Raw genomic sequence first — 41,425 nt, forward strand, 5'->3', positions numbered from 1 at the left:
CCAGGCGGCCGGCATGGATGCCGGCCGCCTGGCGGCGCCGCGGGCGGCGGCCGCGCCGCCGGCGCGCTGCGGCCTCAGCGGATCGGCGGCGCGTATTGCAGGCCGCCCTGGGTCCACAGCGCGTTGATGCCGCGCGGCACGCCCATGGGGGTGATGTTCCTCTCCCAGCTTTCGCCGAAATTGCCGACCTGGCGGATGATCCGCACCGCCCATTCGTTGTCGACGCCCATGGCCCGGCCGAACTCGCCCGACCGGCCGAGCAGCCGCTGCACATCCGGGTTCGGGCTGTTCATGAAGCTGTCGATGTTCTTGCTGGTGATGCCCAGCTCCTCCGCCGTCACCATGGCGAAGTGGGACCAGCGCACCACGTCGAACCAGCGCCAGTCGCCCTTGCGCACCACCGCGCCCAGCGGCTCCTTCGAGATGATCTCGGGCAGCAGCACGTATTGCTCGCCCTCCCGCCCTTCCGCCGCGCGGAAGCTGGCGAGCGAGGAGGCGTCGTTCGTGTAGGCGTCGCAGCGGCCGCTGCGGAAGGCCTGGCGGATCTCCTCCGGCTGCTCGATCACCACCGGCGTCATGCGCATGCGGTTGGCCCGGAAGTAGTCTGCCAGGTTCAGCTCCGTCGTCGTGCCGGGCTGCACGCAGACCGTGGCTCCGTCCAGCTCCTTCGCGCTTTTGACGCCGAGCGACTGCTTCACCATGAAGCCCTGGCCGTCGTAGAAATTCACGCTGGCGAAGGCGAGGCCGAGCTGCACCTCACGGCCCATGGTCCAGGTGGTGTTGCGCGCCAGCATGTCCACCTCGCCCGACTGCAGCGCGGTGAAGCGCACCTGCGAGGTGGTGGGGACGAAGCGCACCTTGTTCGCATCGCCTAGCACCGCGGCGGCGACGGCGCGGCAGGTGTCCACGTCCAGCCCGGTGAAGTTGCCGCGCGCATCCGGCAGCGCGAAGCCGACGGCGTTGATGGAGACGCCGCAGACCAGCTGCCCGCGCGCGCGGATGGCGCCGAGCGTGTCCGGCGCTGTCTGCGCCAGCGCCGTCGTTGCCGCGAGTGCCAACCCGATGAGCGCCATGCCGGCGCGTCCCGCCCACTGAACCATCACGCCCTGTCCTTCTCCAAGCCGCGCTGCTGCGGCCCGCGTTGCAGCTTCGGCGTGCCGCCGCCCGTCATGCAAGCATGGGCTGTCGCCCGTCCTGCAGATCCGGGCTGCCGCCGACGATGCAACGGCATGCCGACGCCCGCGAAGCGAGATCGTTTCCTGCAGCTTCCGTGCCAGGAACGAGTGGGTAAGAACGCTGGTGGCGACACGCTCTCACATTTGCCAAACAGAAACGTATATTATGTTCAATCCTTGCGCTGCACAGCAGCATCGGTCTAACCGGGAACGCCGTCGCATGCCGCGTCGGCATTTGACGCGAGAGAGTGGAAGGTTCGGGGGCATCTGATCCCCGGCCATGTCCGGTTGCGCGCCGCGCGACCGGCGGGCTGCTCTTGCGGCCGAAGCACAGCCATCGGGAGACATCGCTTTGAGCAGCCCATTCTTCGAGAGCTTCGACAATGGCGTCGGCGCATTGACGCATCGCTGGGGTAGCGGCATCGACACCAGCGTGCGCGGACAGGTCACCGTCAGCGGCGACAGCGGCATGATGGAGCAGCCCTGGGGCGCCGCCGCCGGCCATGGCTACGGCACCTACACCGTCGTCGCCAAGCTGAACGGCTACGATGCCGGGCCGGCGGCGCTGCTGTGGCCGGGCAACGACAAGTGGCCGGGCCCCGAGATGGACATCGTCGAGTTCATCAACGGCCACGCCTACAGCGCGCTGCACTGGGACAATGGCGGCCGCGACGGCTACCGCGTCATCGAGTATTCGGGTCTCGATGCCGGCCAGACGCACACCTACACGCTCGACTGGCAGCCTGGCCGTGTCACGGTCGCGGTGGATGGCCGGACCTACGGCAGCTACACCGACAACGTCTCCGCCGATTACGACCATGGCGGCGTCAACCAGACGATGAGCATCATGAATCGCGGCTGGAACACCTCCATCACCGTCTACGAGATCGGCTATTCGCCGAACGGCGGCGGCGGCAGCGTCACCCGGAGCGAGACGCCGGAGGAGACGACGCGCCAGGACACGCCGACGGCGTCCGTGTCCGTCTCCGCGCCGGCCGCGGTAGACATCATTTCCGCACCGGCGTCCGGCGGCGACCGCCCGGTGATCCATGTGCGGCTTGACACGATCGGCGTCGGCCATGTCGTCGACAACTTCCAGCAGGGCGAGACGCTGCTGAGCCTGGATGGCTACGGCGCCGGCGCGCGCATCGACAACCTTGGCGGCGGCACCTTCCGCATCACCGCCGAGAACTGGGCCTGGGACGAGATCCGCCTCCCCGGCGTCAGCGACCTGAAGTCCAGCGACTACATCCTGACCTGAAGGGACGGCGCGGCCCGGGCCGCCCGGACGTCGCGACGGCGTCCGGCGTCGTGCCATGCGTCGCGGCCGGGGCGCCTGGGCTGGTCCCGTCTCCGCTACGGGGGGCGGACGCGTCCTCGCCAACCCCGGCCGGGGCGGCGCCGCACGCCTCAATGCACCGGGTGCGCCTGCGCCGGCCGCCGCGGGTCGGCCAGCGCCTGGCGCGCGGCCACCCCCGCACCGGTGAGCCGGCGCCGAAGTCATGCCTCCGGCCACCACCCGGGCGCGCCTGCGGTCGGTCGAGGCTGCGGGCCGCTGCGGGCAGGGGGCGCGGCGCGGCGGCCCTACCCGGGCCGGACGCGACGCAGCGCCTCGCCAGTCCGGCGCCTTGGCCGGGATGCGGGCGCCTGCGCCGCCATGGTCACGCCCTTCGGCGATCCGCCCCTGGCCCGGGGGCGCCGCGCGACGGGCTTGCGGGCGGCCTGGATCGCGCCGGGGCGTACCCTCGGCGCGGCCGGCGGCGATGCGGCGGCGCGGCTCCGGTGTCGCGCGCCGCGGGCCGCCTCACTCCCACTCGATGGTGCCGGGCGGCTTGCTCGTGATGTCGTAGGTCACGCGGTTGATGCCGCGCACCTCGTTGACGATGCGGCCAGCGACGCGTGTCAGGAATTCCATGCTGAAGGGATAGACATCGGCCGTCATGCCATCCGTGCTGGTCACGGCGCGCAACGCGCAGGCCTGGTCGTAGGTGCGGCCATCGCCCATCACGCCCACGGTGCGCACCGGCAGCAGCACCGCGAAGGCCTGCCAGATGGCATCGTACAGGCCGGCGGCGCGGATCTCCTCCAGGTAGATGAGGTCCGCCTTGCGCAGGATGTCGGCCTTTTCCCGCGTCACCTCGCCCGGGATGCGGATGGCGAGGCCCGGCCCGGGGAAGGGGTGCCGGCCGATGATCGCCTCCGGCATGCCCAGCTCGCGGCCCAGCGCCCGCACCTCGTCCTTGAACAGCTCGCGCAGCGGCTCGACCAGCCGCATGCGCATATGGCTGGGCAGGCCGCCGACATTGTGGTGCGACTTGATGGTGACGGACGGGCCGCCGGTGGCCGAGACGCTCTCGATCACGTCCGGATAGAGCGTGCCCTGCGCCAGGAAATCGGCGCCGCCGAGCTTCGCCTGCTCCTCCTCGAACACCTCGATGAACAGCCGGCCGATGGTCTTGCGCTTCACCTCCGGGTCCGTCACGCCGGAAAGCTGGCCGAGGAACAGGTCGGACGCGTCGCGGTGCACCAGGCTGATGTTGAAGCGGTCGCGGAAGGTGCTGACCACCTGCTCCGTCTCGCCGGCCCGCATCAGCCCGTGGTCGACATAGATGCAGGTGAGCTGGTCGCCGACCGCCTCATGGATCAGCACCGCGGCGACCGAGCTGTCGACGCCGCCGGACAGGCCGCAGATCACGCGCCCCGTGCCGACCTGGGCGCGGATGCGCGCCACCATCTCGGCGCGGAAGGCGCCCATGGTCCAGTCGCCGCGGCAGCCGCAGACCAGGTGGGTGAAGTTGCGCAGCAGCGCGCCGCCATGCGGCGTGTGCACCACCTCGGGGTGGAACATGGTGCCATAGTAGTGCCGGGCGTCATCGGCGATCAGCGCGAAGGGCGCGCCCTCGCTGCTCGCCACCACGCGGAAGCCGGCGGGCAGCCGGGTGATGCGGTCGCCATGGCTCATCCAGACCTGCTCGCGCGCGCCCTTGGCCCAGATGCCCTGGGTGATGGCGCATTCGCCGGTGACGTCCACATGCGCGCGGCCGAATTCGGCGGGGTGCCCGCCCTCCACCAGCCCGCCGAGCTGGGTCGCCAGGGTCTGCTGCCCGTAGCAGATGCCGAGCACGGGCAGCGCGCTCTCGAAGACATAGGCCGGGGCGCGGGGCGAATCGCCCACGGTGACGCTGGCCGGGCCCCCGGAGAGGATGATGCCCTTCGGCGCGAAGGCGCGGATCCGCGCGTCCTCCGCCGTGTAGGGCCAGATCTCGCAATACACCCCGGTCTCGCGCAGCCTTCGGGCGATCAGCTGGGTGACCTGGCTGCCGAAATCGAGGATGAGGATGCGGTCATGGCCCGCGGCGACGGGCGCGGCCGCGGGGCCAACGGTGGCGGGCGCGTTCATGGCGCCTTGCAGCATAGCTCCCCGTCCGCCGCAAGCGTTGCGGTCCCGGCGCGGCCGCGCGGCGGCCCCGTCAGGACCCTTCCGGCGCCGTCGCCGTAGCCGCCAGCAGGGTGTCGATCGGGTCCCAGACGAAAGCGAGCTGCTCCATCGCCTGGCCGGCGAAGCGGATCATCTCCCGCCCGGCCTGCCGGCCGCCCAGGCGCTGGTAGAACCAGCGCGTCGGGTTGTCCCGCAGCACCCACAGCATCGCCGACCGGCAGCCCACCGCCGCCAGATGCGCCGCCATGGCCCGCATCAGCCGCCGGCCGATGCCGCGGTCGCGGTAGTCCTCCAGCAGGTAGAGCGTCTCCACCTCCCCCTGCACCTCGCCCTGCAGCTTCCCCTGGGCCAGCCAGTCCCGCCGGGCATGGCCGCCGGAGACGAAGCCGATGATGGTCCCGCCCTCGGGGCCCGGGCGGCCGCCCGGCGCATCGGGGCCGGAGGCGACGGCGACGAAGACGGCATGGCCATGCCGGCGGTCGGCGATCGCCCGCTCATAGCCCAGCGCGTGCCGCAGGGAAGAGAGACCGGTGAGGTAGGCTTCCGGCAGCACGCCGGCATAGGAGGAACGCCAGGTCGCGACATGGACGGCCCCGATGGCGGTGGCGTCGGCCGGCCCGGCACGGCGGATGCAGATCATGCTGGACGCATCCCTTCCCTGGTCTCGCCCTGGTGTCAGGGCCCTCGCTGCAGGACGGCGGCGAAGAAGCCATCCGTGCCGTGCCGCCCGGGGCTGGTGAGCAGGTAGGGGCCCTCGGCCGGCGGATCCCCGGGCAGCCCCGCCGCATCCCAGGCCTCGGCCAGGGGCAGCGGGACGAAGCCGGGATGGCGGCCGAGGAAGGCCGAGACCTGGTCCTCATCCTCCTCGGGCAGCAACGAACAGGTAGCGTAGACCAGACGCCCGCCGGGACGTACGAGTTCCGCGGCCATGTCCAGAATTTCACGCTGCTTCACGCAAAGCTCATCGAGGTCCCGCGAACCGGTGCGGAGCCGAGCGTCGGGATTGCGACGCCAGGTGCCCGTGCCGGTGCAGGGGGCATCCACCAGCACCCGGTCGAACTGACCGGCGCGGCGCTTCGCCCAGCGGTCGCCGGGTTCGAACAGGTGCCGCTCGGCATTGTCCACCCCGGCGCGGCGCAGCCGCCGCACCGCACCCTCCAGCCGGGGGGCGGAGACGTCGCAGGCGGTCAGCCGCCCCTTGTTCCGCATGGATGCCGCGAGGGCGAGGGTCTTGCCGCCGGCCCCGGCGCAGAGATCGGCGACGCGCAGGCCCGGGCGGGCATCGGTCAGCAGGGCGATCAGCTGGCTGCCCTCGTCCTGCACCTCGATCAGCCCTTCGGTGAAGGCGGCGGTCGCGGTGACCGGCCGGCGGGAGGGCAGGCGCAGCCCCCAGGGCGACCAGCGCGTCGGCTCGGTCTCGAGGCCCTCGGCCGCCAGGGCCGCGGCGGCCGCCTCGCGGGATGTCTTCAGCAGGTTGGCCCGCAGGTCGAGCGGGGCGGGCTGTTCCATCGCCGCCGCCTCCTCGGCCAGGCGGTCGCCGAAGCGGGCGCGGAAGCCGGGGATCACCCAGTCCGGCAGGTTCAGCCGCACGCCCTCGGGCATGGCCGGGTGGACCAGGCCCTGCACGCCCGCCGCCTGCTCCCGCGCCTTGGCAAGGGCGCGCAGCAATTTCTCCTCCGGCACGCTCAGCGGTTCGGGCGCGTATTGCCCGCCGGGAAAGGCCTTCGCCACGCCGGCCGCCTCCAGCCCCTCGGCCAGCAGCAGCTCCGCCGCCACCAGCATGCGCGGGGTCGGCCGGCACTGCACCTGGGCCAGCCACCAGTCCAGCCGCAGCCGCTGCCGCACCACGCCCCAGGCGCGGTCGGCGATGGCGCGCCGGTCGCCGCCGCCGATGTAGCGGCGGGTGCGGAAGAAGTCGTTGGCGATGGCGTCGGCAGGGCGCCTCGGCTGGGCTTCCAGCGCCGCCAGCAGGTCGATGGCGGCGGCCAGGCGGGCGGCCGGCGTCATGCCAGGCGGTCCGGCAGGCTGGCGAGGTCCGGCAGGATGGTCGCCGTCCGGTCCAACCAGTATTCCGCCGGGCCGCCGGCCCGGTTCACCCAGAAGACCCGGAAGCCGAAGCGCTGCGCGCCGTAGGCATCCCAGGGGTTGGAGGAGACGAAGGCCACCTCATGCGGCTGGCAGCCGAAGCGGGCCGGCACCAGGGCATAGACCCGCGGGTCCGGCTTGAAGCAGCGCAGCGGATGCACCGACAGCACCTCGTCCAGCAGCGGCCCGAGGCCGCCGGCCGCGACCGAGCTGTCCAGCATCTCCGGCGAGCCGTTGGAGAGGATGGCGGTCGGGATGCCGCGGCTGCGGAGCGCCCGCAGCATCGGCGCCGCCTCGGGATAGGCGTCGAGCGCCCGGTAGGCGGAGAGCAGGTCGGCGCGCAGCCCGGGATCGGCGATGCCATGCACCGCCAGCGCATGGTCCAGCGCCTTCTCCGTCAGGGACCAGAAGGGCTCGTAGGCGCCGGTGGCGGACAGGATCCAGCTCCATTCGGTCTGCTTGGCGCGCCAGAGGGCGGAGACGGCCGGCGCCGCCGCGCCCAGCCGCGCGGCATGGCGGCCGACCGCGGCATGCACGTCCAGCAGCGTGCCATAGGCGTCGAAGACGGCGGCGTTCGGGGCGGGCATCGGTTTCTCCAGGGGGGCGGGCCAGGGGGGGCCAGGGGGTGGGCCAGGGGGCGGGGGCCGGCGGGGCTCGCGGCGGCCTGCGGAGGGTTGGAATAGGCGCCGTTCCGGGCCGCTGGCCAGGGGCCGCCGCCGCATGCGGCCGGCCGGTCTGGCCCTTCCGCGGCGCCGCGCGCAGACTGCCGGGCTCGACCCAACGAGGCGGGAGGAAACAGGATGCAGAACCCGATGGCCCTGACGGGCCGCACCATCATCGTCACCGGCGCCGGCCAGGGCATCGGCCGCGCGATCAGCGAGCTGGTGCTGGGCCTCGACGGCAATGTCGTGCTGGTGGAGCGCAACCCGGAGACGCTGGCCGCGACCGCGGCCGAGATGGACGCGGAGCGCATCCTGGCGGTGCAGGGCAATGTCGCGGAGGAAGGATTTTCCGAGGATTGCGTCGCCCGGGCGGTGCAGCGCTTCGGCGCGGTGCATGGCCTGGTGAACAATGCCGGCATCACCCGCCCGGCCATGTTCGCCAAGATGACCATGCAGCAGTGGCAAGCGGTGATCGACGTGAACCTGACCGGCTGCTACCTGATGATGCAGGCGGTCGGCCGGCACATGATCGACCGCGCCAAGGCGGGCATGCCGCAGCCCGCCGGCACCACCGGCGCCATCGTCAACATCTCCTCCACCGCCGGCAAGCGCGGGTCGATCGGCCAGGTGAACTACTCGGCGGCGAAGGCCGGGCTGTTCGGCATGACCATGACCGGGGCGCGGGAATGGGCGCGCTACGGCATCCGCTGCAATTCGGTGGGCTTCGGCACGGTGGTGACGCCGATGACGGAGGTGATCCGCAGCGACAAATTCGCCGAGCAGACGATGTCCCGCATCCCGCTGAACCGCTATGCCGACCCGCAGGAGGTGGCGCCGCTGATCTGCTTCCTGCTGAGCAACGGCGCCGTCTACATCACCGGCGAGAACATGACGGTGAGCGGCGGCAGCCACATGCAGCCCTGACGCGCCGACGGGGCATGGCGGCGCGCGGGCGGCGGGTCGCTGTCGCCCGCGCGGCCCGTCTCACCCCGGCCGGGTCATCCCAGCAGCAGGGGCGCCGCGGCGCGGGCCATGCCGGCATTCGAATGCGCCACGCCCGGCACGGTCCGCAATTGCCAGGCGAAGGGCGCCTGCAGCCGCGCCGCCGCCGCCTGCGCCGCGGCGAAGAAGGCATGTCCGCGGTCGAAGCGGTTGGTGCCCTGCGCATCGGACCCGGCATCGCGCCGCAATTGCGGATGCTGCGGGTCACGGTCCTCCTCCCCCAGCAGGATGGTGACCGGGCGGCCGAGCGCAGCGGCCAGCCCGGCCTCCGTCGCGCCGGTGCCGCCCAGGCCGTAGGGAAAGGCCACGTCCCAGCGCGGCATGCTGTACCAGCCGGAATTCGCCACGATCAGCCGCGACACCCGCGGCGCATGCGTCAGCAGCAGGTAGCGATGGACGAATTGCGCGCCGGCGGAATGGCCATAGAGCGCGAAATCCTCGCGTTCGGCCCCACAGGCCCTGCGGGCGGCGTCCACCGCATGGTCCAGCGCCGCGAAGCTCCAGGCGGCGGGCGGCTGCGGCCGGCCCTCGGCATCCACGGCATTGCCGAAATTGTACCAGCGGTCGCCGGGGAAGCGCGCCGCGTCGTAGCAGGGGCAGACCAGCAGGAGGCCCAGCGCCTCGGCATGCGCGACCCAGGCGTCGCGGTAGCCATCGGCATTGCGCTGCACGCCATGCATGACCGCGGCGATCGGCCCGTCCGGCCGCCAGGCGGCGGGGCGGTGCAGGTACACCGCCATCGGCCCGGGCGCGACGCCGCAGGTCTCGGCGAACTCCACCCGGTGGCTGCCGGGCGGCAGCGCCGCCCGGGCCGGGCGGGCGGCGACCAGCGCCGGGGCGGCCAGCAGCGGGGCCAGCAGGCCCCGCCGCCCCAGGGCCGCAGGCAGGGCCACCGGCCCGGCCGCCGCGCCGCGCATCAGGCCTTGGCCAGCCCGGCGGACTTCATGGCCTCCCCGAGGGAGGCATCCGCCGCCGCCAGATGGCGCCCGAAGCCGGCCGCATCGGCATAGACCAGGCCGAAGCCGCGGTTGTTCAGGAATTCCTTGTACTCGGCGCTGTCGAACACCCGCTTCAGCGCGGCCGAGAGGGCGGTCGCGGCCTCCTGCGGGATGTTCAGCGGGGCGGCGATGCCGCGCCAGGCGCCGGTGTTGTAGTCCACCCCCATCGCCTCCTTCAGGGTCGGGATGTTGGGGAAGGCGGACAGCCGCTCCGGCGCCATCACCGCCAGGCTCCGGGCGCGGTTGGCATCCAGCATCGCCCGCGCCTCGGGCACCGAGCAGGTGGTGAAGTCGAGCCCGCCGGCGGCGAGGTCCTGCATGGCCGGCGCCGCGCCGTTGGAGGGCACCCAGCGCACATGGTCGGCCTTCAGCCCCATGGCGCCAAGCCAGCCGGCCAGCGCCAGGTGCCAGATGCCGCCCTGGCCGGTGCCGCTGGCCTTGAGCTGGCCGGGGCGGCTGGCCTTGATGGCATCGGCCAGCGACTTCACGTCGCGGTGGGGGGAGGAGACGTTGACCTGGATGCCCGGCGGGTCGTTGTTCATCAGGCCGAGCGGCGTGTAGTTGCGGTAGGTGATCTCCGTCAGGCCCTGCCAGTGCAGCATGCAGATCTCGGCGGTGATCATGCCCATGGTGTAGCCATCGGGCGCCGCCTGGGCGATGGCGGCATGGCCGACCACGCCGGACCCGCCGGTGCGGTTCACCACGTTGAAGGGCTGGCCGAGATCCTTCTCGAGCAGGGTGGCGATGATGCGCAGCACGGCATCGGTGCCGCCGCCCGCCGCCCAGGGGCAGATGAGCTGGACCGGCCGGGCCGGCCAGCGCGGCTGGGCCAGGGCGGGCAGCGGCAGGGCCTGGGCCGCCAGCAGCGTGGCCCCGGTCCCGATCAGGCGGCGGCGCGTGGCATGGGTCATGGACATTTCCCCTCCGGCATCTCTTTGGCGAAACCATTGTTATCAGCGGCCCGCCCGGGTCGGGAGGGGGGGTGAGGCGTCCCCGGCACGGCGTGGGGGGCGGCGCCAGCCGCCGCAGCCCCCGCGCCGTGCCGCGCCCGGACGGGTGGTGCGCCGCGCGCGCCTTAATCCTTCGCTCAGCGCCGCGGCTCTAGAACGCCCGCCCCCTTCGCCAATGGGCCCTGCCGGGCCCCGACCCGGCCGCGCTGCTGCGGGCGCGGCGCCGCGGGGACGAGGCCCTGTGACCGGGAGAGCCCGATGCGCATCCGACAGCTTGTCGCCGCGACCATGCTGGTCGTCTTCACGATCGGCGCGCTGATCGCCGGGTGGCAGGCCGCGGAACACTGGCGCCGGCATGCCGATGTCGTGCGGGCGGAGGATGGCACCCGCATCGCCGCCGCCCTGCTCCGCTTGGCCGATGCGGCGACCGTGGAGCGCGCCTTCCTGCAGGTCCGCATCGGCACCAGCGTCGCGGCGCCGGCCGACCAGATCCGTCATCTGGAGGAGCTTGCGGCGCGGACCGACCGTGCGGCCGCCGCCGCGCAGGACGCCATGCGGGCCGCGGGCAACCCGGATTTGCTGGCGGTGCCGGCGCGGCTGGGGCCGCTGCTGGCGCGGCTGGCGCCGCTGCGGCAGGCCCTGCACGCGGCCGCGGCCCAGGCCCCCGATGCCCGCCTCATCCCGGACGATGCGCGGCCGGCCGTCGTCTTCGATCCGCTGACGGCGGCGGTGGATGCGGCGCTGGATATCGCGCATGCCGGCGTGGTGCGGCATTCGGACCGGCTGGGCACCCTGACGCTGCTGGCCCGGACGGCGGCCGAGATGCGGACGCTGACCGTCCGCGGCATCGTGCCCGTCGGCACCGCGATCCGCAGCGGCCGCGCCATGACGCCGGCCGAGGTGGAGGCGAGCGCCGCCGCCGAACTGGCCAAGACCGTCACCTGGGCACGGGCGCGGCTGCTGGTCGGGCTGCTGGACAACCCGCCCCGCACCGCCGAGGCCCTGGCCCGCGTGCAGGCGATCCTGATGGACGGCGCGAACCGCGAGGCCGCCGCGCTGCTGGCCGCCGGGCGGGTCGGCGACAGCTATCCGATGACGCTCGAGCGCTACAACGGCTTCGGCCCGGCGCTCAGCCGCCTGGTGGACCCGCTGGAGGCGGCGGCGCTGGAGGATGCGATGGCCGAGGCGGCGGCGATGCGCGCCGCGGCCGCCTGGCGGCTCGGCCTCGCGGTCGGCGCCATCCTGCTCTTTGCGCTGGTGCTGGCCGGGGCGGCCTGGCTGCTGCTGCGCCGCATCGTCGCGCCGGTGGCGGGCCTGACCGCGACCGTGCAGCGGCTGGCGCAGGGCGACCAGGACGTCGCCGTGCCGGCCCAGGACCGCGGCGACGAGATCGGCAGCATGGCCAAGGCGGTCGAGGTGCTGCGGCGCAATGCCCTGGCGGCGCGGGCCGCCGCCGCGGCGGCGGCCGAGGAGCAGGCCGCCAAGGTCGCGCGGGCGGAGCGGACGGAGGCATTGATCCGCGGCTTCGAGGCCGAGGTCGCCAGCCTGCTCGCCGCCCTCGATGCCGCGACGGCGCCGGTCGGCGCGACCGCCGAGCTGATCGGCCGGACCTCGACCGAGGCGCAGGCGCAGGCGGATTCGATGAGCCTGGCGGCCGGCGCCGCCTCGCGGCATGTGCAGACCGTCGCCGTATCGACCGAGGAACTCGGCCAGGCCATCGCCGAGGTCTCGCGCCGGATCGGCGACAGCGCGGCGCTGGCGCGGCAGGCGGCGGAGGGCGCGCGCGCCACCGATGCGGTCGTGGCCGGCCTGGTCGCGGTGAGCGGGCGCATCGGCAATGTCAGCCGCATGATCTCGGACATCGCCGGCCAGACCAACCTGCTCGCGCTCAATGCCACCATCGAGGCGGCGCGCGCCGGGGAAGCGGGCAAAGGCTTCGCCGTGGTCGCCGGGGAGGTGAAGGCGCTGGCCGGCCAGACGGCGAAGGCGACCGAGGAGATCGGCGGCCAGATCCAGGAGATGCGCACCGAGACCGAGCGGGCCGTCGCGGCGATCCGGGCGATCGGCGAGACCATCGAGCGGCTGAGCGACATCGCCACCCAGGTGGCCGCGGCGGCCGAGCAGCAGGCCGCGGCGACGCGGGAGATCGGGCGCGCGGTGGCCGAGGCGTCGGACGGCACCGGCGAGGTATCGCGCCGGACCACCGAGGTGGCGGAGGGCGCGGCCGCCGCCGCCAGCGCGGGGGCGGGGCTGCGCGACGCGTCCGGCCGGCTGGCGACGCATGCCGGGGCGCTGCGCAGCCGCGTCGCCGGCTTCCTGGACCAGATCCGCGCCGCCTGAGAATTCGTGGCGGAATGTCCTCGGGCGGGCCTTGAGGCCTGACACGCCGCGGGCCTTGCTTCGCCGGCGCGATGGCTCAACGCGGCCCGGCATCGCGCGCCCGCCGGCGCAAGGCACCGACGCGATGGCGGCCATGCGCGGACCGCCATGCGCCTGCCGGCCGGCATCCGGGCCGGCAGGCGCGGCAGCCGGGTCAGGCGGCGCGGGCTGCCCGCCCCTGCACCCGGTTCCACACCCACACCCCCAGCGGCCAGAGCAGCGCGCCGAAGGTCAGCGCCGCCAGCACGCCGGAGACCGGGCGTTCGAAGAAGGGCAGCACATCGCCATCGGACTTGATGAGGGAGGTGATGAAGTTCTGCTCCACCATGTTGCCCATGACGATGCCGAGGACGAGGGCGGCGACCGGGTAGCCGTTGCGCTCCATCACGAAGCCCAGGCAGCCGAAGATCCCGACCAGCAGCACGGAGAAGAGGTTGTTGCCGGTGGCGAAGGCCCCCACCGCACACAGCACCAGGATCACCGGCATCACCGCCGCGCGCGGCGCCCGCAGCACCGTGCTCGCCAGCCGGATCATGATGATGCCCAGCGGGATCATGATGATGTTGGCCAGGATGAAGATCAGGTACAGCGCATACATGCTGGACGCGCGTTCGGTGAACAGCGTCGGGCCGGGGTTCAGCCCCTTCATGTACAGCACGCCGATGGCGATGGCCGTGATGGTGTCGCCCGGGATGCCGAACAGCAGGGACGGCACCCAGCCGGAGGCGAGGGAGGCGTTGTTGGACGCGCCGGCCTCCACTAGCCCTTCCGGGTGGCCGGTGCCGAACAGCTCCGGCGTCTTCGAGAATTTCTTCGACATGGCGTAGCTGACCCAGGCGGCCATGTCGGCCCCGGCGCCCGGCAGCACGCCGATGATGATGCCGATGATGTTCCCCCGCCACATCGGCCACTGGTACTTCTTGGTCAGCATCCACTGGTTGGCCAGGATGCTGCCGAATTTGCGCTTGGGCAGCGGCGGCGGCTCGGGCGTCAGCATGGCCCGCATCACCTCGCTGACCGCGAAGACGCCGACCAGGGCCGGGATCGGCTCGATCCCGCCCAGCAGGTCGGTCAGCCCGAAGGTGAAGCGCGGCGTGCCGGCCGGGTTCTCCATGCCGATGCAGGCGATCAGCAGGCCGAGCAGCATGGCGGCGATCGCCTTGATGGGCGAGCTTCGCGCGACCAGCGTCGCGCACATCAGGCCCAGCAGCGCCAGCCAGAAATACTCGTAGGTGGAGAAGGACAGCGCCATTTCTGCGAGTAGCGGCGCCATCAGCACGAGCGAGAGGGTGCCGACGATGCCGCCGATGGCGGAGAACCAGAGCCCGGCGCCGAGCGCCATCTCCGCCTGGCCCTTGCGGGTCATGGCATAGGCTTCGTCGGTATAGGCGGCGCTGGCCGGGGTGCCGGGGATGCGCAGCAGGCAGCCCGGGATGTCGCCGGAGAAGATCGCCATCGCGGAGGCGGTGATGATGGTGGCGATGGCGGCGATGGGCGACAGCCAGAAGGTCACCGGCACCAGCAGGGCCGTCGCCATGGTGGCGGACAGGCCGGGGAGGGACCCCACCACCAGCCCGTAGATGGCCGAGGCGAGGATGGCGATCAGCACGTCCGGCGCGGCGACGAGCTGGACGGCCTGGAGCAGGTCATGCATGCGCGGTCACCACGGCGCCGGCAGCACGCCGGCGGGCAGCGGCACGCGCAGCAGCTTGTAGAAGGCGAGGTGGATGAGAGGCGGCATCACGACCGCGAGCGGAAAGGCCAGCACCGGCCGGGCGCCGAGTGCGATGGCGGCGACCAGCACCATGATCCCGGTGGTGGCCAGGAACCCCAGCGGCTCCGAGGCCAGCATGTAGAAGAGCAGCAGGGCCGGCGGGATCAGGGCGCGCAGCCCACCGAGGCGGAGCGGGCCGGGCGGCGCCGCGTCCGCCTCCTCCGGCACCTCGAAGCTGCGGCCGATGCCGAGCGCGATCAGCGCGCCGCAGAGCATGAGGCCGCAGCCGATCAGCATGGGGAAGGCGGCCGGCCCCACATCCTGGCCGGGCACCGCCGGCAGGCGGGACCCCGCGAGGGCGGCGGCGCCGCCGAGGGCGACGAGGACCGCGCCGGTCACCCGGTCGGACAGATGCACCCGAGTCTCCCTGGACTGTTTCCTTCCCGGCCAGTCTAGAGCGGATCGCGGAGGGCCGTGAACGGCCCGGGGCGTGAATCCGCCTGTCAAACCGGATGCGCCGGCGGCGTGCGCCCGGTTGTGAACGCCGCGCCGCCACAGCCATGTCGGCCGCAACCGACAGGGCCCCGGGCCGGGCCGGCCGCGATTTGTCGGCGCGCGCCGGCCGGGCCATGATCGGGCGAAGCATCGTCGCAGCAAGCCGTCGCAAGGGGAACGACCCGTCCATGAGAACACCGCGCGCATGAGCATCGCCTGGCATGGGCTGCTTTCCTCCATCGAGGCGACGGAGGATGGCCTGCAGTCGGCCGGCTACATCGCCAGCCGCCCGATCTCGACCGCGCTGTACCTGGCGCATCACCTGCGCAAGCCGATCCTGGTGGAAGGGCCGGCCGGCGTCGGCAAGACGGAGCTGGCGAAGGCCGCCGCCGGCTGGCTCGGCCTGCCGCTGATCAGGATGCAGTGCTACGAAGGGCTGGACGAGGCCAAGGCGCTGTACGAGTGGAAGTACGGCAAGCAGCTTCTCTACACCCAGATCCTGAAGGACCGCATGGGCGCGCTGCTGGGCGAGGAGCCCGGGCTGGACGCCGCCATGCGCAAGCTGCACGGCGTCAGCGACCTGTTCTTCTCCGAGGAGTTCCTCGAGCCGCGGCCGCTGCTGCGGGCGCTGCGGGAGCCGGGCGGGGCGGTGCTGCTGATCGACGAGGTGGACAAGGCCGACCAGGAATTCGAGGCCTTCCTGCTGGAGCTGCTGTCGGACTACCAGGTGAGCATCCCCGAGATCGGCACGGTGCAGGCCGGGGTGGCGCCGCTGGTGCTGCTGACCTCGAACTCCATGCGAGACCTGGGCGATGCGCTGAAGCGGCGCTGCCTGCATCTGCATATCGGCCTGCCGGATGCGCGGCTGGAGGCGCGGATCATCGCGTCGCGTGTCCCGGATGCGGCGGAGGACCTGCGGCGGCAGCTGGTCGCCTTCGTGCAGCAATTGCGGGCGCTGGACCTGAAGAAGCTGCCCTCGGTCAGCGAGACCATCGACTGGGCCCGGGTGCTGGTGCTGCTGCACGCGCCGCAGCTGGACCACGCCCTGGTCCGGGACACGCTGAACGTGCTGCTCAAGTTCGAGAGCGACATCGAGACGGTGGCGCCGCAGCTCAACGACCTGCTGCTGAAGGCGAAGCGGGAGGCGGTGCCGGTGCGATGACGGGGCGCCGCTGATGGACGGCCCGCTGCTGGACTTCTTCCGCGCCGCCCGTGGCGCCGGGCTGCGGATCTCGCCGGCCGAGAGCATCGACGCGACGCGCGCGGCGCAGGTGGTGGGCTTCGCCGACCGCGCGGTGCTGCGCGACACGCTGTCCCTGGTGATGGCCAAGACGGTGGAGGAGAAGCGCGCCTTCGCCGAGGTCTTCGACCTTTTCTTCCGGCGCGGGGATTTCGGCGGCGCGGCGCAGGACGAGGCGACGCCCGGGGACGGGCCGCCGCGCGGCGACGCGGCGGGCGAGGGCCAAGGGGGCGAGGGCCAGGGGGGCGAAGGCCAAGGGGGCGAAGGCCAGGGCGGCGAAGGCCAGGGCCAGGGCCCGGGCGGCAGCGCCCTGGCCCGCATGCTGCTGGCGGGTGATCAGGCCGGGCTGGCCGCGGCGGTGGAGCGGGCGGCGCAGGACGCCGGACTGTCCAACATCGCGCTCTTCACCCAGGTGAACCTCTTCACCCGACGCATCCTGGACCGCATGGGCCTGCAGGCGCTGGAGCGGGAGATCGCCCGGACCGGCGACGACCGGCTGCGCCAGGGCCGCGACCGGCTGCGCGACCAGGTGCGCGACTTCGTCGAGCAGAACCTGGCGCTGTTTGCCCGCGGGGAGAACGAGGCCTTCCGCGAGCGGATGCTGCAGCAGACGCGGCTGTCCGCCATCGACCGGCGCGACTATGAGCGGATGCGGGTGCTGGTGCGCGCCATGGCGCGGCGGCTGGCGACGCAATATGGCCGCAACCGCAAGCGGGACCGGCGCGGCGTGCTGGATGTCCGCCGCACCCTGCGGCGCAACATGGGCTGGGACGCCATTCCCTTCCATGTCGTCTGGAAGCAGGAGCGGATCCAGAAGCCGAAGCTGGTGGTGCTGTGCGACGTCAGCGGCTCGGTCGCCGCCATCGCGCAATTCCTGCTGCTGTTCCTCTATTCGCTGAACGAGGCGCTGTCCGGCCTCAGGTCCTTCGCCTTCTCCGGCAACCTCGTGGACGTGTCCGACGTGCTGGAGCGGCTGCCGATCGAGCAGGCGGTGCCGGAGGTGATGGCGCGGGCCGGCTTCGGCTCCTCCAACTACGGCATGGCGCTGCAGGATTTCGAGCGGGAGCATATGCGCCTGCTGGACAGCCAGACGACGGTGATCGTGCTGGGCGATGGCCGCGGCAACCGCACCGACCCGCAGGCGGAGGTGCTGGCGCGCATGGCGAACCGCGCGAAGCAGGTGGTCTGGCTGAACCCGGAGATGCGCACGCTCTGGGGCACCGGCGATTCCGACATGCCGCGCTACGCCCCGCATTGCCGCGTGGTGGCGGTGTGCAACACGCTGCAGCACCTGGAACGGGTGGTCGGCGAGCTGCTGCGCGACGGCGGCTGACGCCAGGCCGGGGGCCGGGGCCTCGCCTCAGGCCCCGGCGCGAGCCGCCCTATCCTATTGGTTGCAGAGCGGAGTCTCGCGTCCGGGCGTTCACGCCCTCCCGCGATCCGCTCTACGCCGTTCTTCGCCGCGGCGCCTCGAAGCCCTGGGTATTGCCGTCCGGTTCGAACGGCACGGCATTCGGGTGCAGCACGGTCGCCTGCTGCGCCTCCTCCACGCTGCGGATGCCGGCCTGGCCGAAGGTGCCGCGGATCTCCTCCATGAAGGCGGCGGTGGCGTGGTCGCCGCCCGCCTGGCCGATGGCGGCGACCGAGAGCAGGAAGGCCCGGCCGGCGAAGCAGAAATCCGCCCCCACCGCCAGCGTCCGCAGCACGTCGAGGCCGGAGCGGATCGAGCCGTCATAGAGGATCTTCGCCCGCCCGCCGACCGCGGCGGCGATGGCCGGCACCGTGTCGATGGAGGCCGGCGCGGCGTCGAATTGCCGCCCGCCATGGTTGGAGACCCAGATGCCGTCGACCCCCAGCGCCACGGCGCGTTCCGCATCCGCCGGGTGCTGGATGCCCTTCAGCACCAGGGCGCGCGGCCAGGCTTCCCGGAACCGGGCGATGTCGTCCCAGGTGACGCCGGTGGTCATGTGCTGGGTGACGAAGCTGGCAAGCTCGGCGATCGAGGCATTCTCGCCGACATATTTCCGCATGTTCTCGAAGCGCGGCTGGCCCTTCTGCAGCATCTCCAGCGCCCAGAAGGGGGCGCGGGCGATGTCGAACAGGGTGCGCGGCCGGTACCTGAACGGCACGACCAGGCCGTTGCGCACGTCGTGCACGCGCTTCTGCCGCATCGGCACGTCCAGCGTCACCACCAGCGCATGCGCGCCCACCGCCTCCGCCCGGCGGATCAGGTCGAGCGACAGGCGATGCCCATCCGCCGGCAGGCCATAGAGCTGGAACCACAGGCTGTCCGGCGCGATGCGCGCCAGCTCCTCCATCCCCACATTGGCGACGGTGGAGGAGACATAGGGGATGCGCGCCTGCTGCGCCGCGGCGGCCAGGATGGCGTCCGCCCTTGGCCAGACCATGCCGACATTGCCCATGGGCGCGACGCCGACCGGCGCGGCATAGTCCCGGCCGAACAGCCGGGTGGCGATGTTGACGCCGGAGAGGTCGAGCGCGTAGCGCGGCACGATCCGCACCGCATCCATGGCGGCGCGGTTATGTGCGACATTGGGCGCGCCGTCGCCGACGCCGCCGGCCACGAAGTCATAGGCGAAGCGGGCGACCCGCCATTTCGCCCGGGCCTGCAGGTCGTTGAAGGTAGGGAAGCGGCGCCGCAGCCGGCCCGCCGGCGTCTCCGTGGCGCCGGCCGCGCCCCAGCCGGCCGGCCGGCCCGTCCCACCCGTGCTGCTGCCGCTCATGTCCCGCGTTTCCCCCGATCTTGCCCGGATTATGCACCCCTGCGGCCGGCCGCAAAGCCGGCCTGGCCTTGATCCCTCGCGCCGGGATGACAGATGACACCGTTGCGCCGAGCGACAATCCGGCCGGGCCGCCGTTGAGTCGACCCGACCCGGGATGCAGCTTGCAGGAGGACACGAACACCATGGCCGCCGATCCCTTCCGACCCGGGCCCGCGCTGCGCGCGGCGCTGCTCGCCCTGCCGCTGCTGGGCGCCTGCACCACCATCCCCGACCAGCCGGCGAATGGCTGGGCCAGCCTGCCGAGCGATGCCGTCGTGGGCGCCGGCGACCCGGTGCGGGCGGCGATCCTCAACACCGCCTATGTCTTCCCCAACCCGGGCAGCGTCGCCGGCAAGCCGGACATGGCGGCGCGCGCGGTGGCGAATTACGAGTTCCTGACCACCGAGATCCCCTATGGCCCGCGCTGGCGCGGCTTCAACCCGACCGTCGGCGTCGAATTGCTGGCCGGGCAGCAGGAAGTGGCGCAGGCCTTCGGCATCGCGCCCAATGCGCCGACCCAGCAGGTGGTGGATGCGCTCTATGCCGCATCCCGCGCGCTGCGGGCGGGCGACCAGGCGGCGGCGGAACGGGTTCTGTCCGGCCCGGCCTTCACCCGGGGCGGGGCGGCGACGCTGCAGACGCTGGCATCCATGCCCAGCATGCCGCGCGCGGCCGCGGCGGCGGCGCTGACGGCGCAGGAACTGGACCGGAACGACCGCCTGGGCTCCCCGCGCGGGGTCGGCGGCGATGGCGGCGGCGGCGGCGGGTATCGCTGAGCCGGCGGGCATCGCCGCGTCCGATCCCCGCCTGGGGGCCGGATGCCGGGGCCGGGCTGCCGCAGGGCGAGCGCCCGCCCCACGACCCGGGCCCGACGGCGGTGTCGCCTGCTGCCGTGCAGGCGGACCCCCGGTCCTGCCCTATTCCGCCGCCTGCTTCGCCCAGATGCCCATGCGGTTGAAGGGCGCATAGGGCGGGAAGGCGCCGATGGCGGTCATGTCCACCTCCACCAGGCTCGGCCCCGGGGTGGCAAAGGCCTTCGCCACCTGCGGGCCAAGCTCGGCCGCCGAGCCGACGCGGAAATAGGGCAGGCCGGCCAGGGCGGCGAGGCCGGGCAGGTCCGGCCCCGCCGGGTCGGCGAAGTAGAAGCGGCCATCCTGGAAGGCACCCTGGATGTGCTTGATGACGCCGTAGCCGCGGTCGTTCATCACCATGATGACCAGCTCGGCGCGTTCCTGCACCGCCGTCCACAGCTCCTGCAGGTTCACCTGGAAGCCGCCATCGCCGACCATGGCGATGGCCTTGCGGCCCCCTCCCGCCATGGCGGCGCCGATGCCGAGCGGCAGGCCCGGCCCGATGGCGGCGCTGACGGGGTGGACGGCATCGCGCGGGCCATACACGGGGAAGATGCGGTTGCCCCAGGCGGAGTTGCTGATGGTGATGTCGCGCACCCAGAGCGCGTCGCGCGGCATGGCGTCCCGCAGCAGGGCCGGGAATTCGGCATAGGGGCCGAGCTGGGTGCAGTATTCCGCCACCGCCTCCCGCTTCATGGCGGCGAATTCCTCCCGGTAGCCGGGGGCCACCTGGATGCGGCCGCGCAGGCGGTCGGCCAGCGCATCCATGGTCAGCCCAGCGTCGCCGCAGACGAAGGCCTGGCTGGCATAGCCGCGGCCATCGGCGCGCGGGTCCACATCCACCCGCACCAGCGTCTCCGGCAGCTTGAGCGCGAACTCCATCATCTCATGGCCGCGCAGCCGGGAGCCGACGACCAGCATCGCATCGACCGACCTGTAGAAATCTTGCACCCGGGCGGAGCCGTTGCCGTGCAGGCCGCCGAGCGACATCGGGTGGTCCTCGGGCACGATGCCGCGCCCGTTCCAGGAGGAGACGACGCCGAAGCCGAGCTCCATCAGGCGGCTGGCAGCCGCCCCGGCCTCCTTCGCGCCATTGCCGAGCCAGAGCATGGGCCGCTTCGCCCGCGCCAGGATCTCGGCGGCTTCCTCCAGCGCCGCCTCGGCGGGCGGCAGGGGCGGCGGCACCGGCAGCACCAGCCCGTCCAGCGCCGCCGGGCGCGCGATGGCGGTGCGCTGGATGTCGATCGGGATCTCGACGGACACGGGCCCGCGCGGCGCGGTCAGCGCCAGCGCCGCGGCCTGGGTCAGCACCCCCAGCGCCTCCGGCGCCGACCGCACGCGGAACATGCCCTTGCAGACCGCCCCCAGCATCTGCGGCTGGCCCGGCAGGTCATGCACCGTGCCAAGCTCGCGGTCGATGAACTTGGTCGGCGTCTGGCCGGTGATGTGCAGCACGGGGGAGCCGGCGAATTGCGCCTCCGCCAGCCCCGGCACGGCATTGGCCGCGCCCGGCCCGGTGGAGGAGAAGAGCACGCCGAGATGGCCGGAGACGCGGGCATAGGCATCGGCCATATGCGCCCCGCCCATCTCGCCGCGGGCCATCACGTAGCGGATGGCGTTGCGCCGCCCGATGCCGTCCAGCATCGGGATGTTGTGGACCGAGACGATGCCGAAGCAGGTGGTGACCCCGATGCGGGAGAGGAATTCCGCGACGAGGTCGCCGACATAATAGGCGCTGTCCGACATGGTGTCCGTTCCCCCCGATGCTGGTTGGCCCCGGCCCGGATGCGATGCGCGGGCCGGAGAGTGCGGGAAGCGCCTCCCCGCCGCGCCTCAGATGCCGGTCTTCAGGATGCGCTTGGCGATCGCCATGCGGTGCACCTCGCTCGGCCCCTCATAGATCCGCTGCACGCGCACCTGCGCCGCCATCAGCTGCAGGGGCAGTTCCTTCGTCATGCCCATGGCGCCGAAGCCCTGCATGGCGTTGTCGATCACCTCCTGCGCCATCTCGGTGGCGAAGACCTTGATCATGGACGCCTCGTTGCGGACATCCTCGCCGGCGCCGAGCTTGGCGGCGGCATCGCGCACCATCAGGCGGCAGGCATGGATCTTCGTCGCCGCCTCGGCGATCCACCACTGGATCGCCTGGCGGTCGGCCAGCTTCACGCCGAAGGTGGTGCGGTTCTTCGCCTGCTCGCACAGCATCGCCAGCGCGCGGCGCGCCATGCCGGTGCAGCGGGCGCCCATCTGCAGGCGGCGGATGTTGAGACGGAGCTGCATGGGCGCATAGCCGGCGCCGAGCGCCCCCAGCACCTGGCTGTCCGGCACGCGGCAATCCTCGAAGACCAGCTCATAGGTCCGGCGGCCGCCGATCATCGGGATCTCGCGCTCGATGACGAAGCCGGGCGTCCCGCGCTCGACGATGAAGGCCGTCACGCCCTCCTGCCGCTTCCCTTCGCCGGTGCGGGCCATGAGAATGATGAAATCGGCCCGCGGCACGCCGCTGACCCAGATCTTGCGGCCGTTGATGACCCAGCCATCGCCGTCCTTCACCGCCCGCGTGGTCATGCCCGCCGGGTCGCCGCCGGCCCCGGGCTCGGAGATCGCGATGGAGGAGCGGGCCTCCCCCCGCGCATAGGGGTCGAGGTATTTCTTCCGCTGCTCCGGGTTCGCCACCGCCTTCAGCATGTGCAGGTTCGGGCTGTCCGGCGGGAAGATGAAGGGGGTGACGGTGCGGCCCATCTCCTCCTCGACCGCCATCAGCGCCGCGAGCGGCAGGTCGGCGCCGCCGAATTCCTCCGGCACGTCGAGGCCCCAGAGGCCCAGTTCCTTGCACCTGGCCAGCAGCGGCGCCTCTTCCTCCGGCGTCAGGCCGTAGCGCTGGCCCTCGGCCTCCCGCTTCAGCACCGCCGGCTCCAGCGGCATCAGGTCGCGCTCGACGAATTTCACGACCAGGTCGCGCACCATGCGGTGCTCCTCGGCCAGCGCCGGGATGCCGCCGATGTCGAAGCCGTCCATGATCCGTTTCCCCGATGAGCTTGCGTTGGCGGGCAGGATAGACCCGGGTGGATGGGGCCGTCACGGGAGGGGGCGCTGCCCCCTCCCGCACCCTCCCCCGCCAGGGGTCAGGCGACCCCTGGACCGGCCTGAGTCAGCCTCGAGGGTTCCAAGGGCCTTTCGGCCCTTGGCGGGTGGAGTTTGAGGAGGGCGGCGCCCTCCTCAACCCACCGCCGGCTGCGCCTGCCGATGGGCGAAATTGCGCAGGTTCAGCTGCCGGCGGTGGTCCTCGTAGAGCAGCGGCTCGAACCGCACCGGGTTGTCCGCCGTCACGCAGCTCGGCACCGGGCGGATCACCGCATCGTTGTCCGGGCCGAAGAAGAAGGGGATGGCGTAGCGCATGGCGTTGTTCTGGTTCAGCACGCGGTGCGGCGTCGGCGTGAAGCGGCCATTGGAATAGCGGCCCAGCATCTCCGCCGTGTTCACCACGAAGGTGCCGGGGATGGCGGGCGGGCGCAGCCATTCCCCCTCGGCGGTGCGGACCTCCAGCCCCGGCAGGGCCGACTGCGCCAGGAAGGTGATGAAATTCGTGTCGATATGCGGGGCGAAGCCGAAGCGGCCCTCCTCCGGGTCCGGCTGCGGCTGGTAGCGGATCAGCCGCAGGGTGCAGGTCGGGTCGCGGAAGTCGCCCGCCAGGTATCCGGGCGGCATGCCCAGCGCCATGGTGAAGACCGGCAGCAGCCGCTGCGCCAGCGCCTCCATGGCGGCGAAATAGGCCAGGGCCGCCGCCCGGAAGGCCGGCAGGCCGGGCGGCCAGCGGTTGGGCGCGACGAAGGGCCGCTTCTCCAGCACCGCCGGGTGGTCCGGCGGATAGTCGCGGATGATGTAGAAGCTCTCGTTCAGGTTCGGCTTCTTCACCTCCGCGACCTTGGAGGTGCGGATGACCTGCGCCCCGGTCGGCAGGTAGCCGATATTGTACTCCCCGACCTTCAGGGCGAGTTTCTCATCGTCCGGCAGGGCGAAGACCTGCGCCGCGGCGTCGAAGCAGCCGGCCGGCAGCGCCGGGTCGATGCCATGGCCGGCCAGCACCAGGAAGCCGGTATCCGCGCAGGTGCGGGCGATGCGCGCGGCCAGGTCCTCCGCCGCGCCGGGGGCGCCGGCCAGGGCGGGGCCGATATCGAGGACGGGGATGCGGCCATCGGCGAGGCTCATGGGCGGTCTCCGCGCTGCGTCCTTCGGAGTGCAGCACGGGCGGCCAGGCGGCGCTACTCCGCCGCCACCTTCGTCATGTCCAGCACCACCTGCTTCAGGTCATAGGCGTTCAGGCTGTCCCAAAGCCGCGGCAGGTCCGCCTCGAACAGCCCACGCGTGACGCCGGCGGCGACGCGCGGCGCGGAGATGGCCATGGCGTTGATCGAGCTGCCGGCCGGGCCGAAAGACATCGAGGTGCCGATGCCGAAGAGGTGGATGTCGCGGATCCAGGGCGTCTCGCCCGGCCGCTTCTCGGCGAAGGAACTGTCGGCGTTCAGGTAGGGGAACTCGCCGAGGCGCGGGTTCGCCTCCTCCGCGGGCGGCGCGTAGCGGTCCTGCCACTGCGCGATGTTGTGGTGGCACCGCGCCAGTTCCGGCACGGCGGCCGGGTCCATCCGCACGCCGGTGCCGCAGATGAGGAAATCCGCCGCGAAGTCGCCGCGCGGCGTGTGCACCACCGCCCGTCCGCCCTCCGCCCGCGCACCGGTCCAGGGGCGGCCGACATGCATGGTGAAGTTCGGATGCGCATTGGTGCGGTCATAGGTGTCCTGCGCGAAGCCCTCCCGCATCCCCAGGACCTTCGCCATGAAGCGCCAGCGCCAATCGTCCGGCATCTCGTGCATGTGCCGCAGGAAGCCGGCGAAGGTCAGCCAGCGATAGGGCTGCACATCCATCGGCTCGGCCCGGCGGCAGAACAGGTGCACCTCGGCGGCGCCGGCCTCCAGCGCCGTCGCGGCATTGTCGAAGGCCGAGGCGCCGGCGCCGAGCACCGCCACCACGCGGCCAGCGAGCGCGGCGAAGTCGATGGCATCGGCGGCATGCGCGCGCAGGGCCTTCGGCAGCGCGGCGACGAATTCCGGCATCCACCAGTACCCGACGCCCTCCTGCCCGGTCGCCATCACCACCTTGCGGGCCAGCATGGGGCCGTCGCTGGTCTCGACCGCCAGGCAGGGCAGGCCGTCATCGGTGCGGGCGGGGGCGATGGCGCCGGCCGCGACGCCGTTGCGGACGGGGATGCCGGTGACCCGGCGGAACCAGCCGAGGTAGTCCTGCCAGCGCTCCTTCGGGATCATGTAGAGGTCGGCGAAATGCCGCGCGCCCCACTGCGCCTCGTGCCAGGCCTGGTAGGTGAGGGAGGGCAGCTTCAGGTCCGGCCCGATCTGGTTCTTGGGCGACCGCAGGTGGCGCATGCGGGCGAAGGTGACCCAGGGGCCTTCCCGGCCGGGCGCGGCGCGGTCCACCACCAGGATGTTGTCCACCTTGTCGCGCTTCAGGGCATGCGCCACTGCCAGCCCGCATTGCCCGGCGCCGATCACCAGGCAGTCCAGCACCGGCCTTCCGCCGCTGGTCTTCGGCACCAGCCAGGGGGCGCGGGGATGCGCCGTCAGCTCCAGGTCCCGGGCGAGGTCGGCTTCCAGTTCGACGAGGCTCTGCGGCGCGGGCATCGGTCACTCCTGCTGCGCCGAACAAGATAGGCCCTTGGCGCTATCCGGCAACGATCAGCCGCGCCAGGGCCTCGGGCTCGCTCAGCATGGGGTAGTGGCCGGTGTCCAGCTCGTGCCAGGCGGCACCCATCGCCTCGGCCAGCCGGCGCTGATGGGCCACCGGCGGGTTCTGGCTGCGGCGGCACCAGATCACACTCGTCGGGACCCTCATCCCCCAGAAGCGCGGCAGGACCACCGGCGCCACCATGGGCGCGATCGGGTGCTGGGTGATCCGCTCCAGGGTCCAGGCCCGCGTCGCCGGGTCCAGCTCGGCGAACAGCCGCCCCTCGGCATCCGCCCGGCTGGGCCCGCTGGTGAGGTCCGTGTTCACCGCCGTCGGGCGGGACACGATGTCGGGCAGCGCCTCCCCGTCGCGCAGCGCCAGCGCATCGGCGAAGACCAGCCGGCCCAGCCGGTCCGCGGCCAGCTCCGCCAGCCGGCACAGCACCATCCCGCCGGTGGAGGTGCCGACCGCCACCACCTCCCGCCAGTCCTCGGCGAAGAGCAGCGCGGCCAGTTCCGCCGCCTGGCTTTCCGTGGTGATGCCGGGGCGGATGGCATGGGCCCGCTCCCCGCAGCCATCCAGGCTGGGCGCCAGCACCTCATGCCCCCCGGCCCGCAGCCGGGCCGCGACGCGCGTCCAGATCCAGCCGCCCTGGTAGGCGCCGTGGATCAGCAGGATCCTTGCCATGCCCTTGTCCTCCCCATGGCATGATGCAGCGCCGGCTTGTCGGTTGACAGGGCCGCCCCCGGCCGCAAGCTGGCCGCCAACACAAGGGAGACGTTCCATGGCCGATCTGGACCTGGTGATCCGCGGCGGCACCGTGGTGGATGGCAGCGGCGCCCCGGCCTTCGAGGCGGATGTGGCGATCGCCGGCGGCCGCATCGTGCAGGTCGGCAAGGTCGCCGGGCGCGGCGCCGAGGAGATCGACGCCAAGGGCAAGCTGGTCACCCCCGGCTTCGTCGACATCCACACCCATTACGACGCCCAGGCGACCTGGAGCAGCCGGATCGACAGCTCCTCCTACAACGGCGTCACCACCGCGCTGATCGGCAATTGCGGCGTCGGCTTCGCCCCCTGCCGGCCGGAACGGCGCGATGCCCTGGTCAAGCTGATGGAGGGCGTGGAGGATTTGCCCGAGGTGGTGCTGGCCGAGGGCCTGCCCTGGACCTGGCAGAGCTTCCCGGAGTTCATGGACGTGCTCGGCGCCCGGCGCTGGGACATGGACATCGCCGCCCAGGTCACCCACGCGCCGCTGCGCGTCCACACCATGGGCGAGCGCGCCGAGGCCCATGCGGAAGCGACCGAAGCCGAGATCGCCGAGATGGCGCGCCTCGCGGCCGAGGGCATCCGGGCCGGCGCGCTGGGCTTCTCCACCTCCCGCGCCATCGCCCACAAGACGCTGGACGGGCGGCACATCCCGACTCTGGGCACGCCGGAGGCGGAGCTGGAGGCGATCGGCCGCGCGGTCGGCCAGGCCGGCGCGTCCTGGCTGCAGGTCATCTCCGACTTCGACGAGCCGGAGGACGAGTTCGCCCGGCTGCAGCGGATCTGCCAGGCCTCCGGCCGGCCCATGACGTTTTCCCTGCTGCAGCGGGAGAGCCGGCCCTGGCTGTGGCAATTCCTGCTGGAAAAGATCGAGGCCGCCAACCGCGAGGGCGCCCGCATGACCGGCCAGGTGATGGCCCGCCCGGTCGGGCTGATGTTCGGCTTCGAGCTGTCGCAGCACCCCTTCGTCGCCCGTCCCTCGTGGCAGGCCGTCGCGCACCTGCCCTTCGAGGCGAAGATGCAGGCGCTGCGCGACCCCGCCCTGAAGGCGCGGCTGCTGGCGGAGGAGACGCCGGACCCGATGCTGCAGGCCCGGCTGAACACCTGGGACATGATCTTCAAGCTGGGCGACCCGCCGGACTACGAGCCGCGGCCGGAGCAGTCGCTGGGCCATATCGCGCGGGAGCGCGGCATGGACCCCGCCGCGCTCGCCTGGGACTGGATGATGGAACGGGACGGGAAGGCCATCCTCAACCGCCCCATCATCAACTACGCCGACCGCGACCTGGAAGCGGTGCGGACCATGGTGGAGCACCCGCAGACCCTGATGGGCCTGGGCGATGGCGGCGCGCATGTCGGCATCATCTGCGACGCCTCCTCCACCACCCATATGCTCGCCTACTGGACGCGCGACCGCGTGCGCGGGCCGAAGCTGCCGCTGGAATTCGCAGTGAAGCGGCTGACGCGGGACAACGCGCTGGCGCTGGGCCTGGCGGATCGCGGCCTGGTCGCGGCCGGGAAGAAGGCCGACCTGAACGTCATCGACTATGACCGGCTGCAGATCCGCGTGCCGGTCATGCAGTACGACCTGCCGGCCGGCGGCAAGCGTCTGGTGCAGCGCGCCGATGGCTACCTCGCCACGGTGGTGAACGGCGCCGTCACCTACCGGAACGGCGAGGCGACGGGCGCGCTGCCCGGCCGCCTGGTCCGCGGCCCGCAGGCCTGACCCGGCGCGGGAGGGCACCACCCTCCCGCCCCCGCCGCCGCGCGCCTATCCTCGGTCGCGAGAGACGGAGAGCGCGCGATGCAGCTGGACACCGCCCGGTTCCTGCGGGACCTGGACGAGCTTCGTACCATCGGGACCTACCGGACGGGCGTGCACCGCCCGACCTTCTCCCCGCAGGACATGGAAAGCCGCCACTGGCTGGCCCGGCGGATGGAGGAGGTGGGGCTCGACGCCAGCATCGACGGCATTGGCAATGTCTTCGGCCGCCACCGCGGCGCCGGCCCGCACCTGCTGGCGGGCAGCCATATCGAGACGCAGAACCACGCCGGCTGGCTGGACGGCGCGCTGGGCGTCATCGCCGCCCTGGCGCTGGCCCGCGCCGGTCTGCCGGTGGATGTCTGCGCCTATGCCGACGAGGAAGGGCATTGGGGCGACTTCCTGGGCAGCCGCAGCCTGGTCGGCGACCTGACCGAGGCGCAGATCGACGCCGCCCGCAACCGCACCACTGGCGCCACGCTGCGCGACGCCCTGGCCGAGGCCGGCCTCGCCGGCCGCCCGCGCCTGCTGCTGGAGGACGGCCGCTACAGGGGCGCGCTGGAACTGCATATCGAGCAGGGGACGCAACTGGAGAATGCCGGCCTGCGCCTCGGCGTCGTCACCGGCATCGTCGGCATCCGGCAATGGCGCATCGTCATCGAAGGCCAGCAGGACCATACCGGCGGCACCACCATGCGCGAGCGCCGCGACGCGGGCCTGACCGCGGTGCGCCTGCTGGCCGCGGTGGACCAGGAATTCCCCAAGGTCTGCGCCGAGCGCAGCGTCTGGACCACCGGCCGCATCCTGCTCGACCCCAACATGCCCCAGATCATCCCGGGCCGGGCGGAGATCACCTTCTCCTTCCGCGACCTCTCGGTGGAGGTCATGGACCGCATGGAAGCCTGCCTGCACCACCTGGTCTGGGAGAGCAACCGGCGGGAGCGCTGCACCGCAAGGCTGGAATTCATCGGCCGCACCGAGCCCTCGCTCAGCGATCCCGGACTGCTCGCCGCGCTGGAGGGCGCCGCCGAGAGCCTGTGTCCCGGCGCCTGGCAGGCGATGCCGAGCGGGGCGATCCATGACAGCCAGATCCTGTCGCGCAAGCTGCCGGTGGCGATGCTGTTCACGCCCTCCATCGGCGGCATCAGCCACCACTGGAGCGAGGATACGAAGCGGGAGGACCTGGAACTCGGGGTGCGCGTGCTGGCCGAGGGGGCCAGCCGGTTCCTGATGGGCAATTGAGGGGGCCCTGCCCCCTCAGGCTCCCCCGCCAAGGGCCGGTTGGACGTATACGTCCAACCCCTTGGAACCCTCGAGTTTGGCGCGCCACACACGTTCGGGCGTCAGCGGCATGTCCAGGTGCGCAACACCAAAATCCCGCAGCGCATCCATCACGGCGCTGACCAGCGCCGGCAGCGCGCCGACCGTGCCGGCCTCGCCGGCGCCCTTCACGCCCAGCGAATTGGTCGCGGTCGGCACCGGGTTGCTCTTCACCACGATGTCGGACAGGTCGGCGGCGCGCGGCATCGCATAGTCCTGGAAACTGGCGGTCAGCAACTGGCCGTCGCCGTAGAGGATCGCCTCGCCGAACACTTGCCCGAAGCCCTGCGCCACGCCGCCCTGCACCTGGCCCTTCACCAGCAGCGGGTTGATCACCGTGCCCACGTCGTCCACCACGGTATAGGCCAGCAGCCGCGTCTCGCCCGTGTCCGGGTCCACCTCCACCTCGGCGATGTGGCAGCCATTCGGGAAGGTCGCGTCGCCCGGCCGCGTCACCAGCGCCGCGCCCAATCCCAATTCCGCGCCGTCCGGCAGCGCGCCCGGCACATAGCTCTGCCGCGCCACCGACTCGATGCCGATGCTGCGGTCAGTCCCGGCCACGCGGAACATGCCATCCGCGAATTCGATGTCGGCCTCCGCCGCTTCCAGCAGATGCGCCGCGATCTGCTTCCCGCGCGCGACCACCTTCTCCGCCGCGCCGACCAGCGCCGCGCCGCAGGCCATCATGGACCGCGAGCCGATGGTGCCGCGGCCATGCGCGACCACATCGGTGTCGCCGAACAGGATGCGCACCCGCCCGGGCTCGAGGCCCAGCCGCGTGGCGATGATCTGGCGGAACACCGTCTCATGCCCCTGGCCGTGGTTGTGGCTGCCCACCAGCAGGGTGGCGCTGCCACCGGAATCGAAGCGGATCTCGGCGCCTTCCTCCAGCGGCTTGCGGTGCGGCCCGCCCGCGCTCTCGATCGCCATGGCGAGGCCGATGCCGCGCAGCATGCCGCGCGCCTCGGACTCCGCCCGCCGCGCCGCGAAGCCCGCCCAATCCGCGGCCTCCAGCGCCAGGTCCAGCGCCCGCGGGAAATCGCCGCTGTCATAGGTGTAGTCTAGCCCGGTGCGGAACGGCATCTCCTCCGGCCGGATCAGGTTGCGCCGGCGGATCTCCACGCGATCCATCCCCAGCCGCTCGGCGGCCAGGTCCACCAGCCGCTCCATGGCATGGATCGCCTCCGGCCTTCCGGCGCCGCGATAGGGCGCGGTGGGCTGGGTATGGGTGAACAGCCCCGTCACCTCCGTGCAGATCGCCGGCGTGCGATAGACGCCCGCCAGGCCGCCGACATTGTTGGTGGAGGAGACCGGCCCCTGCCAGGCGAGATATGCGCCGAGATTCGCCAGCGTCCGCACCCGCATCGCCAGGAAGGTGCCGTCCGCCGCCACCGCCAGCTCGGCGGTGGAGAGGTTGTCCCGTGCGTGGCTGTCACCCAGGAAACTCTCGGTCCGCGTCGCGGTCCAGCGCACCGGCCGGCCCAGCCGCTTCGCCGCCAGCAGGCACAGCACATGCTCGGGGAAGGGGCTCTCCTTCATTCCGAAGCCGCCGCCGACATCGGGCGAGACGACGCGCAGCCGGTTGCTCGGCACGCCGAGCGCGTATTCCGCGATCTCGTTCCGCATCACATGCGGCAGCTGCGTGCCGGTCCACAGCGTGTAGCGGTCCTCGACCGGGTCATGCGTCGCCAGCGCATTGCGCGGCTCCATCGGGTTGGCCGAGACGCGGCTGATCCGGTAGTCCAGCGCGATCACCTGCGCCGCCCGCGCGAACCCCGCGTCCACCGCCCCGGCATCGCCCAGCCGGAAATGGAAGCATTCATTGTCCGGCGCCAGATCGGGCCAGACCGCGGGCGCGCCAGGCGTCACGGCTTCCGCCAGGTCGGTGACGCAGGGCAGGGGCTCGTAGTCCATGCGGATGCGCTCGGCCGCGTCCTGCGCCTGGGCCGGCGTCTCGGCCACCACCGCCGCCACCGCGTCGCCGACGAAGCGCACCATGTCGCTGGGCAGCACGCGCCAGTCCGGCTGCACCAGCGGCGACCCGTCCCGCCGGTGCCGCGGCGTCACGCAGCGCAGCCGGCCGGGGATGTCGAGATCGGCCGCCGTCAGCACCAGCAGCACGCCCGGCATCGCCCGCGCCGCCGCCGCGTCCAGCGCCAGGAGGCGCGCCGCCGCATGCGGCGAGCGCAGCACATGCAGATGCGCCGCGCCGGGGGCCGCGATGTCGTCGACGAAGCGGCCGACGCCGCGCAGGAAGCGCGCATCCTCCACCCGCCGCACCGGCGCGCCGATGCCGACCCTCGCCATGCCGTCCATGCCGCATCCCCCCTTGGCGCTGGCCGCGATGCTACCGCGCATCGCGGCGCGGCGTGAACGCCCCGCGGGGCGACGAAGCCCCTTGCCGTCGGGGCCCGGCGCGCGCCACGCTGCCGCCATGTCGGACCTGACCGAGGCCACCGATTCCGGCCGCCGCGCGCAGACCAAGACCCGTAACCGCGACGCCATCCTCGCCGCCGCCCGCCGCGTCTTTGCCGAGCTGGGCTATGAAACGGCCAGCGTGCGCGACATCATCCGCCGCACCGACCTCGCCTCCGGCACCTTCTACAACTATTTCCGTTCCAAGGAGGCGATCGCCCGGGCCCTGGCGGCCGATGCGGCGGAGCGCCTCCGGCCCATCCTGCGGGCGGAGCGGGAGCGCGCGACCGACCTGGAAGGCTGGCTGGACGGCGTCATCCGCGCCTATTTCCGCTACCTGGTCGAGGAATACGGCCAGGCCAGCGGCCTGCCGCATGTCCGCATCGATGCCACGCCGGCGCAGCGCGCGGTGTTCGAGGAATTGCGCGAAAGCCTGACCGGCATCCTGGGCGACCGCCTGGCGCCGCAGGCCGATACGGATTTCCTCACGGCCGGCGCCATCGGCATCGCCCGCTATGTCGGGGAACAGATGCTGCGTCGCGCCCCGCCCGACCCGGACGCCGCCGCGCGCTTCGCCGCGCGCATGATCCTGCACGGCCTGCCCGCGGTGGCGCGGGACGGTTAGGGCAGGGCGTGGCACGACCTGGACGCCCCTGCGCGTGACGCGGCGCCATGAACGGGTGGCACCGGCTGTGCAAGCTCCGGTCCCGCGCGCGGGCCGCCGCCGCACGGAACACGGGATGGCGTGACCGCCCCGGGGCGCGATCCCGCCCTGCGATCAGCGGGCCCCAAGCCGCGCGGCGTCCCACGTCCTCGCAGTTGCTCGCGCGGATCACCGAGCCTGCATCAGCGGCCGGCAGCCATCCGCCCGGACGCGCGCGGGCGCCCCAGACCCTAGTCCCGGATGCCGGCCGGCAGGCTGGCCAGGTCGAAGCCATGGAACAGCGACAGGAAGCGGAACGGGTTTGGCTGCCAGCTGCGATACATGACGTTGTTGATGTCGCGCGCCGTGTCGAACCAGCCGAAGCGCGTCCCGGGCGCCTGCCGCAACGCGGCCTGCCAGGCCATCTGCAGCCCGCACTGGTCCACCCAGCGCGTCACCTCCGGCGCTGCCAGCGCGGCCTGCAGATGCCGGCGCAGCAGCGCCAGGAAGCGCCGCCCGCCCTCGGTCGGCTGTGCCAGCAGCAGGTTGGCGGTGAAGCGGCTGCCGAATTGCGGGCTGCCGTCGTTGCGGTTCAGCACCACGTCGTCGCCGGCATGGCGCGCCAGCAGGTCTGCCACGCCGCGCTGCAGCAGGGAATCGATGTCGGCGACCAGCAGCGGCCGGCCGAGCGCGTGCAGCAGTTGTTCCGCCACCACGAAGCGGGCGCACTGGAAATGCGCCAGCGGCAGCCGCGCCGGGCCATCCGCATCCTGGCAGAGCGTGGTCACGGCACCGGGGTCGAAGCCATCGGCCGACCACAGCAGGCGCGGATCCTCGATCCCGACCATGGCCTGCAATTCGGCCAGCCGCCCCGCCCCGCCGATCGCGTGCAGCACCACGGTGCAGGGCAGGTCGGCATGCCGCAGGACGGAGCGCAGGAAGAGCCTGCCATAGAGCCGCAGGTAGCGCGCATCCGCCGCCGCCAGGAAGACCGGGCCGGGCGGCAGCGGCGCCGGCTGCCAGGGCCGGCCATCGCCGCCGACCAGATGGGGGGCCGCCGGCGCCGTGTCGCCCGTCAGCAGCGCCGGGTCGGCGGCGATGCACAGGGCCTGGTAATGCGCCGCCCAGGGCCGCAGCGCCTCCGGCAGCGGGATGCTGGGGTCCACCTGCGCCGCCGCGCCGGCCAGCGCGGACAGCAGCGGCCAATCCGCCTCCTCCAGCGGATCCAGCAGCAGGCGGCTGATCGCTGCATGCAGGTCGTGCAGCCGGGCCACCGGATGCGCCGGGCCCGCGGGGTCGAGCAGGAGGCGCGCGCGCGCCGCCGCTTCCCCGCGCGCATCCCCGGCTGCCGCCGCCTGGTCCGCCAGCAGCGCATTCGCGCCGGGATGCAGCGGCTGCAGCGCCAGCACGCGCCGGGCCCGCGCCGCCGCGGTCGCGGCATCGCCCAGGGCCTGGCGGCACTCCATGGCGGCCGCGGCGGCGGCGACATCGCCGGGGAAGGTCTCCGTCAGGGCATCGGCGACCGCGGCGCAATCCGCCACCGCGCCGCCGGCCCGCAGGGCGTTGTAGGCGGCGACCGCGGCGCTGTGCGCCGCCTGCGCCAGGGAAGCATGCGCCGCGAATTCCTCCCCGGCCAGCTGCAGGGCGCGCAGGTGCCGCAGCGCCGCCAGCGGGTCGCCGGCCGCCAGCGCCGCCTCGGCCAGCGCCCGCAGCACGTCCCGGTCGGCGGGATCCAGCAGGGCCAGATGGTCCAGCAGCAGCCGGGCGCGGTCCGGTGCGCCTTCCCGCGCCAGCGCGCCGGCCAGCGCCAGCAGCGGCGCGCGCAGCGGCACGCCGCCGGTGGCCGGGGCGGCGGGCGGTCCATCCTGGACCCGGAGCGGCACTGTCATCCTCGGGCGAACCCCATGCGGAGGCCCAGTCCAGCATGCGGCAGGTGAAGCGAGGCTGAACCCGGCGGCGGTCGCGGCACCGGGGCGGTGCCGTCGCGGCGGCCGGCTTTACCGATCCTTCAGCGCCGGCAGCCGATGCTGCCGCCCCGACTGCGCGGCGCCCGCCCGCGCCCGCCGCCCGTCAGGAGGACAGCGCGTGAGATCGCCCGCCGAGATGGACATCGTGCAGATCGACATCAGCACGAAATGCCACCTGAAATGCTCCAACTGCACCCGCCTGATCGCGCACCAGCCGAAGCGGGAGGACATGCCGCTCGAAACCTTCGAGCGGGCGGTGAGGAGCATGGAGGGCTGGGACGGCGAGAACCGGGTCATCGGCATCATCGCCGGCGAACCCACGCTGCACCATGATTTCGAACGCATCTCGCGCCGCTTCGCGGAGCTCTGGGGCGGGCCGCTGACCGGCAATGGCCGCCGCCCGGTGGCCGACTTCAACGACCTGGCGACCGAGCGGCTGTTCGACCGCTCGACCGGTCGTGGCCTCTGGACCAGCCTCGGCGCCGGCTTCTACCGGCACTACGAGACGATCATGGAGGTCTATGGCCACTGGAACACCAACACGCATGAAAGCGGCGGCCGCCACCAGGCCCTGCTGATCACGCGGGAGGACTACATCGCCAGGACCGGCATCTCCCAGGAGCAGTGGGAGAAGAACCGCGACGATTGCTGGGTGCAGCGGATGTGGTCCGCCGCCATCAACGACAAGGGCGCCTATTTCTGCGAAGTCGCGGCGGCGATCGACCGGCTGTACTTCGACGGCGCGCATGCCTGGCCGGTGGAGCAGGGCTGGTGGCAGCGCACCCCGGCCGATTTCAAGCAGCAGCTCGACCTCTGCAATTACTGCGCCCTGGCCCAGCCCGGCCCCTCCCAGCTCGACACGCTGGACCGCGACGTGATCTCGCCGCAGTCGCGCAAGCTGCTGCAGCAGGCCGGCAGCCCGGCGGTGCGCAAGGGGCATTTCGAGCTGTTCGACACCGCCTACCATGCCGAGAAGCGCGTGGTGGACCGGCGGGACAACTATGTCGGCTCCGACCGGCGGGTCGGCATCGGCAACCGCAGCGCCTATCCGCGGCGGCTGTCGGCCGTGCTGGTCTCGGTCGGCTATGGCGCGGCGCTGGCGCAGACCCTGCCGCACAACGTGGACCAGTTCGACGAGCTGGTGGTGGTGACGACGACGACGGACAGCGACACCCAGGCGGTGGCGCGCCAGCATGGTGCCAAGCTGGTGCTGTCCGACCGCTGCTGGGACGATGCGCATTCGTTCAACAAGGGCCGGATGCTGAATGACGGCCTGGCGGCGCTGTCCGACCCCGACTGGGTGGTGCTGACCGACGCGGATGTCTTCATGAACGAGGGGCTGCGCGCCTTCGTCCTGAACCATGCCCTGAATCCGGGCTGCCTGTACTTCACCCAGAGGCATGAGCGGGGTGCCGTCGCCGGCCAGGATGATGCCGTGAACATGCAGCCCAACGGCTATTTCCAGCTGTTCCACCCGCGCGCCGCGGCGATCCGCGACCGCTGGCCGAAGGCGGTCAGCGAGGCCTTCTGCTCGGCCGGCAGCGTCGACACCTGGTTCGCGCAGCAATGGGGCATGGGCAAGCTGATCCCGATCCCGGACCTGGCGGTCAGCCACCTGTCGAGCCGCTGGCTGGGGGAGAACTGGAACGGCGTGGCGAAGCGGGAAGGGAGCTGGTCGCAGTTGGGCATCCTGACCACCAACGGCTTCTCCACCTTCCTGCAGATCCAGCAGCTGCCGGATGTCATCAAGCTGACCGACACGCTGTATGGCGACACGGTGGAGCTGGAGACGCGCCAGCTGAATGACCATGTCCAGCTGGCGCCGGAAGGGCTGGTGTTCCGCGGCCGGCTGATCGGCCAGGCGCATATCCACGTGGCCTATCGCGGCTAGGGCCGAGCGCGGGGCGGCGTGCGCGCCGCGCCGCGTGTACGCGCTTCGGCATGAAGGCATTGCGGCGGTTTGCGCCGTCAGGGTGTCACGCGAACCGCTGCAGGGCGGATGGCGGAGCGGCCCGCACGCGGTGCCGCGTCAGCGCGCCGTCCCGTCATCGGGGGCACGGCGGTGTGGCCTGCGCCCTGCATGCAAAGCGCGGGCGACCGTGGCGCGCCAGGGCGTGACCGGCGCGTGATCGACCGAATGCGCGGGGCGGCAGGGGTGGCGAATGCTCCTGGCGCCTGAACCGCCGCTGCGGATTTTGCCGGGTCGGGGCGGCCGCTCAGATCGGTCGCACCGCGGCCGGGCAAAAGAAAGGCCGGCGGGGATCGATCCCGCCGGCCTTCCTGTTGGCTGATGCCTCATCCGGGGCGGCGCCGGCAACCAGCCAGCGCTGAGCCGGCTCAGACCGCGAGCCTTCGCAAGCTCAGGCCGCCAGCCTCCGCAACCTCAGACCGCGAGCCTTCGCTCGACGATCTGCGTCTTCATGCTCTTCTGCAGCTTCTCGAAGGCGCGGACCTCGATCTGGCGCACCCGCTCCCGGCTGATGTTGTACTGCTGCGACAACTCCTCGAGCGTCGTCGGCTCGTCCTTCAGCCGCCGCTCGATCAGGATGTGGCGCTCCCGCTCGTTCAGCGTCTTCAGCGCCTCGCCCAGCAGCATGCGGCGGTTGGACAGGTCCTCGCGCTCGGAAAGTTCGCTCTCCTGCGTCTCCTGGTCGTCGACCAGCCAGTCCTGCCACTCGCCCTCGCTGTCGGCGCGCACCGGCGCGTTCAGCGAATGGTCGGGGGAGGCCAGGCGGCGGTTCATGGACACCACGTCCTGCTCCGGCACCTGCAGGACGCGGGCGATCTTCTCCACCTGCTCCGGCTTCAGGTCGCCATCCTCGAGCGCGGCCATCTGGCCCTTCAAGCGCCTGAGATTGAAGAAGAGCTTTTTCTGGGCCGCCGTCGTCCCCATCTTCACCAGCGACCAGCTGTGGAGGATGTATTCCTGGATGGCGGCACGGATCCACCACATGGCATAGGTGGCCAGGCGGAAGCCGCGGTCCGGATCGAACCGCTTCACCGCCTGCATCATGCCGACATTGCCTTCGGAGATGAGCTCGCCGACCGGCAGGCCATAGCCGCGGTAGCCCATGGCGATCTTGGCCACGAGCCGGAGATGGCTGGTGACGAGCTTGTGGGCCGCGCGCTCATCCCCTTCGTCGCGCCAGCGCTTGGCGAGCGACAGCTCCTCCTCCGGGGAGAGCATGGGGAATTTGCGGATCTCCTGCAGATAGCGGGAGAGGTTGCCTTCTGGGGCAATCGGAATGACCGAGCTGGAAGCCATCGTGGACACCTGCCTCCTGCGCGCGGTGGGCGACCCCGTGACGGCGGTCCCCGGTCCGCGACCGATCCTGGCAGTTCGAACGTCATGCAGGCCCACCGGACCGCGCCTGCCCCGGTCACGACGGGGCGAGGGAAAGCGGCCAGTCCGGGCGTTTCGGCACCTGCTGCGCTGCCGTCGGGAAGTTTGTACCGCCGCCAGCAAGCTTCTGTCCAGAAAAACCGAGTATCCCGGTCGGTTACTCGGCGTTGCGAACCAGCAATGCCGTCATTGCAACGAAGTCCGGCGGGGGCGCCACCCGGAACTGCAGCGCCTGGCCGGTCACCGGATGGCGAAAGCCCAGGCTTTCGGCGTGCAGCGCCTGACGGGGAAAGGCCAGCAGGGCTGCCCGCAGCGCGTCTGGCAAACCGCGTGCCGCCGACGGCGTCCGCCGAAGATAGACCGGATCCCCTACCAAAGGGTGATTGATCTCGGCCAGATGCACACGGATTTGATGGGTCCGCCCGGTTGCCAGGCGGCAGCGGAGCAGGGCGCAGGCAGCGCCGAAGGCCCGTTCGGTGGCATAGCGCGTCAGGGCCGGCTTGCCGCCGCGGGCGACCACCGCCATGCGCTTCCGGTCGGTCGGATGGCGGCCGATCGGGCCCTCGATCTCGCCGGCGGGCGGGCTGGGCACGCCCCAGGCCAAAGCCAGGTACTCACGGTCCAGGTCGCGGGCCGCGAAGGTCTCCGACAGGCAGCGCAGCGCCCGTTCGGTCTTGGCGACGACCATGACGCCCGAGGTGTCCTTGTCCAGCCGGTGGACGATGCCCGGCCGCTTCTCCCCGCCGATGCCCGGCAGATCCTCGCCCGCATGCGCCAGCAGGGCATTGACCAGCGTGCCGTCCTGGTTGCCGGGGGCGGGGTGGACCACCAGCCCCGCCGGCTTGTCGAGGACGATGAGGTCGGCATCCTCGAACAGGATCGTCAGCGGGATGTCCTGCGCGACCGGCAGGGCGGCCATGGGGTCGGGGATCGCCAGCGTATAGGTGCTGCCGGCGCGCACCGCTTCCGAGGCATCGCGCAGCGGCACGCCATCCCGGGTCGCGGCGCCGGCGGCGATCAGTGCCTTGACGCGGGAGCGGGAGAGCGAACCTATCGCCTCCGCGAGGAAGCGGTCGGCCCTCTGGCCGGCCTGGCCGGGCGCCGCCGTCACGGCGAAGGTCTCGCCGGTTCGCGGTTCGTCGGGGGAGTGGTCGGTGCGCGCGCTCAAGATCCTGGTCGTCGTCATGGGGGTGCTGATCGTCGGCGGCACCGTGGGCCTCGTCGTGCTGCTCGTCCAGCGCATGGGCGGCCCGGTGGCCGGTGCCCGGTGGGAGACGGCGCTGGACCAGCCGGAGACGGCGCGGATCGGCGGCATCGCCGCGACCGAAAGCGGCATCGCCGTCTGGGTGACCCGGCCGGATGGCGACCGGGTGCTGCTGGTGGACCCGAAGCGCGGCCGCGTGGTCGGCGAGATCCGGCCGGGCAGGTGAGGACGGCGATGGCGCACCGCAAGCCGCATCTGCCGGAGAAGACCTGCGCCGCCTGCGGCCGCCCCTTCGCCTGGCGGAAGAAATGGGCGCGCGACTGGGACAGCGTCCGCTACTGCTCGGACGCCTGCCGGGAGGGACGGCACCCTGCCGCCAGGCCTGCGCCGGGCCGAAAGGGCGCTTGACCCCCGTCGGTCCCGGTCCTAGAAGCGCGCCTCGCCTCCACGTCCCATTCGTCTAGAGGCCTAGGACACCGCCCTCTCACGGCGGCAACAGGGGTTCGAATCCCCTATGGGACGCCACAGGCCGCGCCAGCGCCGCCGGCGCTCAGCCTGATGCCCCAGGCGCGAACCATCCACCGACAATTCGCTCCGCATCCCGACCGGGCGTCCGCATTCAGGATGTTGCTGGCGCGCGATCGCCAAGCAGGCGCATCGCGCCCGCGCGCCGTGGGCGGCAAGGGTCGCCGCCCACGGTCGGGATCGCGAGTACCCGCCTGGCCTCAGGCGAACCAGAGCAGCCCGGTGCCGGCGACGCTGGTTTCGATCGGCACGGGCAGGTCGCCCCAGCTCCGTCCGGTCCAGGTGATGGACCCGTCGACGACCTTGTCCCCGTCCACGTCGATATGCGCCGTGGCGCCCTGCCAGCCGACCGCGCCGTCGCTGTCCACCCGCGTCAGCGTGGACACGCCCTGTCGCCAGCCCCAGACCGCGACCTGCTCGCCTGTCGCGAAATCGATGATCGTGGACCAGGTCGGCCCGGCATTGCCACGCAGGTCCAGGAAGAAGCGGTCCCAACCGTCGCCGCCGGCAAGGAAGTTGGACCCCGTCCCGCCATCGATGACGTCGTCGCCATCGCCGCCGGTTGCCGCGTCATCGCCGGCGCCCAGCGCGATGAAGTCGTTGTCGCCGGTGCCCAGCGCGTAGTCGCTCCCCGCCGTGCCGGTCCACTGGTTCTGCAGGCTGGCGACCGGCCCGGCATAGGTCGTCGACAGCCAGATGGTGCTGGTGTCGGTCGCGGATCCACCCGACTCATCCACGACGGTCGAGGTCAGCGTGGTGGTGTTCGCCGTATGGCCCGAATTCGGGTTGTCATACCGCAACAGCCGCGCCACCGCCGCGACCTCGTCGGCGGTCAGCGGGCTGGGCGGGATGCTGACGGTCACCGTCACGTCGTCGATCATCAGCGTGCCGCCGAGGAACTGCCCGCCCGAGGCATCGAAGGACCCGGCCACGAAGACGAAGCGATAGGAACCTTCCTGCCCGGCGGTCAGGGTCAGAGTTTCCGTCGTCCAGTCGGTCTCGACGCCGCCCGAGCTTCCGGTGCTGTCGAGCAGCGTGATCGTCGCGCCCGTGTCGACGTTCAGCAGGTAGCCGTAGGCGTCATACGCATCGCCGGTGCCCAGCGCCTTCCAGGCGAAGGAGACGACGTCGTTCGCCGCCAGCGAGACCGCGCCCTCGCTGTACACGACAGGCCCGCGGATGACGCCATAGGGCTGGTTGATGGAGAGCTGGTCGGTGTCCAGCCTGACCGAAAGGTCGCCGGGCCCGGCGGCATAGGCGGAAGACAGCGTGGCGGCGGCGCCGGTGCCGGGCGCCATATCCGTGCTGAAGTCGCCGGTCGTGTTCTGTGCGGGATAGGTCGTGTCGATCGGCGTCGCCCAGCCGGCGATGGTGGCCACCCCGTCCAGGCGGGTCCGGCCGGTTTCGGCGGTCCAGCCGGTGACGACGACATCGCCATCGGCGCCCTGGTCGAAGCTGCCGTTCGGGAAGCCCGACCCGTTGAAGTTGATCCGCAGCGCCGTGCCGTCCTGCCCGTCGAGCGTGGCATCGACCGAGCCGATCTCCTCGGCGCCGGAACCGGTGCCGCGATAGACCGTCGTGCCCACCACGGAGATGGCGCCGGCGGCCGTATCGGCGGTGCCGCTGCCCATCAGGGCGAGCGTCTCCCCGACATTGCCGCCGGGCGACAGGGTGAAGGTCAGCGAGCCGCCACGATAGCTTCCGGAGCCGGTGACCAGGGCGGCGGTGTCGATAAGGGTGGGACCGGACCCTTCCGCATAGGACAGGTGAGCCAGGTCGACAGCAAGCGGCAGAACCAAGGGAGCCTCCATGCGCGGGCAAAGGAATGCGCGCGGACACTAGGCGCCGATGGAGAAGGCGGGGTTAAGCCGCGGCCGATGGCGTGGCCGCGCGTGGCGACCATCCGGCACGCGGGGCGGCGCGGCGGCGCGCCGCGGCCTGCGCGGCCGCGTCGCGGGATCGGGCGGCGGCC

The 41,425-nt window shown here is 72.3% G+C and carries 32 protein-coding genes and 1 tRNA gene; 13 read left to right on the forward strand and 20 right to left on the reverse strand.

Features of this window, described 5'->3' with window-relative positions; all coding sequences use genetic code 11:
• Positions 1-74: 74 nt before the first annotated feature.
• Entirely contained in the window at positions 75-1,073 is a 999-nt protein-coding gene (locus E2C05_RS09315; protein ID WP_240046673.1) for an amino acid ABC transporter substrate-binding protein, read from the reverse strand.
• Between the two features lie 454 nt (positions 1,074-1,527).
• Here E2C05_RS09315 and E2C05_RS09320 point away from each other — a divergent pair, with 454 nt between their 5' ends.
• Positions 1,528-2,436, forward strand: a complete 909-nt coding sequence (locus E2C05_RS09320) for a family 16 glycosylhydrolase (RefSeq protein WP_158292034.1) — start codon at positions 1,528-1,530, stop codon at positions 2,434-2,436.
• Positions 2,437-2,979: 543 nt separating this feature from the next.
• On the opposite strand, the gene guaA is transcribed toward E2C05_RS09320, so the two are convergent.
• From guaA to E2C05_RS09340, 4 genes are all read right to left on the reverse strand, one after another.
• A complete protein-coding gene (gene guaA, locus E2C05_RS09325) occupies positions 2,980-4,575 on the reverse strand; it encodes a glutamine-hydrolyzing GMP synthase (RefSeq protein WP_133219343.1) in 1,596 nt (531 codons plus the stop codon).
• A gap of 70 nt (positions 4,576-4,645) precedes the next feature.
• A complete protein-coding gene (locus tag E2C05_RS09330) occupies positions 4,646-5,254 on the reverse strand; it encodes a GNAT family N-acetyltransferase (protein WP_133219344.1) in 609 nt (202 codons plus the stop codon).
• A 35-nt stretch (positions 5,255-5,289) separates the two neighbouring features.
• The gene (locus E2C05_RS09335) at positions 5,290-6,621 is read right to left on the reverse strand and encodes an RsmB/NOP family class I SAM-dependent RNA methyltransferase (RefSeq protein WP_133219345.1); all 1,332 of its coding nucleotides are present in this window, start codon (positions 6,619-6,621) and stop codon (positions 5,290-5,292) included.
• The gene (locus tag E2C05_RS09340) at positions 6,618-7,286 is read right to left on the reverse strand and encodes a haloacid dehalogenase type II (protein WP_133219346.1); all 669 of its coding nucleotides are present in this window, start codon (positions 7,284-7,286) and stop codon (positions 6,618-6,620) included. Before E2C05_RS09340 ends, E2C05_RS09335 begins: the two co-directional genes overlap by 4 nt.
• A 213-nt stretch (positions 7,287-7,499) precedes the next feature.
• On the opposite strand from E2C05_RS09340, the gene E2C05_RS09345 reads away from it, so the two are divergent.
• Positions 7,500-8,285: an SDR family NAD(P)-dependent oxidoreductase gene (locus E2C05_RS09345; protein ID WP_133219347.1), complete on the forward strand. Its 786-nt coding sequence runs from the start codon at positions 7,500-7,502 to the stop codon at positions 8,283-8,285.
• 74 nt (positions 8,286-8,359) lie between these two features.
• On the opposite strand, the gene E2C05_RS09350 is transcribed toward E2C05_RS09345, so the two are convergent.
• Positions 8,360-9,256 (reverse strand): alpha/beta hydrolase, encoded by an 897-nt coding sequence (locus tag E2C05_RS09350; RefSeq protein WP_133219348.1) that lies wholly within the window; start codon positions 9,254-9,256, stop codon positions 8,360-8,362.
• A gap of 23 nt (positions 9,257-9,279) precedes the next feature.
• The gene (locus tag E2C05_RS09355; protein WP_133219349.1) at positions 9,280-10,272 is read right to left on the reverse strand and encodes a tripartite tricarboxylate transporter substrate binding protein; all 993 of its coding nucleotides are present in this window, start codon (positions 10,270-10,272) and stop codon (positions 9,280-9,282) included.
• A gap of 297 nt (positions 10,273-10,569) precedes the next feature.
• Here E2C05_RS09355 and E2C05_RS09360 point away from each other — a divergent pair, with 297 nt between their 5' ends.
• Positions 10,570-12,651: a methyl-accepting chemotaxis protein gene (locus tag E2C05_RS09360; protein ID WP_133219350.1), complete on the forward strand. Its 2,082-nt coding sequence runs from the start codon at positions 10,570-10,572 to the stop codon at positions 12,649-12,651.
• Between the two features lie 193 nt (positions 12,652-12,844).
• Here E2C05_RS09360 and E2C05_RS09365 read toward each other — a convergent pair whose 3' ends face one another.
• Together E2C05_RS09365 and E2C05_RS09370 are read right to left on the reverse strand one after the other, a co-directional pair.
• On the reverse strand, positions 12,845-14,344 hold the full coding sequence (locus E2C05_RS09365) for a tripartite tricarboxylate transporter permease (RefSeq protein WP_133219351.1): 1,500 nt from the start codon (positions 14,342-14,344) through the stop codon (positions 12,845-12,847).
• Between the two features lie 6 nt (positions 14,345-14,350).
• Entirely contained in the window at positions 14,351-14,821 is a 471-nt protein-coding gene (locus E2C05_RS09370; protein WP_133219352.1) for a tripartite tricarboxylate transporter TctB family protein, read from the reverse strand.
• A gap of 283 nt (positions 14,822-15,104) precedes the next feature.
• Here E2C05_RS09370 and E2C05_RS09375 point away from each other — a divergent pair, with 283 nt between their 5' ends.
• On the forward strand, positions 15,105-16,061 hold the full coding sequence (locus E2C05_RS09375; RefSeq protein WP_133219353.1) for an AAA family ATPase: 957 nt from the start codon (positions 15,105-15,107) through the stop codon (positions 16,059-16,061).
• Between the two features lie 13 nt (positions 16,062-16,074).
• The gene (locus E2C05_RS09380; RefSeq protein ID WP_133219354.1) at positions 16,075-17,472 is read left to right on the forward strand and encodes a vWA domain-containing protein; all 1,398 of its coding nucleotides are present in this window, start codon (positions 16,075-16,077) and stop codon (positions 17,470-17,472) included.
• 112 nt (positions 17,473-17,584) lie between these two features.
• Here E2C05_RS09380 and E2C05_RS09385 read toward each other — a convergent pair whose 3' ends face one another.
• Complete coding sequence (locus E2C05_RS09385) at positions 17,585-18,883, reverse strand: alpha-hydroxy acid oxidase (protein WP_133219356.1); 1,299 nt, start codon at positions 18,881-18,883, stop codon at positions 17,585-17,587.
• A gap of 161 nt (positions 18,884-19,044) precedes the next feature.
• On the opposite strand from E2C05_RS09385, the gene E2C05_RS09390 reads away from it, so the two are divergent.
• Positions 19,045-19,698, forward strand: coding sequence for a hypothetical protein (locus tag E2C05_RS09390; RefSeq protein ID WP_133219357.1), 654 nt, complete (start codon positions 19,045-19,047; stop codon positions 19,696-19,698).
• A gap of 141 nt (positions 19,699-19,839) precedes the next feature.
• On the opposite strand, the gene E2C05_RS09395 is transcribed toward E2C05_RS09390, so the two are convergent.
• The 5 genes from E2C05_RS09395 to E2C05_RS09415 all read right to left on the reverse strand — a co-directional run bounded on the left by E2C05_RS09395 (position 19,840) and on the right by E2C05_RS09415 (position 26,196).
• Positions 19,840-21,519, reverse strand: a complete 1,680-nt coding sequence (locus E2C05_RS09395; protein WP_133219358.1) for a thiamine pyrophosphate-binding protein — start codon at positions 21,517-21,519, stop codon at positions 19,840-19,842.
• Positions 21,520-21,606: 87 nt separating this feature from the next.
• A complete protein-coding gene (locus E2C05_RS09400) occupies positions 21,607-22,791 on the reverse strand; it encodes an acyl-CoA dehydrogenase family protein (RefSeq protein ID WP_133219359.1) in 1,185 nt (394 codons plus the stop codon).
• 201 nt (positions 22,792-22,992) lie between these two features.
• The gene (locus E2C05_RS09405; protein WP_133219360.1) at positions 22,993-23,982 is read right to left on the reverse strand and encodes an isopenicillin N synthase family dioxygenase; all 990 of its coding nucleotides are present in this window, start codon (positions 23,980-23,982) and stop codon (positions 22,993-22,995) included.
• Positions 23,983-24,035: 53 nt separating this feature from the next.
• Positions 24,036-25,466, reverse strand: coding sequence for an NAD(P)-binding domain-containing protein (locus tag E2C05_RS09410; protein WP_133219361.1), 1,431 nt, complete (start codon positions 25,464-25,466; stop codon positions 24,036-24,038).
• 40 nt (positions 25,467-25,506) lie between these two features.
• On the reverse strand, positions 25,507-26,196 hold the full coding sequence (locus tag E2C05_RS09415) for an alpha/beta fold hydrolase (RefSeq protein ID WP_158292035.1): 690 nt from the start codon (positions 26,194-26,196) through the stop codon (positions 25,507-25,509).
• Between the two features lie 97 nt (positions 26,197-26,293).
• On the opposite strand from E2C05_RS09415, the gene E2C05_RS09420 reads away from it, so the two are divergent.
• Positions 26,294-28,000, forward strand: coding sequence for an N-acyl-D-amino-acid deacylase family protein (locus E2C05_RS09420; protein WP_133219363.1), 1,707 nt, complete (start codon positions 26,294-26,296; stop codon positions 27,998-28,000).
• A 78-nt stretch (positions 28,001-28,078) separates the two neighbouring features.
• Complete coding sequence (locus tag E2C05_RS09425; protein WP_133219364.1) at positions 28,079-29,278, forward strand: Zn-dependent hydrolase; 1,200 nt, start codon at positions 28,079-28,081, stop codon at positions 29,276-29,278.
• 15 nt (positions 29,279-29,293) lie between these two features.
• On the opposite strand, the gene E2C05_RS09430 is transcribed toward E2C05_RS09425, so the two are convergent.
• Positions 29,294-31,672 (reverse strand): xanthine dehydrogenase family protein molybdopterin-binding subunit, encoded by a 2,379-nt coding sequence (locus E2C05_RS09430; RefSeq protein ID WP_338045124.1) that lies wholly within the window; start codon positions 31,670-31,672, stop codon positions 29,294-29,296.
• 118 nt (positions 31,673-31,790) lie between these two features.
• On the opposite strand from E2C05_RS09430, the gene E2C05_RS09435 reads away from it, so the two are divergent.
• A complete protein-coding gene (locus E2C05_RS09435) occupies positions 31,791-32,396 on the forward strand; it encodes a TetR/AcrR family transcriptional regulator (RefSeq protein WP_133219365.1) in 606 nt (201 codons plus the stop codon).
• A 269-nt stretch (positions 32,397-32,665) separates the two neighbouring features.
• Here E2C05_RS09435 and E2C05_RS09440 read toward each other — a convergent pair whose 3' ends face one another.
• Positions 32,666-34,303 (reverse strand): hypothetical protein, encoded by a 1,638-nt coding sequence (locus E2C05_RS09440; protein ID WP_133219366.1) that lies wholly within the window; start codon positions 34,301-34,303, stop codon positions 32,666-32,668.
• A gap of 196 nt (positions 34,304-34,499) precedes the next feature.
• Here E2C05_RS09440 and E2C05_RS09445 point away from each other — a divergent pair, with 196 nt between their 5' ends.
• Positions 34,500-36,272: a radical SAM family protein gene (locus tag E2C05_RS09445; protein ID WP_133219367.1), complete on the forward strand. Its 1,773-nt coding sequence runs from the start codon at positions 34,500-34,502 to the stop codon at positions 36,270-36,272.
• Positions 36,273-36,764: 492 nt separating this feature from the next.
• Here the strand turns inward: E2C05_RS09445 and rpoH are convergent, their stop codons facing one another.
• Entirely contained in the window at positions 36,765-37,646 is an 882-nt protein-coding gene (gene rpoH / locus E2C05_RS09450; protein WP_192912441.1) for an RNA polymerase sigma factor RpoH, read from the reverse strand.
• A gap of 235 nt (positions 37,647-37,881) precedes the next feature.
• On the reverse strand, positions 37,882-38,910 hold the full coding sequence (locus tag E2C05_RS09455; protein WP_133219368.1) for an RluA family pseudouridine synthase: 1,029 nt from the start codon (positions 38,908-38,910) through the stop codon (positions 37,882-37,884).
• Here E2C05_RS09455 and E2C05_RS09460 point away from each other — a divergent pair.
• The 3 genes from E2C05_RS09460 to E2C05_RS09470 all read left to right on the forward strand — a co-directional run bounded on the left by E2C05_RS09460 (position 38,879) and on the right by E2C05_RS09470 (position 39,453).
• Positions 38,879-39,154 (forward strand): DUF6476 family protein, encoded by a 276-nt coding sequence (locus E2C05_RS09460; protein WP_133219369.1) that lies wholly within the window; start codon positions 38,879-38,881, stop codon positions 39,152-39,154. The genes E2C05_RS09455 and E2C05_RS09460 overlap by 32 nt on opposite strands.
• An 8-nt stretch (positions 39,155-39,162) precedes the next feature.
• Positions 39,163-39,336: a DUF2256 domain-containing protein gene (locus E2C05_RS09465; RefSeq protein WP_133219370.1), complete on the forward strand. Its 174-nt coding sequence runs from the start codon at positions 39,163-39,165 to the stop codon at positions 39,334-39,336.
• A 41-nt stretch (positions 39,337-39,377) separates the two neighbouring features.
• A tRNA-Glu gene (locus E2C05_RS09470) sits at positions 39,378-39,453 on the forward strand.
• Between the two features lie 200 nt (positions 39,454-39,653).
• Here E2C05_RS09470 and E2C05_RS09475 read toward each other — a convergent pair.
• Positions 39,654-41,252, reverse strand: a complete 1,599-nt coding sequence (locus E2C05_RS09475; protein WP_133219372.1) for a hypothetical protein — start codon at positions 41,250-41,252, stop codon at positions 39,654-39,656.
• Positions 41,253-41,425: the final 173 nt, after the last annotated feature.

This window comes from Paracraurococcus ruber (assembly GCF_004353985.1).
GTDB lineage: Bacteria > Pseudomonadota > Alphaproteobacteria > Acetobacterales > Acetobacteraceae > Paracraurococcus > Paracraurococcus ruber.

Bases quoted from the DNA above. Each gene is read 5' to 3' on its own strand.
- E2C05_RS09315 (WP_240046673.1), bottom strand. From the start codon at position 1,073: ATGGCGCTCATCGGGTTGGCACTCGCGGCAACGACGGCGCTGGCGCAG.
- guaA (WP_133219343.1), bottom strand. From the start codon at position 4,575: ATGAACGCGCCCGCCACCGTTGGCCCCGCGGCCGCGCCCGTCGCCGCG.
- E2C05_RS09330 (WP_133219344.1), bottom strand. From the start codon at position 5,254: ATGATCTGCATCCGCCGTGCCGGGCCGGCCGACGCCACCGCCATCGGG.
- E2C05_RS09335 (WP_133219345.1), bottom strand. From the start codon at position 6,621: ATGACGCCGGCCGCCCGCCTGGCCGCCGCCATCGACCTGCTGGCGGCG.
- E2C05_RS09340 (WP_133219346.1), bottom strand. From the start codon at position 7,286: ATGCCCGCCCCGAACGCCGCCGTCTTCGACGCCTATGGCACGCTGCTG.
- E2C05_RS09345 (WP_133219347.1), top strand. From the start codon at position 7,500: ATGCAGAACCCGATGGCCCTGACGGGCCGCACCATCATCGTCACCGGC.
- E2C05_RS09355 (WP_133219349.1), bottom strand. From the start codon at position 10,272: ATGACCCATGCCACGCGCCGCCGCCTGATCGGGACCGGGGCCACGCTG.
- E2C05_RS09360 (WP_133219350.1), top strand. From the start codon at position 10,570: ATGCGCATCCGACAGCTTGTCGCCGCGACCATGCTGGTCGTCTTCACG.
- E2C05_RS09365 (WP_133219351.1), bottom strand. From the start codon at position 14,344: ATGCATGACCTGCTCCAGGCCGTCCAGCTCGTCGCCGCGCCGGACGTG.
- E2C05_RS09375 (WP_133219353.1), top strand. From the start codon at position 15,105: ATGAGCATCGCCTGGCATGGGCTGCTTTCCTCCATCGAGGCGACGGAG.
- E2C05_RS09380 (WP_133219354.1), top strand. From the start codon at position 16,075: ATGGACGGCCCGCTGCTGGACTTCTTCCGCGCCGCCCGTGGCGCCGGG.
- E2C05_RS09385 (WP_133219356.1), bottom strand. From the start codon at position 18,883: ATGAGCGGCAGCAGCACGGGTGGGACGGGCCGGCCGGCCGGCTGGGGC.
- E2C05_RS09395 (WP_133219358.1), bottom strand. From the start codon at position 21,519: ATGTCGGACAGCGCCTATTATGTCGGCGACCTCGTCGCGGAATTCCTC.
- E2C05_RS09400 (WP_133219359.1), bottom strand. From the start codon at position 22,791: ATGGACGGCTTCGACATCGGCGGCATCCCGGCGCTGGCCGAGGAGCAC.
- E2C05_RS09405 (WP_133219360.1), bottom strand. From the start codon at position 23,982: ATGAGCCTCGCCGATGGCCGCATCCCCGTCCTCGATATCGGCCCCGCC.
- E2C05_RS09410 (WP_133219361.1), bottom strand. From the start codon at position 25,466: ATGCCCGCGCCGCAGAGCCTCGTCGAACTGGAAGCCGACCTCGCCCGG.
- E2C05_RS09415 (WP_158292035.1), bottom strand. From the start codon at position 26,196: ATGGCAAGGATCCTGCTGATCCACGGCGCCTACCAGGGCGGCTGGATC.
- E2C05_RS09420 (WP_133219363.1), top strand. From the start codon at position 26,294: ATGGCCGATCTGGACCTGGTGATCCGCGGCGGCACCGTGGTGGATGGC.
- E2C05_RS09425 (WP_133219364.1), top strand. From the start codon at position 28,079: ATGCAGCTGGACACCGCCCGGTTCCTGCGGGACCTGGACGAGCTTCGT.
- E2C05_RS09430 (WP_338045124.1), bottom strand. From the start codon at position 31,672: ATGGACGGCATGGCGAGGGTCGGCATCGGCGCGCCGGTGCGGCGGGTG.
- E2C05_RS09435 (WP_133219365.1), top strand. From the start codon at position 31,791: ATGTCGGACCTGACCGAGGCCACCGATTCCGGCCGCCGCGCGCAGACC.
- E2C05_RS09440 (WP_133219366.1), bottom strand. From the start codon at position 34,303: ATGACAGTGCCGCTCCGGGTCCAGGATGGACCGCCCGCCGCCCCGGCC.
- rpoH (WP_192912441.1), bottom strand. From the start codon at position 37,646: ATGGCTTCCAGCTCGGTCATTCCGATTGCCCCAGAAGGCAACCTCTCC.
- E2C05_RS09455 (WP_133219368.1), bottom strand. From the start codon at position 38,910: ATGACGACGACCAGGATCTTGAGCGCGCGCACCGACCACTCCCCCGAC.
- E2C05_RS09465 (WP_133219370.1), top strand. From the start codon at position 39,163: ATGGCGCACCGCAAGCCGCATCTGCCGGAGAAGACCTGCGCCGCCTGC.